This is a genomic window from Paenibacillus hubeiensis, assembly GCF_032334105.1.
GTDB classification, from domain to species: domain Bacteria; phylum Bacillota; class Bacilli; order Paenibacillales; family Paenibacillaceae; genus Paenibacillus; species Paenibacillus hubeiensis.
On sequence record NZ_JAVYAE020000001.1, the window covers coordinates 1108949 to 1166619 of the forward strand.

At 41.9% G+C, this 57671-nt stretch carries 61 protein-coding genes and 3 pseudogenes (1 of these 64 cut by a window edge); 11 read left to right on the forward strand and 53 right to left on the reverse strand.

Annotated elements, in window-relative coordinates:
• Positions 1 to 262, reverse strand: the start of a protein-coding gene (locus RSX24_RS05370) for a sensor histidine kinase (RefSeq protein WP_343259879.1). It extends 854 nt beyond the left edge of the window; the window shows 262 of its 1116 coding nt (coding positions 1-262); it begins with the start codon at positions 260 to 262; its stop codon lies off the left edge, out of view.
• 228 nt (positions 263 to 490) lie between these two features.
• Between RSX24_RS05370 and RSX24_RS05375 the strand changes: the two genes are divergently transcribed.
• On the forward strand, positions 491 to 1042 hold the full coding sequence (locus tag RSX24_RS05375; protein ID WP_343259880.1) for a VanZ family protein: 552 nt from the start codon (positions 491 to 493) through the stop codon (positions 1040 to 1042).
• 603 nt (positions 1043 to 1645) lie between these two features.
• Here RSX24_RS05375 and RSX24_RS05380 read toward each other — a convergent pair.
• The 6 genes and pseudogenes from RSX24_RS05380 to RSX24_RS05405 all read right to left on the reverse strand — a co-directional run bounded on the left by RSX24_RS05380 (position 1646) and on the right by RSX24_RS05405 (position 5582).
• Entirely contained in the window at positions 1646 to 2545 is a 900-nt protein-coding gene (locus tag RSX24_RS05380; RefSeq protein ID WP_343259881.1) for an AraC family transcriptional regulator, read from the reverse strand.
• A 388-nt stretch (positions 2546 to 2933) separates the two neighbouring features.
• Positions 2934 to 3458: a GrpB family protein gene (locus tag RSX24_RS05385; RefSeq protein WP_343260065.1), complete on the reverse strand. Its 525-nt coding sequence runs from the start codon at positions 3456 to 3458 to the stop codon at positions 2934 to 2936.
• Between the two features lie 116 nt (positions 3459 to 3574).
• Positions 3575 to 4474 (reverse strand): alpha/beta fold hydrolase, encoded by a 900-nt coding sequence (locus RSX24_RS05390; protein ID WP_343259882.1) that lies wholly within the window; start codon positions 4472 to 4474, stop codon positions 3575 to 3577.
• A gap of 26 nt (positions 4475 to 4500) precedes the next feature.
• Positions 4501 to 4836 carry a hypothetical protein gene (locus RSX24_RS05395; RefSeq protein WP_343259883.1) on the reverse strand — a complete coding sequence of 112 codons (336 nt, stop codon included), beginning with the start codon at positions 4834 to 4836 and terminating at the stop codon, positions 4501 to 4503.
• A 63-nt stretch (positions 4837 to 4899) separates the two neighbouring features.
• Positions 4900 to 5137, reverse strand: a pseudogene (locus RSX24_RS05400) (hypothetical protein).
• Between the two features lie 58 nt (positions 5138 to 5195).
• Positions 5196 to 5582 (reverse strand): winged helix-turn-helix transcriptional regulator, encoded by a 387-nt coding sequence (locus tag RSX24_RS05405; protein ID WP_343259884.1) that lies wholly within the window; start codon positions 5580 to 5582, stop codon positions 5196 to 5198.
• Positions 5583 to 5830: 248 nt separating this feature from the next.
• Between RSX24_RS05405 and RSX24_RS05410 the strand changes: the two genes are divergently transcribed.
• Positions 5831 to 6415, forward strand: coding sequence for an NAD(P)H oxidoreductase (locus tag RSX24_RS05410; RefSeq protein ID WP_343259885.1), 585 nt, complete (start codon positions 5831 to 5833; stop codon positions 6413 to 6415).
• A gap of 91 nt (positions 6416 to 6506) precedes the next feature.
• On the opposite strand, the gene rarD is transcribed toward RSX24_RS05410, so the two are convergent.
• Complete coding sequence (gene rarD, locus RSX24_RS05415) at positions 6507 to 7385, reverse strand: EamA family transporter RarD (protein ID WP_236416267.1); 879 nt, start codon at positions 7383 to 7385, stop codon at positions 6507 to 6509.
• Positions 7386 to 7706: 321 nt separating this feature from the next.
• On the opposite strand from rarD, the gene RSX24_RS05420 reads away from it, so the two are divergent.
• Together RSX24_RS05420 and RSX24_RS05425 are read left to right on the forward strand one after the other, a co-directional pair.
• Positions 7707 to 8111 carry a VOC family protein gene (locus tag RSX24_RS05420; RefSeq protein WP_343260066.1) on the forward strand — a complete coding sequence of 135 codons (405 nt, stop codon included), beginning with the start codon at positions 7707 to 7709 and terminating at the stop codon, positions 8109 to 8111.
• Positions 8112 to 8216: 105 nt separating this feature from the next.
• The gene (locus tag RSX24_RS05425; RefSeq protein ID WP_339276878.1) at positions 8217 to 8453 is read left to right on the forward strand and encodes a DUF6953 family protein; all 237 of its coding nucleotides are present in this window, start codon (positions 8217 to 8219) and stop codon (positions 8451 to 8453) included.
• A gap of 427 nt (positions 8454 to 8880) precedes the next feature.
• Here RSX24_RS05425 and RSX24_RS05430 read toward each other — a convergent pair whose 3' ends face one another.
• The gene (locus tag RSX24_RS05430) at positions 8881 to 11004 is read right to left on the reverse strand and encodes a bifunctional metallophosphatase/5'-nucleotidase (protein ID WP_343259886.1); all 2124 of its coding nucleotides are present in this window, start codon (positions 11002 to 11004) and stop codon (positions 8881 to 8883) included.
• Between the two features lie 538 nt (positions 11005 to 11542).
• On the opposite strand from RSX24_RS05430, the gene RSX24_RS05435 reads away from it, so the two are divergent.
• Entirely contained in the window at positions 11543 to 13303 is a 1761-nt protein-coding gene (locus tag RSX24_RS05435) for a methyl-accepting chemotaxis protein (protein WP_343259887.1), read from the forward strand.
• Between the two features lie 152 nt (positions 13304 to 13455).
• On the opposite strand, the gene RSX24_RS05440 is transcribed toward RSX24_RS05435, so the two are convergent.
• From RSX24_RS05440 to RSX24_RS05460, 5 genes are all read right to left on the reverse strand, one after another.
• Complete coding sequence (locus RSX24_RS05440) at positions 13456 to 14277, reverse strand: DUF2785 domain-containing protein (RefSeq protein ID WP_343259888.1); 822 nt, start codon at positions 14275 to 14277, stop codon at positions 13456 to 13458.
• Positions 14278 to 14293: 16 nt separating this feature from the next.
• Complete coding sequence (locus tag RSX24_RS05445; protein ID WP_343259889.1) at positions 14294 to 14647, reverse strand: hypothetical protein; 354 nt, start codon at positions 14645 to 14647, stop codon at positions 14294 to 14296.
• Positions 14648 to 14687: 40 nt separating this feature from the next.
• On the reverse strand, positions 14688 to 15707 hold the full coding sequence (locus tag RSX24_RS05450; RefSeq protein WP_343259890.1) for an alpha/beta hydrolase family protein: 1020 nt from the start codon (positions 15705 to 15707) through the stop codon (positions 14688 to 14690).
• Between the two features lie 466 nt (positions 15708 to 16173).
• On the reverse strand, positions 16174 to 16602 hold the full coding sequence (locus RSX24_RS05455) for a DUF3021 family protein (RefSeq protein WP_343259891.1): 429 nt from the start codon (positions 16600 to 16602) through the stop codon (positions 16174 to 16176).
• A gap of 13 nt (positions 16603 to 16615) precedes the next feature.
• Entirely contained in the window at positions 16616 to 17062 is a 447-nt protein-coding gene (locus RSX24_RS05460; RefSeq protein WP_343259892.1) for a LytTR family DNA-binding domain-containing protein, read from the reverse strand.
• 567 nt (positions 17063 to 17629) lie between these two features.
• Here RSX24_RS05460 and RSX24_RS05465 point away from each other — a divergent pair.
• Positions 17630 to 19399 carry a methyl-accepting chemotaxis protein gene (locus RSX24_RS05465; protein WP_343259893.1) on the forward strand — a complete coding sequence of 590 codons (1770 nt, stop codon included), beginning with the start codon at positions 17630 to 17632 and terminating at the stop codon, positions 19397 to 19399.
• Positions 19400 to 19603: 204 nt separating this feature from the next.
• Here RSX24_RS05465 and RSX24_RS05470 read toward each other — a convergent pair whose 3' ends face one another.
• The 3 genes from RSX24_RS05470 to RSX24_RS05480 all read right to left on the reverse strand — a co-directional run bounded on the left by RSX24_RS05470 (position 19604) and on the right by RSX24_RS05480 (position 23185).
• Complete coding sequence (locus RSX24_RS05470; RefSeq protein WP_343259894.1) at positions 19604 to 19879, reverse strand: hypothetical protein; 276 nt, start codon at positions 19877 to 19879, stop codon at positions 19604 to 19606.
• 335 nt (positions 19880 to 20214) lie between these two features.
• The gene (locus RSX24_RS05475; RefSeq protein WP_339276864.1) at positions 20215 to 21453 is read right to left on the reverse strand and encodes an MFS transporter; all 1239 of its coding nucleotides are present in this window, start codon (positions 21451 to 21453) and stop codon (positions 20215 to 20217) included.
• 22 nt (positions 21454 to 21475) lie between these two features.
• Positions 21476 to 23185 carry a glycoside hydrolase family 43 protein gene (locus tag RSX24_RS05480; RefSeq protein ID WP_343259896.1) on the reverse strand — a complete coding sequence of 570 codons (1710 nt, stop codon included), beginning with the start codon at positions 23183 to 23185 and terminating at the stop codon, positions 21476 to 21478.
• A gap of 220 nt (positions 23186 to 23405) precedes the next feature.
• Here RSX24_RS05480 and RSX24_RS05485 point away from each other — a divergent pair, with 220 nt between their 5' ends.
• Positions 23406 to 24305 (forward strand): AraC family transcriptional regulator, encoded by a 900-nt coding sequence (locus tag RSX24_RS05485; RefSeq protein ID WP_339276860.1) that lies wholly within the window; start codon positions 23406 to 23408, stop codon positions 24303 to 24305.
• Here RSX24_RS05485 and RSX24_RS05490 read toward each other — a convergent pair.
• The 3 genes from RSX24_RS05490 to RSX24_RS05500 all read right to left on the reverse strand — a co-directional run bounded on the left by RSX24_RS05490 (position 24302) and on the right by RSX24_RS05500 (position 25920).
• The gene (locus RSX24_RS05490; protein WP_339276859.1) at positions 24302 to 24775 is read right to left on the reverse strand and encodes an HIT family protein; all 474 of its coding nucleotides are present in this window, start codon (positions 24773 to 24775) and stop codon (positions 24302 to 24304) included. The two genes, RSX24_RS05485 and RSX24_RS05490, sit on opposite strands and share 4 nt — an antisense overlap.
• 45 nt (positions 24776 to 24820) lie before the next feature.
• Positions 24821 to 25231 (reverse strand): GNAT family N-acetyltransferase, encoded by a 411-nt coding sequence (locus RSX24_RS05495; protein ID WP_339276858.1) that lies wholly within the window; start codon positions 25229 to 25231, stop codon positions 24821 to 24823.
• 65 nt (positions 25232 to 25296) lie between these two features.
• Positions 25297 to 25920 (reverse strand): hypothetical protein, encoded by a 624-nt coding sequence (locus RSX24_RS05500; protein ID WP_343259897.1) that lies wholly within the window; start codon positions 25918 to 25920, stop codon positions 25297 to 25299.
• 368 nt (positions 25921 to 26288) lie between these two features.
• On the opposite strand from RSX24_RS05500, the gene RSX24_RS05505 reads away from it, so the two are divergent.
• Entirely contained in the window at positions 26289 to 27842 is a 1554-nt protein-coding gene (locus tag RSX24_RS05505) for a serine hydrolase domain-containing protein (protein ID WP_343259898.1), read from the forward strand.
• On the opposite strand, the gene RSX24_RS05510 is transcribed toward RSX24_RS05505, so the two are convergent.
• The 3 genes from RSX24_RS05510 to RSX24_RS05520 form a co-directional block, all read right to left on the reverse strand.
• The gene (locus RSX24_RS05510) at positions 27811 to 28296 is read right to left on the reverse strand and encodes a MarR family transcriptional regulator (protein WP_236416304.1); all 486 of its coding nucleotides are present in this window, start codon (positions 28294 to 28296) and stop codon (positions 27811 to 27813) included. The genes RSX24_RS05505 and RSX24_RS05510 overlap by 32 nt on opposite strands.
• Positions 28297 to 28466: 170 nt before the next feature.
• Positions 28467 to 29966 (reverse strand): monooxygenase, encoded by a 1500-nt coding sequence (locus RSX24_RS05515; protein ID WP_339276854.1) that lies wholly within the window; start codon positions 29964 to 29966, stop codon positions 28467 to 28469.
• 18 nt (positions 29967 to 29984) lie between these two features.
• The gene (locus RSX24_RS05520; RefSeq protein WP_343259899.1) at positions 29985 to 30389 is read right to left on the reverse strand and encodes a RidA family protein; all 405 of its coding nucleotides are present in this window, start codon (positions 30387 to 30389) and stop codon (positions 29985 to 29987) included.
• Positions 30390 to 30820: 431 nt separating this feature from the next.
• Between RSX24_RS05520 and RSX24_RS05525 the strand changes: the two genes are divergently transcribed.
• Positions 30821 to 31135, forward strand: coding sequence for a hypothetical protein (locus RSX24_RS05525; protein ID WP_343259900.1), 315 nt, complete (start codon positions 30821 to 30823; stop codon positions 31133 to 31135).
• 29 nt (positions 31136 to 31164) lie between these two features.
• Positions 31165 to 31506, forward strand: coding sequence for a hypothetical protein (locus RSX24_RS05530; RefSeq protein ID WP_343259901.1), 342 nt, complete (start codon positions 31165 to 31167; stop codon positions 31504 to 31506).
• A gap of 208 nt (positions 31507 to 31714) precedes the next feature.
• On the opposite strand, the gene RSX24_RS05535 is transcribed toward RSX24_RS05530, so the two are convergent.
• From RSX24_RS05535 to RSX24_RS05615, 18 genes and pseudogenes are all read right to left on the reverse strand, one after another.
• Positions 31715 to 32026 carry a hypothetical protein gene (locus RSX24_RS05535; RefSeq protein WP_343259902.1) on the reverse strand — a complete coding sequence of 104 codons (312 nt, stop codon included), beginning with the start codon at positions 32024 to 32026 and terminating at the stop codon, positions 31715 to 31717.
• Between the two features lie 36 nt (positions 32027 to 32062).
• Entirely contained in the window at positions 32063 to 32248 is a 186-nt protein-coding gene (locus tag RSX24_RS05540; protein ID WP_343259903.1) for an aspartyl-phosphate phosphatase Spo0E family protein, read from the reverse strand.
• Between the two features lie 380 nt (positions 32249 to 32628).
• Entirely contained in the window at positions 32629 to 33345 is a 717-nt protein-coding gene (locus tag RSX24_RS05545) for a hypothetical protein (RefSeq protein ID WP_343259904.1), read from the reverse strand.
• A 122-nt stretch (positions 33346 to 33467) separates the two neighbouring features.
• Positions 33468 to 34505, reverse strand: a complete 1038-nt coding sequence (locus RSX24_RS05550; protein ID WP_343259905.1) for a hypothetical protein — start codon at positions 34503 to 34505, stop codon at positions 33468 to 33470.
• A 336-nt stretch (positions 34506 to 34841) separates the two neighbouring features.
• On the reverse strand, positions 34842 to 35489 hold the full coding sequence (locus tag RSX24_RS05555) for a hypothetical protein (RefSeq protein ID WP_343259906.1): 648 nt from the start codon (positions 35487 to 35489) through the stop codon (positions 34842 to 34844).
• A 551-nt stretch (positions 35490 to 36040) separates the two neighbouring features.
• On the reverse strand, positions 36041 to 37018 hold the full coding sequence (locus tag RSX24_RS05560) for a hypothetical protein (protein ID WP_343259907.1): 978 nt from the start codon (positions 37016 to 37018) through the stop codon (positions 36041 to 36043).
• Positions 37019 to 37296: 278 nt separating this feature from the next.
• A complete protein-coding gene (locus RSX24_RS05565) occupies positions 37297 to 38130 on the reverse strand; it encodes a hypothetical protein (RefSeq protein ID WP_343259908.1) in 834 nt (277 codons plus the stop codon).
• A 159-nt stretch (positions 38131 to 38289) separates the two neighbouring features.
• Positions 38290 to 38598, reverse strand: coding sequence for a tyrosine-type recombinase/integrase (locus RSX24_RS05570; RefSeq protein ID WP_343259909.1), 309 nt, complete (start codon positions 38596 to 38598; stop codon positions 38290 to 38292).
• A pseudogene (locus RSX24_RS05575) lies at positions 38543 to 38722 on the reverse strand (integrase); the annotation flags it as partial. The gene RSX24_RS05570 and the pseudogene RSX24_RS05575, both read right to left, overlap by 56 nt.
• Positions 38723 to 38726: 4 nt before the next feature.
• On the reverse strand, positions 38727 to 39107 hold the full coding sequence (locus RSX24_RS32285) for a phage integrase N-terminal SAM-like domain-containing protein (protein WP_438286758.1): 381 nt from the start codon (positions 39105 to 39107) through the stop codon (positions 38727 to 38729).
• A 278-nt stretch (positions 39108 to 39385) separates the two neighbouring features.
• Positions 39386 to 43003 (reverse strand): S-layer homology domain-containing protein, encoded by a 3618-nt coding sequence (locus tag RSX24_RS05580; protein WP_343259910.1) that lies wholly within the window; start codon positions 43001 to 43003, stop codon positions 39386 to 39388.
• 444 nt (positions 43004 to 43447) lie between these two features.
• Positions 43448 to 43864, reverse strand: a complete 417-nt coding sequence (locus RSX24_RS05585) for an ABC transporter substrate-binding protein (protein WP_343259911.1) — start codon at positions 43862 to 43864, stop codon at positions 43448 to 43450.
• Positions 43865 to 43898: 34 nt separating this feature from the next.
• Positions 43899 to 44495, reverse strand: a pseudogene (locus RSX24_RS05590) (chloramphenicol phosphotransferase CPT family protein).
• A gap of 263 nt (positions 44496 to 44758) precedes the next feature.
• Positions 44759 to 45307 carry a hypothetical protein gene (locus tag RSX24_RS05595; RefSeq protein WP_343259912.1) on the reverse strand — a complete coding sequence of 183 codons (549 nt, stop codon included), beginning with the start codon at positions 45305 to 45307 and terminating at the stop codon, positions 44759 to 44761.
• Positions 45308 to 45504: 197 nt separating this feature from the next.
• Entirely contained in the window at positions 45505 to 46230 is a 726-nt protein-coding gene (locus RSX24_RS05600) for a hypothetical protein (RefSeq protein WP_343259913.1), read from the reverse strand.
• Positions 46197 to 46367, reverse strand: coding sequence for a hypothetical protein (locus RSX24_RS05605; protein ID WP_343260078.1), 171 nt, complete (start codon positions 46365 to 46367; stop codon positions 46197 to 46199). The genes RSX24_RS05600 and RSX24_RS05605 overlap by 34 nt, the downstream gene beginning before the upstream one ends.
• A gap of 93 nt (positions 46368 to 46460) precedes the next feature.
• Positions 46461 to 47027, reverse strand: coding sequence for a histidine phosphatase family protein (locus RSX24_RS05610; RefSeq protein WP_343259914.1), 567 nt, complete (start codon positions 47025 to 47027; stop codon positions 46461 to 46463).
• A 187-nt stretch (positions 47028 to 47214) separates the two neighbouring features.
• Positions 47215 to 47508, reverse strand: coding sequence for a GNAT family N-acetyltransferase (locus RSX24_RS05615; protein WP_343259915.1), 294 nt, complete (start codon positions 47506 to 47508; stop codon positions 47215 to 47217).
• A 321-nt stretch (positions 47509 to 47829) separates the two neighbouring features.
• Between RSX24_RS05615 and RSX24_RS05620 the strand changes: the two genes are divergently transcribed.
• Complete coding sequence (locus RSX24_RS05620; protein ID WP_339276829.1) at positions 47830 to 48204, forward strand: hypothetical protein; 375 nt, start codon at positions 47830 to 47832, stop codon at positions 48202 to 48204.
• Positions 48205 to 48693: 489 nt separating this feature from the next.
• On the opposite strand, the gene RSX24_RS05625 is transcribed toward RSX24_RS05620, so the two are convergent.
• From RSX24_RS05625 to RSX24_RS05675, 12 genes are all read right to left on the reverse strand, one after another.
• Complete coding sequence (locus RSX24_RS05625) at positions 48694 to 49023, reverse strand: DUF3024 domain-containing protein (RefSeq protein ID WP_343259916.1); 330 nt, start codon at positions 49021 to 49023, stop codon at positions 48694 to 48696.
• Between the two features lie 186 nt (positions 49024 to 49209).
• A complete protein-coding gene (locus tag RSX24_RS05630) occupies positions 49210 to 49566 on the reverse strand; it encodes a hypothetical protein (protein ID WP_343259917.1) in 357 nt (118 codons plus the stop codon).
• A gap of 301 nt (positions 49567 to 49867) precedes the next feature.
• Positions 49868 to 50461, reverse strand: coding sequence for a zinc dependent phospholipase C family protein (locus RSX24_RS05635; protein ID WP_343259918.1), 594 nt, complete (start codon positions 50459 to 50461; stop codon positions 49868 to 49870).
• Positions 50462 to 50658: 197 nt separating this feature from the next.
• Positions 50659 to 50805, reverse strand: coding sequence for a tyrosine-type recombinase/integrase (locus RSX24_RS05640; RefSeq protein ID WP_343259919.1), 147 nt, complete (start codon positions 50803 to 50805; stop codon positions 50659 to 50661).
• Between the two features lie 20 nt (positions 50806 to 50825).
• Entirely contained in the window at positions 50826 to 51101 is a 276-nt protein-coding gene (locus RSX24_RS05645) for a tyrosine-type recombinase/integrase (protein WP_343259920.1), read from the reverse strand.
• A gap of 313 nt (positions 51102 to 51414) precedes the next feature.
• Positions 51415 to 51588: a hypothetical protein gene (locus tag RSX24_RS05650; RefSeq protein WP_343259921.1), complete on the reverse strand. Its 174-nt coding sequence runs from the start codon at positions 51586 to 51588 to the stop codon at positions 51415 to 51417.
• 132 nt (positions 51589 to 51720) lie between these two features.
• Positions 51721 to 53520 (reverse strand): serine hydrolase domain-containing protein, encoded by a 1800-nt coding sequence (locus tag RSX24_RS05655; RefSeq protein ID WP_343259922.1) that lies wholly within the window; start codon positions 53518 to 53520, stop codon positions 51721 to 51723.
• Between the two features lie 284 nt (positions 53521 to 53804).
• On the reverse strand, positions 53805 to 54458 hold the full coding sequence (locus tag RSX24_RS05660) for a lysozyme inhibitor LprI family protein (RefSeq protein WP_343259923.1): 654 nt from the start codon (positions 54456 to 54458) through the stop codon (positions 53805 to 53807).
• 232 nt (positions 54459 to 54690) lie between these two features.
• Complete coding sequence (locus tag RSX24_RS32290) at positions 54691 to 54834, reverse strand: GrpB family protein (protein ID WP_438286772.1); 144 nt, start codon at positions 54832 to 54834, stop codon at positions 54691 to 54693.
• A gap of 120 nt (positions 54835 to 54954) precedes the next feature.
• Positions 54955 to 55725, reverse strand: coding sequence for a nucleotidyltransferase domain-containing protein (locus RSX24_RS05665; protein WP_343259924.1), 771 nt, complete (start codon positions 55723 to 55725; stop codon positions 54955 to 54957).
• Between the two features lie 717 nt (positions 55726 to 56442).
• A complete protein-coding gene (locus RSX24_RS05670; RefSeq protein ID WP_343259925.1) occupies positions 56443 to 56778 on the reverse strand; it encodes a hypothetical protein in 336 nt (111 codons plus the stop codon).
• Positions 56779 to 56903: 125 nt separating this feature from the next.
• A complete protein-coding gene (locus tag RSX24_RS05675) occupies positions 56904 to 57668 on the reverse strand; it encodes a Nif3-like dinuclear metal center hexameric protein (protein WP_343259926.1) in 765 nt (254 codons plus the stop codon).
• Between the last annotated feature and the right edge of the window lie 3 nt (positions 57669 to 57671).

The following is a 57671-nucleotide window of genomic DNA, read 5'->3' on the forward strand; positions in this document are numbered from 1 at the left end:
AACGAAAAGACCGCCGAGACACTATGAATAGATTGAATATGAAGGTAAAGAAAAAAACAAGGAACATAATAGAAAACACCTTGGGCAGCAATCCGTTAAGTTCATAAATTAAACTCATTATGAAGTTATATAATCCCTCTGAAATAGCTCTTACAATCAAGATAACAGCCATAAGTAAAAAACAAATTATTAACGCAAATACTGCGTTGAGACTAACAAATCTCGCCAGTTCCAAACGCATTCTCTTGTATTTCGTTTCCATCCAATCCACTCCACCCCGTACTTCAATTTATGAATATATTATTGTACGCAAATAACCATTTTATAAACATACCATATAACTTATATACGACATGCCCGGCATTTTCCACTGCTTCAGCTCACCCTAAAAATAAAAACTTTAGAATTCTTTATTTTCAATTTAAGCTTTCTAAATGTTCTCCTTGTAAACTGGTTACAAATCAGCTGATACAACAAAGGAGAGAGTTTAATGGATTTGTTATACACTATTCCACCAATAGCCGTGTTAATCCCATTAGCACTGCTATATATCATTTTTAGAGTGATCACTCATAAAAAAAATAAGATAACATTACTTGAAGTTTTATTTTTTTGCTATGCGTTGGGTGTCATTTATTTTGTATTTTTACCTATAGAGCTAACCTTCGGCATTCACCGTAATCAAGCTCCTTGGTACAGTTCAATTAATTTTATCCCCATTTTAACAATTGATATGACAAGTTTTATATTAAATATCATTCTATTTATGCCATTGGGTGTTTTCGTATGGCTTGCGCCTCGCGGCATCTTTTCCTTAAAACAAGCAATACGAATAGGACTGACCGTATCATTCGGCATTGAGTTTATGCAGCTGATCCTTAAATTAATTCTAGGCAGTTCAAGAAGTATTGACATCAATGACCTTATAGCTAACACGATAGGGTGTGTTGTAGGTTACCTCATAATCCAACAAGTTATCAAAATAGGACCGATCAAGAACCTTTTACGTTGGATTTCCCCTAACAATCAACAACTATCTTAGAGAAATAGATAAAAACAAAAAAGACAAGGCATCGAACCGAGGGATCTCTTTAAACAGTTCATGCCTTGTATTAATCTGAGGCTCAGTTTGCTCACCTTATCCAGATAACTGCCAATAACTTAAGAAACATTCAAATAAGTATTATTGGGAACTGTTAGACTAACCTGCTTCGTTAATTGAACAAAAGCAGCCGATTCCATTTCGGCTGCTTTCGGTCCCATGCAGGCATGAACCAGGGAACAAGCCGCGCAGCCCGCTTTCTCCCTGGTCCCTTTAGTCTGCCTGATCTCATTCATGAATTTTCCTCACTCACCTCTAGAAACGGAAGTCGAGGTAGTTCGCATGTTTTATGCAATGACATCGTTTACACTCCTACTGAAGTTGCCTCTTTAAGTACACGTATATTGTAAGCGGAACAAGGAGGACGATTAACAGCAGGCAGACCCCGATGCCCGCCGCAAGGTCGGCTGCGCCTCTCATAGGCATTCCTCCTCTCGGTCAGTGATGTGTGGGTATCTGCTGCTATTCTAAACTAATAATCCTGACAACATCGTTGTCAGGATTTCAACGTAATACATATCTTTTTCTACCTCTTGTAGAATATTAAAATGGTCTATGCTCGGATATTTTCCTTACTGCAAACCATAGCTCAACGAAATGAAGCCCATCTTTACCTCCTGTAATTTCAAATTCCATTCCATCGACCTGTTCGTATCCAGCAGTAGGCAGCCATTCGGAGAAAAATCGTTTATACAATGTCTCAATCGTTTCATCAAATTGGTCCCATGTGAACGGATCCGAAGAAAATATCGCCCACGTTTGAGCTGGTATGGTTATGCTTGTGTACCCATCCGTTTTACTTGAATTACCTTTAAATGCGCACAACATGTACGGAAAAGTATCCTCATCGGTTTTTTTGTAGCTGCAAACGGCATGTACCTTATGATAGTTCTGATTTAAAAAGGCGGGGAGGTCGCCTGCATTGGCCGCAAGCCTTTCAACCTCGCCGTTCGCATGGCTTTGCTTCCATAATTCTGCCGGGGTGTCTACGCCGTTTAATGGAAACATTTTTTCGATCCCGAATACTTGAAAGGATTCTTTCGTCTCGATCCGATAGTTCATGGCCTCTTCTCCTTTAATGGAAATGAAGAAGGATAGTCGAGGATAGGCTTTGAGAGCAGTCCCTTCTTGACGGGCCATTGCCGGATTAACACCATGCAGCGCTTGAAAAGCCCTTGCAAATGAAACCGGTGATTCATAGCCATACTTTATGGCAACCTCAACAACTTTTATATCGCTATTCTGCAATTCAATGGCCGCCAGAGTAAGCCGTCTTCGCCTTATATATTCCGCAAGCGATACGTTAGTAATAAACGAGAACATCTTCTGGAACTGATGTGACGAACAGCACGCACAACGAGCCACTTCGCTTAATTCGATTTCTCCGGTTAAATTCATTTCGATATGGTCCAATGCCCGATTCATTCTCATAAGCCAATCCATCTAACCCCTCCTCTTCATAGAAGTATAGTGATGTCATGGCTTCGTATCGCAACTTTTTGTGCATAAATAAGTTTCCTGTCCGCCAGTCTCGATCTGTGACACAAACTTATGCTTCCAGTTACGTTGAAGAAAGCGAACACACCTTACTATGACCAAAATCGCCACACCTAAGGGTTAAGTCTTATCAATGGATTCAGAGGAAACTATAGAAACCGCATTAATCAACCACACAAGGCCACTGCGAGTGCAGTACCATCTTCCGATCGCTGTTATCCCCAGATTTTATGAACTCCCTTTTTCAAAGGGAAAACTCCGGTGATAAACGCGAACGCTTCGCTTCTCCAGATTGGTTCTGCCTCTCCGTTAACGTGTGTATGTTTTTTGCGGTTTATATAGTATCAATGGATTCAGCTTCCGATACAACACGATTGATAAACTCCGTCTTCGCATCTGCATACGCCAACTTATCGGTCGAATTTGCCTTTGCCAATGCCTCTTTAAGCTTTTGATATGCTGTTCTTGCTTCGACATTGGATATTAAATAGTCCCTGAACAACAACTGCTTATGTAGATATTCACTCCCGGACGGGTACATATGAATTTGGTGAGTTCTAGGTTCGCCTTTACTGAAATAGTGCCGATCCGGTAATATATTGGTGCCTTTATAGGAGTAACCCACCCTCTCCAGCCCAGGGATGCAACGCTCTCCTTTTTCAAAAGACTCTACTTCAATGGCAATGTCAATGATCGGCTTGGCACGTAGTCCTTTGATGGCAGTGCTTCCGATGTGATGAATCGATTGAATATCGCCCTTCAGTTCATTACGAATCTTCATCGCTTCCTCAGTGAATTCAACTTCCCATTGTTCAGTCCATGGAACAAGAAACACCTGACCTTTGGGCAAGCCGAGCATCTGAATCACCTCTTTGGATTTTATATGTATTTGGATATTTACCTGCAGAAACATGGTTTTTAAACCACCTGTTTTCGTTCAGTTCTTAAATGCATAAATCACTGAGGTCCTTTTTTCTAAGAAAAAATAAAGTTCAATACCTCTTTCGTGTATTTCTCTGGCTCCTCAAGCCTCGGAAAATGAGCACTTCGATCAAACATGACGAGCCTACCGTCCTGCACCTTCTCCAAATAAACCCGTTGCTGCTCATCACAACAAACAGGATCATAGGCCCCTGCTAATAATAGGGTGGGTTGTGTTAACCCGGATAGCTTGGGCAGCAGATTTTCAAAAAACAATCCTTCTTCTTGCAGCTTTTGACTATGTACTTGATTCTTACTCCACATATCATTTGAGGATGCCTGGCTTTGCATGATTTCATCATATTGATGGGTAGTTAATTGCCGAAAATATAAAAGATTCTTATCCTCGCCTAATAATTGAAAAACATCCCCTAAAGCATTCCATAATTCATTTGGCTTGTAATTTCCATGGAGATACTCATTCGACGCTTCAAGACCAGGTTGATTCTGAACATGAATAAAATGTTCTTTGGCTTTCGAAATGATGGATCTGGTTGCCCTTTTCACATCAAAGCAAGGCGTTTCAAAAATCACTTTATGGATCGATTCTGGATAACTTAATGCATATTTAACCGCCAAGTATCCACCGAACGAATGCCCTAATACACTCCACCTGCGTATTCCCATTTGTTTTCGTAGTTCCTCGAGATCTTCAATAATATCGTTTAATCCAAAATGTTCATTCGCTTGGATGGGGTCAGAGCGTAACACGCCTCTTTGGTCGATCGCAATCACTCTTAACGAGTCAGATAAAGCTTCAGCTTGAAAATAACAAAAATCCACACAGCTTGCCCCGGGTCCCCCATGCAAATAAAGGAGCACTTCTTCACATGGTTCATTGTACTGTTCAACAAATAATCGAGTGCCTCTGATTGAAAATAAGGATGAACTCATACTGTCCTCCAATCTTCATACTACAGTTATCCAATATAGATGATGATTTTCTCATCACTAAATGCTTCTCCGATCTTCTCTAGAAGGAAATTAATTCGATTTATTAAATGAGCAGAATCATTTTCATCCAAGTTTCTCCGACCCCATTCCCTTAACACATGGAATTCACCCGTTAATTTGGGAAGATCATGAATATTGATATCTATGCCAGGATCAGCAAATCGAGAAATCAAATCCAATTCCAATGCGATGATTCCAGGCACCCAGCATCTTTGGAAAAAAGCTTCCGTTGACACCGGGACATAAAAATGATCCTGATCTTTTGGCTCTATGATAATTGCAGCAATGGTCAGATGAATCACCTACATCCGTTATGTTATAGTGCCTCGTTCGATGCATAAGGCTTAACAGTTCGTCACCTTCATTTATAAATCTCTCCTTAAACCCACGTTCTTCCGCACCTTAACGATAACTTGTCCCTTGGAAGTATGATAGACCAAGGTTTTATCCCGGCTATTTAATAATTCTCGGGTTGCCTCTTCGTCGCGTACAGGTCCGATTACAGCGACCTCATCTATAACTTCTTGATCCTCCGTCTCTTCAGAATGATTCAAACTTCACAAATTGATTCGGAAAAATCCGTTGAACCTCTTGCCACTTCATACTCATCCCTCCTGTCAATCAGCTGATTTAGCTCAGGAGTGATCTGGAATCATCCCATTTACTCGTTACAGCCCGAAAAGTCCTCCAAAACCTTGGATTTGTCGCCATAAACTTTGTCCAGATGATCCTCTCCCCAATAACACAAAAAATCAAGGGCAGGCTTTAATCCCCAGCCATAGTCCGTTAACTCATACTCCACTTTAGGGGGAACCTCGGAATACACCTTCCGTTTCACAATCTCATCCTTTTCCAGGCCTCTTAGTTGAGTCGTCAGCATTTTCTGCGTAATGTCCGGGATCAACCGCCTGAGCTCCGACGTGCGTTTCCGTCCTGTCATCAAGTGATAGATGATCAACGGCTTCCATTTTCCGCCCATCACCTCCAAGGCCGCCTCTACGCCTACTTTATATTTCTTGGGAGCGCTCGTTTTGCGATGCTCAGTCATCTTTTATCCCTCCGTGATCAGGCTGTATTCAGGCTGCAACCATTACCTCCATTCTTATCTTCAGTCCAAGACCCGAGCCCATTTCCATGGCATTTATATAGGGCACTTTCATGTTCCTATGGCACTTCATTCTTCCTATAGAACTTGAAAGTGCGTTCTTCCAGAATATTTCATTCCTCGTTTATAATAGCATCAGCCATGGAGCATGGCTACAAGTCAGCGATGGAGAAAGGTTGTGAAATACAAGTATGAACGTATTGGTTATCGTTTCGCACCCGAGAAAAGATTCCTTGACCTTCCAGGTTGCCGATCGTTTCGTGCAAGGTCTTGCCGAGGCTGGCCACGATTATGAAATATTGGATTTGCACGAAATTGGCTTTGACCCTGTTCTTCAAGGCGTCGATGAACCTGACTGGTCTCTGGAGCATCAGCTCTTCTCCCCTGAGATCGAAACGGAGATCCAACGGTTGAAGAGGCATGATGCCGTGGCTTTTATTTTTCCCATCTGGTGGTGGCATCTGCCGGCCATGTTGAAAGGGTATGTTGATCGTGTATTGAACAACGGGTTTGCCTACGGTTCGAACAAGCTTCATCATCAGCATATGCTGTGGATTGGGCTTGCGGGCGTTTCGAAAGAACAGATGCAAAAGCGCAACTACGATGAATCGATCACGCATCTGCTTAATGTAGGCATTGCAGATTATTGCGGTGTGCCCCATTCCAAGGTTGAATTTTTATATGAGACTTTGGATTCCAAGCCGGAACATTATGAAATGCTGCTTGATCGGGCTCATCATTTAGGAGTGAATTACGCCAAGGACAGCACGCTCTGAAGACCGCTTATAAGTCCAAACGGAAAACAGCCATCTCCTCCCCAGTGGACGGAAATGGCTGTTTTGACGGTACAGGGCCATGCCTTTGTAGTCAGTTGACCTTTGCGAGTTTCGCACCGCGAACGGATGCGGCAGCATATACGACAAGCGCTGTCCAGATGAGCGCAAAGCCGATGAGAAGAACCGGCGAGACCGATTCCTTGAACACGAATACGCTCAGCAACAGCATGATCGTCGGCCCGATGTATTGGACGAAGCCGAGCGTGGACAGCGCCATCCGGGCGGCCGCCCGCGCAAAGAAGAGCAGCGGCAGCGCGGTGACCACGCCGGAAAGAAGCAGCTCGACGAACGTGGACGCAGGCAGCGTCCATGCCGTCGTTTTTCCTACGGCAGCCAAATAGATCCAGTAGCCGAGCGCGACAGGCAGGACTACAGCCGTCTCTGACAGCAAGCCTACCGAAGCGTCTTGTCCGATCTTTTTCTTCGCGAGGCCGTACAAGCCAAACGTTGCGGCCAGGGAGATCGAGATCCACGGGAACCGCCCGTAGTCGACGGCGATGATGAGCACCGCGGCGCTAGCGATGGCAATCGCGAGCCATTGGCCGCGGTTCGGCTTCTCACGAAGGAAGACAACTGCCAGCAGCACGTTCAGCAGCGGGTTCAAATAATAGCCAAGGCTTGTCTCAACGACGTGGTCGTTGTTGACCGCCCAGATGAAGATGAGCCAATTCGCAGCGATCAGCAGCCCGCTGGCGGCGAGCGACAGCAGGAGCGAACGGCTGGCCGCTATCCGTTTCATGTCACCCCAGCGGCGCTGGACGGCGACGAGAATACCCATGAAGACGAACGACCAGACAACCCGATGGGACAGAATTTCGCCTGCCGGCACATCGTTAAACAACTTCCAATAAAGCGGGAGAACCCCCCACATGATATACGCGATAATCGCATTGACCAAACCGTTATTCATAATCTACTTCCCTCTTCTCACTCCGATGTCTTTACGGATTATACGCCTCCATCCTCGTTTAAGTAAAGGGATGAATCATTCCACTCTCGGAACGCCGCGCTGTTGTTAGGCTGCTTCTGTGTTTGGAGCCATCGTTTTCCGTCAGCTAAAGCCCATCACTCTTTCCCTACAGTTTATATAAAACGCTACTGACATACTGTTGTCAGCAGCGCTTTTGTATCATTGGATCGTAAGGGCATAGGAAATCAATGCGAAGTATCTTTGGCCCAAAATAATATGTTCAAGGTATTGTATTACCTATTATGGGAAGGATGGTATATCATGAATTTTGCTTCTGTACGCATCATTACCGACGACGTAGATCGTCTCGTCGAGTTCTATGAGAAAATCTTGGGTGTTTCGGCGGAACGCCCCGCGCCCGTCTTTGCCGAATTCGTGATGCCGTCGTGCACCTTGGCCATCGGCCACTCCCAGACGGTGCAGCTGTTCGGTGCGGGTTCCGCAGTGGCGGCCGACAATCACACGGTCATCATCGAGTTCCGCGTCCATGATGTCGATGCCGAATACGAGCGTTTGAAGCCGCTTGTGAGCGAGTGGGTAAAGGAACCGACCACGATGCCGTGGGGGAACCGTGCCATGCTGTTTCGCGATCCCGACGGCAACCTTGTTAACCTCTTCGCGCCGGTGACCAAGGAAGCCATCCAACGGTTCGACGGCAGGCGTTGACGGTTGTTGAGGCAATGGGCGATTGTGCCGCCTGATTCTCTTCAAGTGCTCGCTGCGGGTCATGATATAATGGAGCAATCAACGAGCAGGAAGGAGCATGATTTCATGGAAGCAACCGCACAGGAAGTCGCGGAATGGATGGTCAAGGAAATCAGGTTCACGGGGACGCTGACCCAGAGCGATGCGATCGAATATGCAAAGACCCATTTCGGTGAACAATTCGTATTCATCAATGAGAATGGAAATGCATCGTTATCCAAAGAGGTGAAAAAGGCTTTCCGCAAGCTCCACGGCGGCAGAATTGCCTGGGACCGCGACCGGTTCCTGTGGGCCTGGACCTGATCGAACGTTTCGTATCCTACGTAATAATTCGGAATGAATGTAAACATGAAAAAACACATCCTAAATGAGGACATCGCATTCTCCTAGATTAACCGCAAAAAACATCCACACGTTAACGGAGAGGCAGAACCAATCTGAAGAAGCGAAGCGTTCGCTTAAAAGCTTTCTGAAAGAAAGCTGCATCGGAAGCATAGGCTTATCACCGGATTTTCCCCTTAGAAAAGGGGATTCAAAAAATCTGGGGATAACAGCGATCGGAAGATGGTCCTGCACTCGCAGTGGCTAGTGTGATCGATTATTGCGGTTTATATGGATAAACCCTTTCATGAATTGAAGGACTCACATGAGGTTTATCACTAGGAGGAAGCTTATTTACCCAAAAGGATGTGTTTTCCTGTCTTACTATAAGGTTTGAATACGTTCTACATTATGAAGCTTTTGCTGCAACCGCTTTTTGAATTAAAGCTTTTGCCTCGTCAGCAGACAACGTTTGCTTAGGTTGAAGCAGGTTTTTCTCTGCGGCGCCAAAAATACCTTGGTCAATCAATGCTGCCATGGCTTCAACGGCATATTTGGAAACGGTTTTCCCATCTTCGAAACCTGCGATGATCGCAGCCGCATTTTTATCGGCATCTTGATTGTCCAGCAGTTTAGCAAGAATCGTAGCCGCTTCTTCACGAGTAATATCACGATCCGGGCTGAAGTTACCGCCGTACCCTTGAATGAATCCGGCATGAGCGGCTTCAGCGATCGCATCAGCATATGCAGCATCGGCAGCCACATCCTTGAATGCAGGCGCTGCAGTTACTTCGTTCAGTTTCAACATGTCTACCAGCGCACTTACGAATTCAGCACGGGAAATGACTTCTGTTGTTACAGGAGTTTCCGGTTGTTCCGTAGATGCAGCGACGTTCGTGATCCGTCCTTCCGTTTTAGCTTGAATCGCGCCACCTTTATACGTATCTACAATGTATTGGTAGAACACATCCAGATCGATCGGACCTGCCAAGGATGACTTGGCATCCACCAGCACTTTATAGTTATCTCCGCCTGCTGCCATAAAGTTGTTAACGACAGCCGTATATGTTTTTGCAGGATCAATAGGTGTGCCATCTTCAAGGCTAAGACTCGTCACCCGTTCTGCTACTGGCTTATTGAAATCTGCCGTATATTTCAGGCCGGAAATTTGTAATGTTTTGGTGTTTGGTGTGCCGTCCGCATTCGTACCCCATTGCTGCTCCAGCAAGGTTTGAATTTGTTCACCCGTCAGCTCTAATTTCACCAGAGTATTGCCGAAAGGTTGGATTTTGGCAAGATCCGCAAAGGTTACATCGCCTTCTGGCAGATCGGCACGAATACCGCCTGGATTCATGAATGCAAAGTCAGCATCGCTTGCGTTATCGCCAAAGTCTGCTTGACGCATGGCATCTGCAATAAGGTTGCCCAGAGGTGCTTCGTTATTATAGGCATCGGTGCGAGTGACCGAACCATCCGTTGTGCCTACCGGCTTCGTAAGCTCAGGATGCTTGTCCAATGATTTTTTAATGATTGCCAAAGATTCAGGGTCTTCCTTTACACCCTCTTGGAACGTCGTTGTCACTGTAGCTGATTTTTCGGTGACATCCCCGGTCGCAGGGTCAATCATCAACTTGATGTCTTCAAATGCCGTACCATATGAATAAGCTTGAACGATCAATTTTCCATTCACTTCACCGTTTGCCAAAGCATGATTGTCGCCTGCAACGATCACGTCAACAGGGGAATCTGCGGGTAAAGCCTTTGCTAAATCGGCCGCTTCGCCAGTGGTTACGCCTTCTTTGGTTGATGCTGGATCATGCGCCAGGACGATGATCGTTTCTACGCCTTGATCTTGCAATTCTTTTGCATATTTATTAACGGCTTCCACTTCTTCTTCTGCGCTTAAGAAACGCACGCCTGCTGTACCGGATGGAGATACTTTAGCAGGTGTAGCTTTCGTCACTAATCCGATAAATCCGATTTTGACTCCGCCCACTTCTTTAATCACATAGGGCTTAATCAATGGTTTGCCCGTGGAGGTTTCAATGACGTTTGCGTTTACATAATCAAATTTTGCGCCGGCATGAGTGACCTTGCCTTCTTTGGGATCAAGGCCGCCGAAGATTTGTGCTTTTAATGCAGCGATGCCTTGGTCGAATTCATGATTGCCCAAAGAACCTACATCAAAGCCCATCATATTCATCCATTCCATCGTAGGCTCATCCCGATCCAGAGACGAGACAGGAGCGGATGCGCCCACAGAGTCTCCATTATGGAAGAGCAGGGAATGTTCATATTTGGCTTGAGCTTCTTTTAGATATGTAGCCAGAATAGGAGCTGTTCCTACTTTTTTATCATTAACCAACGATGTCGTATCCAACTGACCGTGCAGGTCATTGATTCCGATCAAGTGTACTTCGACGTCATTGCTTGCAGCAGAGACTGGACCGACCGCGCCCAATAATTGAGAAAGCAATAGTGCAGTGGCAGCCACACGAATTGTGCTTTTACCCAACATTTTTTTCCATAACATAAGTTACAAAACCCCTCTCCAATTTCTGATCCTGAAACAGATTAGCATGGTTAAATTCATATAAATCGTAGGTTGTATGAAATCTATGTAAAAAAGTTGACAAATAAATAGAGAAGAAGCCTACCTAGGTCAGGCTCTACATCAAAATCAGCGCTTGAGGTACCGGTAGAAAGCCCTAGCCCTCCCTTATCTTATTTCCATAGACTTGTTAATTCTCCTTCTATAAAAACTGAAAAAAACATGTACACGTTAACGATAAAAACTGAAAGTTCATTAAACAAAGCAGTCACGTGGATCGGCTAACGAACTTCGTAATGGAATGACGAAAATGCTTCATTTTTCGGGATATTTTTACGATATATAATGTACCGATTCATTTAAAATTTTAACTATTATATCGGTTGAACTAGACATTTACACGATAACAGCGATCGGAAGCTGGTTCTGACCACGTAGTGACTTCGTGTAAAAATCATTGGTTCAATGTAGACAAGGTAGAATTCAATCTGTAAATGGCTATATCCAAGGGGGAAATGCAGTGAAAACAAAGTTAGCATCTTTACTAAAAATAAAATCTTTAAGAGCAAAACTAGTCTCTTTGTGCCTGGCCATCCTTATTGTGCCGACAATCGTCATCGGGTTTAGCTCTTATACCGTTTCGAAAAATGAAATGAATGAATCCGGCAAAGCAGCGCTCGAAAATAACGTGAGTATGGTTATTGGCATGATTAACCTTCTTAATGAGCAAGTCGAAAGCGGAGATTTAACATTGGAGCAAGCACAGGAAAAACTTCGCGTCGAACTGCTCGGCGAGAAAAATGCCGATAATAAGCGCACGATCAAAAGCGAATATACGGTAGGAGAAACGGGATATCCGTGGGCGGTTACCAAAGATGCCCGTTCAGTAATGAACCCTTCCAACGAAGGCCAGGATTTGACGGATGTCGTCACAGAAGATGGTGTCTATTTGGGAAAAGAGCTCGTTAAAGTAGGTACAAGCGGCGGCGGATTCGTCTCGTATAAATGGGCTCTCCCCGGGACAGGTGAAGTGGAAACGAAAGTGTCCTATGTTCAAATGGACCCGCATTGGGGTTGGATCATCGGTTCGGGTGCATATCTAAGCGAGTTCAACAGCGGTGCCACGAAAGTCCTTTATCTTGTTCTCATTGTTGCGGCCGTTGCGGTCGTTCTCGGAACAGTGATCGTCAGCATGATCTCGGGCCGTTTAACGAACCCTATCCTACAGGTCGCGAAGCGGCTTAAAGCGGTTGCGGACGGCGACCTGACCGTAGAAGAAGTTAAAAATAAGTCCAGCGATGAGATCGGAGAGCTTTCGAAGGACTTTAACCATATGATCCAAAACATGAGACATCTTATTCGCCAAGTCGATCTCTCCACCAAGCAGGTAGCTTCATCCTCCAAAGAATTGACTCTTGGAGCAGAGCACACAAGCCAGGCCACCGAAAACATCACCATGTCGATTCAAGAATCAGCAGCCGGTGCACAGGATCAACAAACCATGCTTCAGAGGACAACCAATGCGCTCCAGGAAATTTCAGTGGGTATTCAGCGCATAGCAGAAAGCTCTTCAACGATTGCGGACTCTTCTGTGGATGCGATGGAATTGGCTAACATCGGTGGTACGGCTGTCGAGCATACGGCGAAGCAAATGAACCTGATTAACCGTTCCGTGAACCAAACGGATGCCATGATGAGAATGCTGGATGAACGCAGCCAGCAAATTGATGCGATGGTATATGCGATTACAAATATCGCAAAACAGACTAACCTCCTTGCATTGAACGCTTCAATTGAAGCTGCCCGTGCAGGCGAAGAAGGACGCGGTTTCTCCGTAGTTGCTGCTGAAGTAAGGAAGCTTGCCGAGCAGTCTAACCAGTCATCCGGCCAGATTTCCACATTGATTCAGGAGATGCGGACAGATATTGAACAATCGCTTAAAACATTGGAACAAGTCAAACTGGAGGTCGACTCAGGTATACAGATTGCTAATGAGACAGAGGAGCAGTTTAACAAAATCGTAGGCTCTACCAACCTGATCGCGCAGCAAACGGAAGAACTCGCCAGCATTACGCAACAAATCACCGCAAGTGTCCAGGAAATCACAGCAGGCCAAGAGCAAGTATCGGATTTGGCGCTTCGAGCCGCAGATAACTCGCAGAATATTGCAGCTTCATCCGAGGAGCAGCTGGCTTCCATGGAGCAAATCACGACCCTGGCTGCAACCTTGTCGGATATGTCGCAGAAGCTGGAAAACCTTACGATCAAGTTTAAATATTAAGTTTCAACTTTTACGATATGGACTCATTTTTAAGCCAAGACCTTCTTAACGGGAGAGGATAACTCTCCATAAGAAGGTCTTTTTATTCTAATATGCACAGGATCTGTCCGATAAGGGTGTTGAACATCAACTTGCAGTCTTAATTTTGTACATTAGGAATAATATACTTTATCTACTTTGTATAAAGTATGCTCAATCGTTGGACAGAGATCGGTATCTACGTTGTGAAACTTTATTCGAAAGTATAAACTCTTTAAAAAGTTCTTTATATTATTCTTTTGTTTAAAGGCAGGCAGAAATTCTGGTTCTTTCTCCACATCACCAAAACGTTGAATCCATTGCTCCACATAAGTTGGACGAAGTATTTTTCGATTGAGAACACTAACTACGGGCGTTACCAGTCTCTCGTCTTCTCCATCGGAGTAAACTCGCTCTGTTATGGTCATCTTTTCGTAAACCAAATTAAGAATGGTTATGAGGTCGTTTTGATCCAATTCGGAACATTGAGCCAAATCGTCCAAAGCATCTGCTGCATGAGCTATGGCGTGGGCCCAGCCCTTCTCTTCATCATAACCGCGATAATCTCGCTCTTTATGTATAGTGTAAAACACCTTCTCTTTGATCTGATGGATCTGCTCTTTTGAAAGAAAAGGGGTTTGCCTGTGCCTAATGAGCAGGAGCGGTATAACCAGCATCGAGAACGATCGAGTGAAGACGGAGTCTGTATTGGTTTCACCCAGCTGATATAGCAAATGCTTTTCGTCCAAAACAACAGGTACAAGTTGTTCCAGTTCGTTTGCCGTTAGAGTGTTGCCAGCAATCCAATGGGATAAGGTTGTGTAAATTAACTCATCCCGCAGCTGGGCATCCAAAGATCCGATGTTATCCATCATTTCTTGTACCAACTGGAATGGTTCGGGTGGCGCTTGGTAACCATTTTCTTTGATTACTATTAACTTTTCTTTTAAATTCATATTACACACTCCTACTCTATTCCGATTCATTTTTAATCATCTCTATATCAGTAACAATCCAAGCCAGATCATCGATCAATTGAACATTATACTTTTGAGCGCCTTTGTACTCTTCATTTTTAAAGTCACATTCGCACTCCATGGTATATGTACGCGTTCTAAACTTTTCTTCTTTTAAAGTGACATTGATGATCTTATATTCATGAGTTTCGTAGTTTAAATATTCTTCAATTGCAGCTTGGGGGTCAGAATCAATCTGAGCCCCATCAATGAACAATTTCATGTAGGTGACCAAATAAAAAGTTAGAATCGACAGAACTATAATTAAGAATGCGACTGAGAATATTAAGTTAAGCTTTGTTAGCTTCATTAGGTACACCTCTTGCTCTTCCTGCATGCGGAACAGATGCTCAATACGTCGCTTTTGGAGCAAACTGACCTTGATCCTTGAGAGCGTCGTCAAAAAAACGAAGGATAAGTTCATTTTGAGTTTCAATCGCGTAATATTTATCGATATTTGCTTTTCTGCCTTCATGCAACAGGTTTGCCAATATAGGCGAGAATAAAGGTAGATCGGTTAAACTCAAATGTTTTGCGCCTTTAAAATGAACGTTGTATGCATCTTTAAAATATGGATTCGAAATGCGATTCGAAATATACGGAGGACTGCTGTCGAGCTGTATCCACACATCATCCGAATAAACGTTAAGAAGCGGGATGGTGAAAGCTTCGGATTTTGCAGTTAATTCGTTCGTAACTTTATCGTATACAAGCTCGCTATAGAACGGACCATCTATATTTACTACGGCGTCAATATCATCGCGCTCCCTGCTCAGTGCTACGCTTGCCGCTCCCCCCATAGAATGACCGAACACGCCTATTTTCTGTATATCGATGCATTCATATAGAGAGTCTTTTTTTTGCTCGGCTTGTTCCAGGATCGTATCTATGACAAAATCCATATCATCCGTTCGTAATTTCATCCATTTTTGAGTAAGCTCGAAATACTCCCCAAGCGAATAAACCCCTTTATTTGCATTGTTGAATTCTTGCATGTACTCGGGATTAATGGTCACGACCTTCCCATCCTCGGAAACCGTATAAAATGAATGATAGGGATGGTCGATCGAAACGACGACGTAACCGTGGCTCGCAAGCTCTGTAAAGGTAGACGTGTTGCTGGTTTTAATACCGAATGCTCCATGGGAGAATACAAGCAAAGGATACGTTCCGTCTGCCTGTTCAGGATACCAAAATTCCACGTTAACAGCTCGATGCTCTCCCTGATCCGAAAATTCTTCGATACGATTCTTATCCACATAGCTGTAAGTGGCGGTCGCCACTGCATACGGACCTGTCACTTGCGGCAGCCTATGCTGTGGAAAAAGTAAAACAGGAACAAGGGTAACGACGACGGTCAGTGCTAACAAAAGAAATTTCCATACCGTAGAGAACGTTTTGTAACGCGGGGGATGTGTTTGTTTGCGCAGGAGCACAACCATTTCCTTGAACGCTAGCAGAAAGAGCAAGCCTGTAAAAAGCCCCCAAGTGAACTCCCATACGACAACGTTCCCCAAGCTCAGCATGATGAATCCGATAAACATTGCGATTCTCGTCCAACTCTTTATCTTGTGATGGCTTTGCTTCGTTACCATGGAATAAACGGCAATGGCCAGTTCGAAGACCAACGTAACAACAAGGATTAACATCTCCATAAGACTTCTCTGCTCCTCCTCCAGCTTTTTATGAGTTCATCATAAGAAATGGCAGAGCAGGTGTATACGCATAAACGATAAGCTGTCGCTGAGAGCCAATAAGTTGTAAAAAAACAACGTAAAGCTGTGTACTTACGCGCTGCGAATACGACTTTATTGGGGAGCGATTTTTGTATATCCTCTAAATCTCGTTTTTAAATGTTTTTAGTCTTTCATTGATCTTTTGAGCTTCCTTTTTGTCATTCTTATACGTCAGTAGGCGAACGATCACGTATACTGCGGCAATTTCCAAAGCCAATAATAGTATATCGAATGTACTGTATACGAGATTCAATAGGACAGCAAGAGAAATTAATAGAGCTTCCAGAAACAAGAAATGAAAAATGACTCGAAGGCGCATTTTATTCTCGCCAATGGCATGCGGCGTATATAAAATGATTCCAGTCAAGGCACCCAAAAAAGAGAAAACCATAATTATAAAAATCGTCTTTAATTCGAAATTTGCATCAGGAGCAAAGATTTGCCGCAAAATAGTGATGATTATAATGATGGAGGCGAATATAATTAAGAAATCTCTGATCATTCCTTTAATGAGCTCGGAATATTTCATATAGGTCCCCCTTTTATAATCCAAGTATGTGTTTAAGCATGGGTACATACTGTCGTGATATGACAACCTTCTCCCCGTTATCCAATAAGGCTTGAAATCGTCCGCTGATGGACGGATGAATACTGGAAATTTTAGCTATATTTAGAATGGTGGATTTGGAAGCGCGAAAACAATATTTCTCTTTGCAAAGTTCCTCCAGTTCATATAGCTTTTGTTTGACTTCATGAACGTTGTTCTTACAGTATGCAAACACTTTTCCGTCAACAGCTTCAAAATAATAAATATCACTCATTTTGATGCGGCTGATCTGATCCTCATGATAACCAAGTATAATGAGCGTTTCGGTTTTTAGTTTATTCACGAGCTCATGTATTTCTTCGTCTACTTGGTGACACCTGATGCGGATCTCCTCTTCTTCTGTATGGTCTATTACTTCGATGGAAATGTTGATAACAATCACCCTCGGAAATTCGAATCAAAACTTGTTATATAAGTTGAACCAATGATTTTTACACAGAGTCACTACGTGGTCAGAACCATCTTCCGATCGCTATTATCCCCAGATTTTTTGATTCCCTTTTCAAAGGGAAAATCCGGTCATAAACGCGACCGCTTCGCTTCTCCAGATTCTTTCTGCCCCCTCCGTTTTCGTGTAAATATCTAGTTCAACCTATATAGCGTTTATAACGAATCATAGAACGACAACGCGTAAGCATCATCAGTAACAAAAGGTTGTTAAAAGAAATCCACTTTTGATTATTCCCCCTGTTTCCCTTCACCCGTATTACGCAGCGATGGATATTCAAACTATACCGCCGATCCAGCATATTGACAGCCTCGTACCATTATATCCCACATTCAATTTACTTCGTAGTCCTCTGGGACTCCGATTTCTTATGTATATTCAAGTATAATTCCAGGTTTATTCTTCACTTCCCCCTCCTATTTTACGATAAATAGTATGGAGCTATATTAAAAAACGACGATGTTGTTTTAGGTTTTAACTACTTCTAAGGGGGAACAGATCGTGAGACAGGCTCGCAATAAAAAGACGGATTTAAGGTTTAAACTGTATTTGATCATTCTGGTTCCGCTATTGGCCATGGGTGGTCTAATCATATGGGCCACGATGGATTCCAGTGAAAATGCATCATTAATGACCATGCAGCATAACAACCAGCAGCTGGCAATGAACACGGCCTCTCAATTAGGCCAGGAATCGGAAATTATCAAAACATTATATGCTACTGCTTCGGAGGAGAGCAACGAATACAAAAGTCTTAGAGACGAACTCGTTAAAGTCAGGCTTCAATCTGGAGCCCTATATGTTTATATGTATAACAAAACTTCGGACGGATGGATCTACACCGTGGATGGAGCGGATTGGGACGATTCGGAATATAGCCCTTACGGGACTGCCATGGAATTCAATCCCCAGATTCAGGAGCGCTTGTTAAACGGTGAAGTCGTCACAACAGGCATCGTTGAAGATCCGACCTGGGGGCAGCTATTGTCCTCCTTTACGCCAATCAAGGATTCGCAAGGTACTGTAATCGGCTACCTGGGCATCGATATTTCCGCTGCAGCCGTGAATCAAATGTCCAAGGCATCCGTAAATGATGCGTATCGGACCATCATCCCGATTTTTGCGGTTGTGCTGATTCTATCTTTGGTCATGATGTTATTTGTGGTAAGAGGCATTCTCAGACAAGTACGCGATATTAAGCTAAGCCTCGAACAGGTCGCCGATGGGAATCTCAAAGTCGTATCCACACCTATGACAAACGACCAGCTCGGTGATATCAGTCATTTGATTAATGTCATGGTTGCCCAATTGACGAATATTTTGATGGGAATACAGCAAGGATCCAATACGCTCCAGCAGTCCTCAAACCATATTGCCGAAACGGCTCAGACAAACCTGCGTCAGACCGAAGAACTTTCCAGAGCGATCGAGGAAATAGCCACAGGCTCCATGAAACAAGCTGAAGAGACGGAACACTCCGTCCAGCACTCCGAGAATCTGGGCAAAATCATGGATGAAGTAGGTTCATATGTGCAGCAGTTCACCGATACTTCAGAACAGCTATCTGCCGTACAAGCACAAGTTACGCGAGAACATGAGGCTCTGCTTGAGAAGGGCCGGGAGAATGCCAAGCGTGTCGAGCATCAGCAGGAAATCTCTAAGTCCCTGACGACTCAGTCGGAACTCGCCTCTACCATTAGCGGACAAATTCACGGCATTTTAAAACAAACTCAAATTCTATCGCTGAATGCTTCCATCGAGGCAGCCCGGGCTGGCGAAGCGGGGAAAGGCTTTGCTGTCGTTGCTGGTGAAATGGGACACCTCGCTCAGCAATCCGAACGTTCGATTCAGGAGATTGATGAAATTCTGAGTTCATTCGTTCAAGAGATACAACGTATGAGTAGTCATTTTGATACGAATATGGCTGCAGCCAAGGAACAGGAAGAACAGATCGCTGAGTGCCTCCAGACGTTTAGGCAGGTTAGCCGCTTATCGAACGAAGTCCAGGAGCTGGCTAAACGTTTGGAAAGCCGGACGGCGGATATGCACTCCATTCGTCAGGAGGTGGAACAGCACTTGAGTTATATTGCTTCCGCAACCGAGGAAACATCGGCCATGACTGAAGAAGTCGCGGCAAGTGCTGAAGAGCAGCAACGTTCGGCCAACGAACTGTCGAACATCTCCGGACAGCTTGCCAGCCTTGCAGGCAACCTCAAGTCGTATTCCGATCAATTTCAGATCGAAGTGCGCAGATCCGATCGTTTAGAATAATGAAAAACCCCGTTACCTGTTGAATCAGATAACGGGGTTCTTGCTATAGATCCATTCCGAAAAACAGCCATACCTCTCTTTGCTTTACTAGAACGATCTCCTACTAATAAGAGCAACAAGCCAGCGATGATTACCATAAATGGCGGACCTGCATGAGCTTCGAGCGCGCACCTCAATCCTCCGTATTTGAGTGAGAAAACTAGTTCATATTTGAGGGAGTTCAATGGGTGTTTTAACCTGAACCTCAATATGTGAAGAAAAATATTCAACGTCTACATCAGTTCCATCCAAAAAAGGCGTAAACGTAGGTGATACAGTAAATTTATTAGTATAGTATTGGTTAATCTGTTCCTGTATTTTTGGAGCTAACAAAGTCAGCACAAGCCGTTTCAATGGTTCATCGTTTGGCTCTGCACAAACAGGCTGTATTGTTATCCAGAAAATGATGACCGTTAGCAATGATCCGATAAATCTCTTCATGTCTGAAACCCTCATCCCCAGCATTTTTAAGGATAGTTTTCTCATCATATCCAATAAGAATACGAGATGAATGAATTGGCCACCAAAAAGAAGCACCCTGAGCGTGATGGGCTCATTCAGCGGATAGCAGATCCCGATGATCGACGTGCGACTTTACTGCAACTTACAGAGGATGCCCTTTAATGGAAAAGACAAAAGAAGCTCCATATTAGTGGTATTGGACGCATGAACTCACAATAAGGGAGCTCCACAGCAATACGGGCTCCCTTCGTATCATGGTTTTATATTGATTGTGTTTACTCAACATATCCAAATGGATGTAAGACCTTACGGTACTATCTAGTTACAGATTTTATAGAGAGGATGGATATACCACCGATGATTGCAAGAATAAATGACATTACAAAAATGGATGAAAACCCTATTTGTGAAATCATAAATGCTGCAATTACGGGGGCTATTGCTTGTGTTACCGTATTTCCCAAGTTGTATATCCCTAAAAACAATCCCACTCGTTCCTTATCAGGAATAACTCTTAAATTCAATAAATTATCCAAGGAGTTCCATATTCCCATACCCAGACCAGCCAAAAACCCATAAACCATGATACCCACATCATTTTGCAGGAAGAACAGACTCAGTGCTCCAATTCCTAATGAAATGGTAGATAAACCAACAGGTAATTTTAAGATATTAAACTTATCCGAGATCGGGCCAGCAATAAACCCCATGGCAATTCCAAATATTAACATGATGATATTGATTAACTGTATCGATTGTTGTGTTGCTGTTGTATCTTTATGCAAAAAGTCCGTCATGATAAACAGCAGATACCCTGTTATTGCAAAGTTCCCAATGCCTTGAGAGAGTTTTCCAATGAGAGCCAAATAGTAGTCACGACCGATAGACCATTTAGGGAACACTGTAACCAATTCTTTGAATGAAAACGCGTTCTTCGTTGGTGATGATGATTGATCCATCTTCTCATCCAAATTGGATGGTTCACGTACAATATACGCTGCGATCAGTGTACCAATGAATGTAATGATGCCAAAGATGACAAACCCTAAACGATATTGCCCCAAAAAAACGGCGGCTAGAATCGTAAAACCATTGTTTCCAAGCGCCATACCTAGCCCGCCATAAGCGGACGAAGCCGTCCCTTTGCCATGATCGGGTGCTAAATCTAACCAAGCGACCATTGGAGCCACAATAAAATTCAATGCAACCTGGCCAAGCATCCAACTGATCAACAAAACAGGTATGGAAGTAGCCATTGAGGCGAAGATCATCGCCAACATAAATACAAAAGCTCCAGAGACAAGCCAAGGCGTCCGCTTACCAAAACGCGATTGGGTACGGTCAGAGACATATCCGGCGATCATATTAGAAACGGCTGCCACGACCATCCCTAATGCGGAGAACAAGGCTACGATATTAATTTTGTTTTCAGCATCCAAATGTTGTATCATCGCAGGCAAAAATAAACTTGCTGTTGCAATATATGGTCCCAGCCAGGAGGCAGGTCCAATGATTAATCCGGGCACTAATCGTTTAAGCGGTATCGTTTTCATGTGTAATTTCCTCTCTGAACGTCTAAAAATTCTTTACGGAGTAGAAGTCAAAGTCTGCGTATGAGTCATGTTGATGTGCGTCAACCGAACCTATGAAGTTAAACAGTCCTGTGAATCCACCGATTTCACCTGGTTCGCCGTTTACGCCTTCATCCGATAAATACATAGCATTGATATCGTTTTTTAATAATTGCCACTCCTGGTTTATTTTCAACCGATAAAATATATCCACCATACCCGACTTATAGATAACTTTTAAGTCAACTACATTGTCAAGAACCGGGATCGTCTGTTGAACCAATTCTTTACGTTTACCTAGATTAGCCTGCAATAAGCTCAACACCGTTCCATTTGATGATTCTGAATACGTTAAGTGCGCATAGATCCAATTATTTGAATCATAGTAGAGTCCCATACCGGCAGTTTCGGAGTAATGGTCAGGGAGAAATTCAATTCTGGTCTGAAACTCATAATGGAATGATGTCGCGCGAGTTGCCATGATTGCAGGATTCATTTGCGAAAAAAGAGAGTTTTCTCCGTAAATGCGCAGATATCCGGAACGTTCGATTGTATTTACCCAACTTGCTTCCTGCTTTCGATAGGGAGTCATAAAGCGAATATCATAGGTTATATCATCAAAATGATCATGGATGTCATGGGATCCTACAGGCGATAACTGGACTCCCTCCATCCCCTTTACTTCCATTTTGGCCAGGTTTGATCCATCTTCCATTTCGAGCCACCCATCCTGTGACCATTTCATTTTTTGAATCGATGTTTCCCGACCTAACGGATTTAAGAGAGTTCCTTCCAGAGGGCGTGACATCAGATGTGCAATATACCACTCGCCCGTATGGGTTTGAACTAATGAACCGTGACCTGCTTTTTGCATCAATGAATGTGGATTGTACATTTCAAAATGTCCCGCATCCGGATCGCCAAGTGAAAAAAGATGCCGCGGTGAAGACGTGATGATCGGTTCTTTCGATGGATGCGGTTCATAGGGGCCAAAGATAGTTGTGGAGCGTCCAATCTCCACACCATGAGCATAGCCTGTTCCGCCGGCAGCAATAATAAGATAATAATAGTCTTTATGTTTATAAATTTGCGGTGCTTCTGCGCACCCACGACTGGTAAACCCTTGTGTTACTCGCTGCCAAGCACCGATGACTTCACCTTTTTCCAAGTCATACTCGGCGATGACAATATGCCCGGGCGCTTGATAGCCTTCTCTTGTTTCCCATTCAAGGATGGAAATGTAGTGTTTTCCGTCGTCATCATGGAAAATGGCTGGATCAAAACCGATGGAGGTTAGATACATCGGCGCTGACCATGGCCCGTGTATATCTTCTGCCCACATCGCGTATGAATCCGCATTAAATTCACGACCGGCCATATTGATCATATGGGAGTAGGCTAACCAGTATTTCTTTGTGAAAGCATCATAGGATAAATGCGGTGCCCAGATTCCGGCGGGTGTATGTGTTCCCCTTAAATCAACCTCCCCTTTTTTTAATGCAAAGTTAATAAGTTCCCAGTTGGCTAAATCTGATGATTTAAAGATCTGGATCCCTGGATTCCAATGAAACGTAGACGTTGCGATATAATATTCATCATCCACCCGAATAATCGATGGGTCTGGTGCCATTCCAGGTATTATCGGATTATTAATCATTGTCATTTCTTCTTTCCCTTTCAATCGCATTTTTAAGCGCTTTCTATTTCCCGGCATGCAGCTTACCCTTTTTTTTCATTACCAAGCAACATGTTGATACCGTTTTCTTTTTTGACTATAATAAACATGCGTCTGCTAAATATCGATAATAGAACATAAATCATGGTCATTTTCGAAAGCGTTTCCTGCTGCTCACTTATATTATAATAACGATTAAACTTGAAATTCGATTGCACAATGAAGGTTTAATTTACCCAAATCAAGGTGGGATCTCAAAATGGAAAACGATATACAACGATTTATTGGAGATACAACACAGCTGCTTCCGCGTATTGATTGGAACATACGTTTTTTCGGTGCCCATAAGCAGACCGTTCCTTCACACTGGTCCATGACGAAAGAATTCCATCATGCTTTTGAGATATTAATTGTATTAGATGGCACTCAGGAGACATGTCTTGAAAAAGACCGTTATGTCATCCAAAAGAACGAAATTCTTCTTATTCCTCCTGGCTTTGAACATACCAATCATTGCATCTCTTCTGGTTCAATGACTTATTTTTGTGCTCATTTCGATATTGATGAACCTTCTTTGCGAATGAAGATCATGAAAAACTGCGATTGGGTCTATACGCCTGATAATCCGTATTACAGCAGGTTAAGGAGCTGTCTTCAAAAATGGATTGACATTTTAGAAGATCAAGAGATTTCATTTTCAACAGCAAAATTAAGAGCACAGGTTATCCTCTTTGAATTATTAGAAATACTTGTGGATCTGCAGCCAACAAACTCGAATGTAAGAACAAATCAATCCATGACCACTGCAAAATACGCCAAGGAAATTGCAGAGGCCATCAAGTGGACCTTCAAAAAAAAATGCATAGAAACAAACGGTAAAGTAGACTTTACCGTTCACATACAGCCGATTATTGCATCTCTTGGGATCAGCCCCAATTATGGTTTAGAAGTCTTTCAAAAGATTTACCAAATGTCACCTCGAAAATATTTATCCGAGCTAAAATTACAAGAAGCAAAAATCTTATTGCAGCAACCAGAGTTATCTTTGAATGAAATCGCAAATCGATTAGGGTATAAAAATCTTTCTCACTTCAGCAGACAATTTAAGAGATGGACTGGCATAAACCCGTCCGCATTTCGTAAAAAGACAAGTATTTAATCATTTTTCTTTATCCAGGAACGCAGCTTGTCCGCATAGAAAGCGCGTTCATCCGGATCGGACGGTGAACCCTTTGACAGGTAAAGTTGATCGTCCGCATACCTAGGGTACACATGGAGATGATAGTGCCACACGTCTTGATTGCCGGCAGGCTCATTATGCTGCCGCGTAGAAATCCCGTCGCATCCATATGTATTTTTCATTGCAAATGCTGTAAGCTGTGCCGCACGGTGAATTTCAACAGCGTAATCCGCAGGGAGTTCATAGATATTCTCGAAATGTTGATTCGGAATAACAAGAACATGTCCTTTATTGTTTGGCCACCATTTACCCGCTATAAATGCTGTTACCTTTTCATTTTGATAGATGATATCCCTTTGTTTGGTTCCCTGATTGGGTCGCTCGATCCCCCAAATACAACAAAATGGACATTCGTACCCTTCAGGCTGATGTGAAAATGATGCTGTCATCGTTCTCATTCAACTCCTTTTATGTTTTTATTGCCGCCGTTTCCGCTAGTTTAATGGCTTGGTCAGGATAATTTCCAATGGTTGTGTATCCAGTAATAGGCATCCAGCATCTTGATAGCCCAGCTTCCTATAGAAATGTTGTGCGCCTTCATCAGCCTGGGTAGATGTCATGACCATGTTGAAGCCCTTTTGTTTCATTTGCTCCTCCCAGAAGAGAACAACTTTATTCCCTACACCCTTGCCCCGAAATGGTTCATCGATCCAAATGATGTTCATAAACGGGATGTTGTCCCAAAAATAACCATACCTCATCCATCCGATGTTACTTCCATCCAGGTTTCTTATGATGTAGATTTCTTTCCCCTTTATTTTGGCGGATATGAGGTTCTCTGAAATATGACGGTCCCTGCCTTTGATGTATTCGTAATCCGAATCATTTGCAAAAGCGATGTTCATTGTAACTCCCCCTAATATCACAATTAAGATTTTATACCATTATATCCCATAATCTTTCCTTCCCGTTAGCCATTCATATCGTAACTTTTCTTTAAATTCTTAAGTCTCTTTTGGAACAATCCGTTAAGTTCCTGAATATAGACAAATACCCTTTCAATTTTCGGGAGTTGGATTTCCTGTTCAATGGCTGCTATGAAGACATCTTGATCCTGTTTATTTTCTAAAATATCCTTTTCAAATTCATCTTTATAGTGTTGCAAAAATGCTTCTTCGGTCTTGTAGCTTGGCAGCCATTCAAATAGATAAAGCTCTCTAAGTTGTACATAAAGAGCTAAGAACTCTTTTATGTTTTTTGCAACAGGTTTGTACGGGTCACTAAAACTCATCGGCTGTATAAAGAAAATTGGGGCTTCTTCTAATGAGTCTACGGTGTCCCCATCAGTAAGAAAAACAAAGTGATCCCCATCTGCCCCCGTCCATAAGAAGACAATGGCGTCATCCGGAGTACAATCGTAACCCTCCTCTTCAAAGGTTAACCTGGCCCCAAAAAAATCATCAAACTTTTTACCGTACTTTTTGACTAATTGCTCGTCTAACCGAAACAATCGTTGTAGAGTCTCAGGAATTTGATATCCTCTAACCATCTCTTTCCCCCAAATCTGGTAGTTGGCAATCTCGAATAATTCCATATTTTTTATACCTCATATTATAATGTAACTCCGATTGATAGCATATTAGCGTAAACTTGATAAAGGTAGCCGATAACGTAGATCGGCTACCTTCTTGGATTTATTCAGTTACCGTTTCCAGATAGCGTAATAAAAAAGCAGGAAGTCTGGCTGCCTCTGCTCAAATGGGCTTATCTGACTTTCTGACCAGGAATGGCTTACTACATGGTCAGATTATTTTAGCAATACCTAACAAGCCTCAAGAATATCATGGGTGCCCGAAGGTTCTCTCATATGACAAATATGTAAGGTGAAAACGGCAAATGTAAGGTAAATCGATCGAGCGAAGCAATGAATCAGTGCTATTGTAAATATGCGAGTTCATTAACATGGCAGGAGTGAAACGGGTGTGCAAAAGAAAGGTACAAAATCTATTTCGATGTTTGGTATGTCTTGTCGTGATCTTGGTTTCAGTTGGGGAGTATGTGAAGACGGTTGAAGCAGCCCCCCTCTCTCAGACGCCACGAAAAATAGAGGAATTCAAGCACCTATTAGATGAACAGGTTCCGGTATGGCAGGATAAATATGATGTACCCGGATTGACCGTCGGCATAGTTCACGAAGGTCGTGTCGCTTATCTTCTCAACTATGGTTATGCCGATAAGAAAAACAAGATCGAACTGACCGATCAAACCTTGTTCCAGGCGGGCTCGATATCCAAAAGCGTTACAGCATGGGGAGTCCTAAAATTGGTAGAAAAGGGGCTCGTTTCGCTCGACGACCCTGTTGAAAAGTACTTGACCTCGTGGAAATTACCTGACGCCAAGTTTAATCCTGATGAGGTCACCATAAAACGATTGTTAAGTCATACGGCAGGCTTATCTGCCCATAAAGGGTATCTCGGTACGGCACCGCAAAGCCGGCTTTCCAGTATAGAAGATTCGTTGAACGGAAAAGGCCTATTTAATGAACCTGTGAGGATTACCGATACGCCCGGGGAAAAAGAGGTTTACTCTGGTGGGGGCTATACCATTCTACAGCTCGTGATTGAGGAGGTTACTGGAATGGCATTTGAACGTTATATGGAGGAAGAAGTCCTTAAGCCGCTAGGCATGGACTCGAGTTCATTCCATCAAGATCCCAACGATCCCCGGATGTCAAAAGCATACGGTTATTTCGGACAGGAGCTTCCGAACTACCAATTTACCGAGCAGGCAGCGGCTGGACTTAAGACGAACTCCACGGATATGATGAAACTGATTCTGGCCAGCATGGACCATTTGAATCGGATGCAAGGGAATGGACTTCTCGAAAACGAGCTTGTAGAGGAGATGCAGCAGCCAGTAATAGGTGAGAGTGGATTGGGCGTATTTATCAGAAAGCTATCCAAAGAGCAGACGTTCATTTACCATTCTGGCGACAATCGAGGCTGGCATGCATTGTACGGTTTTGTCCCGGAAACCAAAGAAGGTTTGGTCATTCTTACGAACAGCGATAATGGAATCGATCTGAGACAGGATATTTACCATGCATGGATTGAATATGTAACCGGTTCGTTACCGGAGGGCCATTCTTCGTTGACTCAATCGAGAACGAATAATTTCATTCTATCCATTTCGATCGGGACCTTGTTTGGCATTTACGTGATAATGTTTGGTATAAGAATGGCTACCGGTAGAAGAGTCTTTTTCACCAGGCTTAAGGATAAATATGTTGTAAAATTAGGATGTAGGACATTACTTTTAGTAGCTGCCGGTGCCCTCTTATTCTATGCTTCATATGTTTGGCAAATACTAAATTTAAGTTCCGGACGTAAAGATTATGTGATGCTGATCATGGCGTGGCTATTCGTTCTTGTCATCACGGGTTTTTACCCCAAAAAACGTAAATTGAAGTCGCCAGAGCGTCCATTTAATAATCCCATTCCGTTAAATCCTGAATGAACTTACTCGCAAAAACAAGCTCATCAGCAGTGTACTTATCTAGAAAATTCATGAATCGCTCTTCAATTTCTTGATGGATCCGATGATGGATCACATAAATTTTTTGGCCTTTCGAGGTCAAAGCGTAATAGACTTCTTTTTTATTGTCATTCATCTGCTGTCTTTTGATTAACGCCAGTTTCAGAAGTTTTTTGCTGATTCTTGTGATGGAGCCTTTGGTTAATCCGGTTTTTTCCGCAATGGAGGTGACATTAATCGGTGAGAAATCTCCAATACATGCGATGAGGTGAATCTCCGACAAGGTCAAATTTCCCTTTTCACCAAATTCCTTTTCGAATTTATGTATTTCCTCACTCATGCGGACGGATAACTTGCTTTCCCTTATGTCCTGCTGACTCATAAGATGGATGAAGCTTTTAAAAATCCATTGTTTCGAAAGATCCATGGGCTGCATTTTCTTCGTTCTCCTCTATTCGCGTATCTTTCCTCATTATACATGATTGTTTCGCAAAAAACATTTGATGCGCTTATATTTCGGACAATAAAAAAGCCCGGAAAACGATGAATCAGAGGCTTCCGGGCCTATTTTTGTTTTCCTCAAAACAATAAGGTTAAAAAAAAGCGTTACCCTTTGCTGATACTCCTAATTCCTTCCTCAATGCATCGTTCCAATGGACGTTCTTGATCGGAAATGGCCCATGCGATATATCCATCCGGACGGATCATGGCGGTGTGCACATTGTTCCAGTCCAGAGCCGGTTCCGCCAACGTCGCGCTGACCAATGTGAAATGCTGATCGGGCAGACGACGAATGATGCCTTCCACGAGTTGATCATGAACGAGATTAAGCAATACATATTTGCCTTCCCGGAAAAGTTCGTAACTGCTGAAGACATCGCCGTTTTCCTTACGCAGTTTGATCTCTGCAAGCCTGCGACCATTTAACGGATGTGCAGAAACTGCATCTGGCACATTATAGCTAACATCCACGGCTGCAATTTGACTCGCTAAACGATAGTTCGCTTCCGGACTTTCCAATAAATCCGATATCATTCTCCGCAGATGGATCATAGTCGACGAAAAATCGGTACCAAATAGCAGGGTTTGGACACGTGTATTGCTGAGCAATGCTGAATTGACGGGAAAACGCTCTTCATGGTAAGTATCGAGCAACCCCTCGGGCGCCCATCCTTTCACTTGCGCAGCCAATTTCCACCCCAAATTCATCGCCTCTTGCAGTCCCACGTTCATCCCTTGTCCTCCGGCAGGGAAATGAATATGAGCAGCATCCCCTGCAAGGAAAAGCCTTCCCTCCCTGTAACGGTCAGCTTGTCGAGTAGCATTGCCAAAGCGAGTCATCCAGTACGGATCTGAAATCCCGTAGTCGTCCCCTAACATGCGGAGCATTCCCGAGCGTAGTTCTTCCAGTGTGACGGGTGTATCTTTTGGAACGGATGTTCGATCCGGATCGATAAAGACTACGCGGTGCAGCTCTTCAGTCACAGGAACGATCATGATCATCCCGTTCTCGTCAAAGCGGGAAACGACACTCGTTGCAGGCGGGCGTTTAAACACAACGTCGCCTTGGACCGCAGTAAGCGTTGCATCCGTTCCGTTAAAGGGAATGTTCGCCTGTTTACGTACAATGCTTCCGGCTCCGTCCGCACCAACAACATATGCTGCTGTTAATGTCATTTCGCCCTCTGTTCCAGCGGCCATCACTTCGACATATTCAGAATTCGGTGAGATGGACGTTACTTCCATTCCTCGCCGGATCTCTGCACCCAGCTCTCTGGCTCTGCGTTCCAGTACCTTTTCGGTTTCCGATTGGGCGATAAACAATGAATAATTGGATGAAGAGTCGATGACCGTAAAGTCCAACCGTGTTTCCAAGCCTGCAAAATGCCCGGTCGGCAGCGGTTTACCGATCTTCAACAATTCCGCTTTCAAACCTCGCAAGTCCAAAATTTCTAATGTACGAGGATGGATGCTAAGCGCTCTAGAGTATGGGGTGGTATCTTTCAATTTCTCCAAAACACAAACCTTCACGTCCGCCAAAGCGAGCTCCCCGGCCAACATCATACCGACAGGTCCCCCGCCGATGATAATAACATCATAATTCATTTTTAGAGTTCTCCTCTCTTAGTTGGAAATCGCTGCAATGGCATCCACTTCAATTAACCATTCCTCAAAGGCAAGCGCCTGAACACCGATAAAGGTACTAGCCGTTTGGGGCCATCCGTCTCCGAATACTTCAAAGCCGGCTTGAAAAATCGACTCAACCAACTCAGGCTTATGGTTTACGACATATATCCTCATTTGAACAATGCTCTCCGCTTCGGTATCGATGGCCTCCAAAGCTAATTTCAGATTGGCAAAGACTTGCTTGGCCTGAAGCAGATAGTCATCCTTTCCGACCAACTCGCCTTTTTCGTTTAACGCAACTTGTCCGGAAATAAAAGCTAAAGGAGAAGCGGGTGCAATGACGATTTGTGAAATGAGATTGGTCACTGTTTGGGTAAGGGTACTCGGATTGATTTTTTGCATGCGCTTCCTCCTTAGGGATTGTTTTGCTCAAAATAAAAACAATTTATTGTTTCCTAGGAAACAAATTTATAGTAGCATTATATCGAAATAAATACAATAATATTTTATTTAATTGTTTTGTTAAAAACAATAGGCGCTAACTTTGTTAAGTAGTTCTCTCGCTTTGACGCGCGTTCGTTGAGTGAATCAAAAAACAGCCGACGAATTAGCCGGCTTTCTTCTTGAATTATCAATCTGCGCTTTACTTGGCTGGGTCCATGCCACACTAACCCATCTGGAGAAGCGAGACGTGCGCCTAAAGGCTTTCGGAAAGAAAGCTGCATCGGAAGCATAGGCTGTTCACTGGAGTTTCTCCTCAGACAGGGGAGTTCAAAAAAAACCGGGGATAACAGCGATGAAGATGGTACTGTACTCACAATGGCCTTGTGGGATTGATTAGTTCTGTTGAAGAACGTACCTGGTTCCGAAATCAAGTCTACCCGATTCCGGCAGGTCCAGACGGCAAAATCGGCACGAAGTGGCAAAGCTCTGGTGTCAACGCAAGTATCATGATCAACAACGATGCAAAGCATCCGGAAGCCATTTTCCTGTATTGTAACTACCTGCTCGACAACCAAGCTAACCCGGCCGCAGACAGTGAATACGAATACGGCTTTGCCAAAGGGTACGACTGGGACATCGTGGACGGAGAACCAACCAGCATAAAGACAAGATCAAAGACTTCTCCAACGAGTTCCCGTTCCTGACTGGCCCTGCCCGTATCCCGGATCTGTACATGAAAACCCTCGTGAAGCTGGCTGACGGCGAGAAACCAGAAACGCCATACGAAAAACAAATGGCCGAGTTCCGCAAACCCGAAAACTGGGCTGCTACCAAAGTCGTGATGTCGCAGCTCGACATCCGCAAACAAAACTACTTCACCAGAGCAGCAACGCCAACGATGGTCTCCAAATGGAACCTGCTCCGCCAGTCCGAAATGGAAACCTTCAACAAAATCATCTACGGCAAGCTGCCGATCGACGCCTTCGACCAATTCGTCGCCAACTGGAAATCCAATGGCAGAGATCAGATCACGCAAGAAGTGAATGATTGGTTTAAGTCGGTGAGCGGGAAGTAAGGATTTGGATTTTGGAAAAGTAGAGCAATAAAAAAACAGCCGAAGCGAAATATACACGCTTCAGCTGTTTTTTTAGGAAGGAATCGAAGTAGCTTCCCCCCTGATTTATGGGTTCGCTTGGATGGACTAAAACTTTTCAGAACCTCATAGACGTTTTGCCGTCCTCAACTCTTCGCCCTTCTTATAATGATCCCAGATATTCAAACAATCAGGCATCCGTTCTATCATTCCCCCTGTCAGTCAACATCGACTGACCCAGCAAGAAAACTGAAAGCTGAATTCCATCTCTGAGCCCTTGCATGTATAACTGTCTATTCTCTATTCCTTTGCCGACAATGTAACGATTCTCCCACTCAGCATATTCAGGTGTCTGCTCGACATCCTCGCCTGCAAATAAAGCTTCAAACGCTTCGTCTGTTTCCCCACGTATGCGGTTCAGTTCAGGATCATGTTCGATCCGGGCAGAGACCTCATCCAGTCTAGCTTGAATTGCTTGTTGCAACCACGGTGGAAAATCCATTGCTCATCCTCCCATATGCATTATGTACCTCACTCATCATCGTACAATTTGGTTATGTCTCGCCTTCATTTCACCCACTCGGGCCACCAGTTCATCTACCCTTCGGCTCTGATCCTGAACTTCGGGATTATCCCACAACGGAATCGCTTGCTTCAAGGATGCCTCTCCAAGCTGATTAAGCTTGCGCCGTTCCTCTTCCAATAAGTCAAGCAACCGGCTCATACATCCACCTCTCTGATGGGTCTAAACTGCATCATGTCTTGTAATGCTTGATATGAACAGTCCCTTATGATGAGTTTATCTATACTTCATGGTATACACTCTCACTTCATCAAAATTGTACAAGAAAATGTGATCTTTATAATGCGGATATCGAATCAAAACAAAATAAACCGATTGATCCCCCGAGTAAAAAAAGTACCAAATTCCAATTTTCCCTATTTTTTAACACTGCCTTATTGAATCGCTCGAGTAATTATCCTGTTTAACGGATTTACACTCTCAAGAAAAAACGGCTGCGCTGAAGTTCAGAACAACCGTTTTTCTCAGAGAGCATCTCTGTAAGTAGAAACTTAATTATGGCACTACCTTGGATACTCTATTTAAAATGAAGGATAGATATATGAATTTTGAAGTTTATGTACTTCGATCTCGAAAATCAGATCGTTAACAGTAGAATTAAAGTTACGAGAAAATCCAAGGGTTTCAAGTATTTCTGTCATTTTTTTATCCTTAATGATTTTTTTATCTTCATCATCAAAGTCAATATCCTGAGCAATGAAAAATACCATTCCGTTTACATGGGGGAGAAAATTTTCAAAAGTGTATCGAAGTAAATTCTTTTCTATATCTTGATTACTGAACGAATTATGTACAGTAAAATTCTTAATATAATACAAACTACCTCCATCAAATGGCATGTCGTATAAATCCCTTTCTATTATTTCATCCGCTCTCAAACCTACAACCATATGATCCCCATCTACTGCATCGAGCCAATATGACCAATTTACATCCATTCGATCTCTCCATAGTTCTGGAAACTCCGATATTATCATTTCCGCAATTACTAAATGATCCTTCTCCTCATCAATCCAGTAATTCTCTTTAAGAAGCTCCTCAAGCCTCTCCGTATTCCTATTTTCATCTAATATAAATTCTAAAGAAGAAATCAGTCTGATTGAATGAATAATCGGAGATACATCAGAGTTAAATTCGATCTCAGGGAAATCAATTTGTTCATTATATGTTTTATGAATAACGGAAGGAGATAATTCAATCTCCAAATTTCCATCTGTTGTTGATAAATTGATAATCACTCTACCCACTCCTTAAAAGTAATACATACATCTTTTAAAAGTTTCTCTATGTCTGTCAACTCCCCATAGACATACCAAGAAGTCAATAAAGCTACGGGAATATATTTTTAACCAGTGAGAAGCTAAATATTATTCTCAAAATATGAATGCTCGCGCATTAATGTATAATAACTTTTGTAGTCATGCATGTTCAGTGCAAGTTTTTTATAGTGCATGAACCTTCTTGTATATTCATCACCTTTTGTATCATAATAAAAACGATGATGTTGTCCGTGAGAGATAGCCATTACATAAGCAAGCAAATCGACAAGTAATACCATCTTAATTGCATTATTTCTTGTATAAAAATTTCCTTCTCCCATAAGATGAGATATATAATGCCTATTAAAAAATAAGTTTCCCTTTGCAGTCTGATGCTTATTAAAAATAGTTTGCTCCCATATATCTATGAAAGCCCTAATATATTCGTCAAACATAAAAGAATGGGGAAACTGTTTCGAATCGTGATTATATTCTAATTCCGCCCATTTATTTAAAAGCTGATTCTCATTTGGTTTGTTACTACTAGAATCATATCCATATAACGATAATAATACTCCTTCAATCACAGGCATGAGTATCATTATCGTTGAGATAAATTCACCACGAAACAGGCTCATATAAGCTTGATCTACTAAATGTGAAAACTTCTTTATATGCTCGGCTTTCATTATTAGGGAGTTCATATTCAAAGCCCTGTTGGCCGGATTCATAACATACTTACTAAAAACATTTGCTAGTTTATCGTCAATTTCATATCTCTCGGATTCTTTTAACTTGTTTACATCAATTGAAGTATAAATAGCCTCTATTACACTCATATCTTGCTTAGTTACCTCATCAGCAATAATTGTAAAACCTAGTCTGGTAAGTACTTGGTTAGCTTTAAACACTCGTATTTGAACATTTTGAAAATACTGTTGATCTTCAATAGCCCTGGGTTCAATTGATTTAGCCTTCAAGTTTTCTCTAACTTTATCAAAAACATCTCTAATAGCTCTTCCCTTACTATCCGATTTTGTGATCATATTCAAATGTGGGACTTCTACAATATATTGTTTCCCTGTCTTCTTTATTTCCATTGGAATTCCAAAAATTGTCCTCGGATATATCCTTTCCATTGCAGTGATCCTCACTTATTTATATTTACTTGCATTAGTACCGGCTAACTTTTAAACCCTAAACGAAGTATGCCGGAATAATTCTTTGATTAGCAGAGACTATGCTTTTAACGATGTCCTTTGTCCTTTTGATCCATTTATATATAAATCTAAGGTATGATATGACTATTCTCTAATTCTTTATCGTAACCACAAGTTTAAACTTCATTTAAATTGACCTCTCGTTTCTGATTACGCCCAACATTCCTATATTCACTCCCCAGCGTGTACAGGGTGTCCGGCAACTTCAAACCTAGAGCGTATGCCCACAGCGTGAATATTATGTTATATGAAGGACTATACTACTTTAAAATGCAATTCTCGCAAGTCATTAGCTATAGTTTTATATCTTTGATAGTCTCCATTAATAAACTCGTCATAAATAAATCTAAAAAAAGAAGCATAGATAAACACAAGTAAAATAACTCCCAAAATGATTAGAAATATTGTCAAAACAGTAGTTAAGTCATCAGTATATTTATTTAAAATATTTGTATAAGTAGCTGAAACAATGGGTAAAAGGACGGTTAAAAGAATTCCTCTCCCTACAAAGAATGGAACTTTCTGTTCTTCAGCTTGCTTTTCTACTAGCTTTATCAACAAATCTATCTTTTTAGGATCTGTATCAATGCCCTCATTTCTCAAAAATTTTCTTAATCCCTCAATTCTAACTTGGTAATAGTTTTTTCCATTATTCTCAAATTTAATTATTCGATCTCGTTCTAAGGTCAAGTCTCTCAAGGAGACAACAAAACAAATTATTAAAGAGATAAAAGAAGCATTGCTCCAATCAGATTTTAGATTGTACTTTAATGCTATGATTAAGATGATACTTGAAAGTATAGCAATAATGGATCTGTAAAAGCCTTGCCACTTCATTTTTTTAAACATGATTTGTAACAAGCTCAAATCCTTCTTATAAAGTCTTAGAAGTTTGTCTGCCATTGTTTTCTCCTTTAGTCTTTCAGATAACGTTCCTGGGTTCACACCCCGCGTATGCTTGGTGTCCGGCAAATGCCGGACATAGGGCGAAGGCCCATAGCGTGAATATTATGTTGGATGTTTGACTTGCTTTGAATCATTACCATATAATCTCTTTAAATGCGTCTCCCAATGATCTAGAACTGATTTAAAAGATGCCAGATATTTAAGGTAATTCACTCAGGAAAGAAGCTGTGCCTATATTAGTTGCGTTATCTAAATAATTAATTATAAATTTATCCATTACCTCCTTATACTTCTATTGAAATCCTTTTATAATCGTTCACAAATTTATTTATACGTTCTGAATGTTCTATAAAATACTCAAACTCTAACTCAGAAATATTCTTAAGGTTTGTTAATGTCTCTCCATCAAAAACTTGCTATACTTTTCATAAAATAATCCTTTCCTATTGAATTTCAGCTAACGTTCCTATATTCTACGACCCAGCGGTATCCAGCGAATGCCGGATCGAGAATGAATGCCCATAGCGTGAATGTTATGTTAGCTGATTTTAGTGCTCTTCTGATCTAACCTTCATCATTTCAAGATTTTGAAAATATCCTAAACGCTTCATTTTCCTTAAAAAACCTCTATATTCACCTATCACTTTTCTCGATCCAACAACTGTCCACTGAGCTTCATATTCAGTTAATACTGTTACTTCAGATTTAATTTCAATGAATTTGTAAGTGTTTGAAAAACCGAACTGGAAATCATCATTCAACAGGTTTTTGAGATTATCTCTTATAAAAAAAGAAGCTTTATATGCTTCTTCAATAATTACTTCATCATCCGACTCTCTTGGACTTTTTACCTTCCTATCTTTTACTTTCTTTGGAACCAAACTAAATTGATTATCAAGCCCTGAATAAATAAACTTAGACAATTTATTTAAAATACTTATTGTCTCAAGTAATAGTTCTTCTGTTATGATAATTTTTTTAGATTTATCCTGATATGAATGTTTGTGAATAAAGTAATCATCTACTACCCCATTATTATGGATTAGCAAGTTCCTAATATCATATAGATATCCAAGCTGCTTTAAATTCACTCCTGAGTTAGAAAAAATGATATTTAACTTCGAAAAAAATCGATCTATTTCTTTGAACCCTTGAGAGACTATTGATCTTATTTCAGTATTTATTATTTCTTTCTTTATGACCTGAATATCGTCGATTGAAAGTAACTCTCCGACTTTATAATTTATATCTTTGTTATTTCTGAAAGGTAAATTAGTTATTTGAGATAGCTCACCAAGTGTTTCGTAGAAGAAAGTTTCTAATAAAGACATCAATCTAATAAATAGAAATTCTCTTAAAATCGAAGGATATCTACTTGTCAATTTAGTATTTATCTCATAAGGAGAACGTGCAATTAACTCACCCTTAAAGTGAAATTCTGAAGATCCATTTATCTTCAAATCCAGCTTATCTTGAATAATTTGCTGTGCCTTTTCTTCATACGAGTATATTGTAATGAAGTACAACCTCTTAACTGCCCTACACTCTCTACGAAACTTATAATAGCTGGCCAGCCTGCCCTTAAATTGATCTTATTCCATTTATTTCGCACCTCTTCTTTAAACAAATTTCGGCTAACGTGTTCACGACCCAGCGTATGCTTGGTGTCCGGCGAATACCGGACCAAGGACGAATGTTCTAGCATGAATATTATGTTAGGTGATGTTAATAAATATGCAAGAGAGCATTTTACCAATTTATTTATTGCTCCATTTCGTTCTTTGGAGTGTAAGTTTAATGACTATTAAGGGTTATTGATGTTTTTTACTGATTCGGTATCTATATACTTAAATCTCTTTGTCCTATCTATTAATAATTTTAATTTTTCATCGTTAGTAACAATCATATTTGATTTAGTTAAGTACAATAGATGAAGCAGATCCATTAAATCATTTGTTCCATATTCATTACCTTTAATGATACTCTCTATTGATTTAAAAGATTGCACAAAGCAATAGTCATCTAAATTTCTATCATACTTTTTGATAAGTTGAAAATAATCTCCTGTTAGCCCTTCAATTTTAATTATTTCTTCTAAATTGCTTCTGATGAGTATTTCACTTTCTACATGTGCTTGAGCAAAAATATAATCAGTATTTAAAAGGTGATTTTTAATTTCCTTTCTTGTATCTTTCGGGTAGGCATTCGAAAACCTGATAATGTCTTCTTTCGAAAAATCAATACCAGCTTTAGATATTTCTTCATCATATTGAACAAAATATTCTAGTTTGCATTCTTCATTGATATTGTCTGAATATTTTTTCAATTTATTATAACTTTCAGATGATAAAATCCGGTCAAACATAGTACGAGCAATTTTAATATCAAAAGTATCATCACAACATAATTCATATGACTCATAAATAATTTGTCTAGGAGTTTTCCAAACAATTTTCATGTTAGACTTTCGAACATTTTGCAGTATTGATTTACGCTTTAAAAATTTTTCTTCAGAGTCTATACCAGAAATTAATTCTAAAATCGAAAGATAAGAGGTATATATTGTATTATTACTTTCTACTAACTCTTTCAACACATTTGAAAGTCCTGTTAAAGCATTGGTTTCAAAATAGTACATTTCTTCATCCCCATTTTTTCATTCACTTCACATAACATCTAATTTATGCACTTCGTAAAAACAACAATTCCGTCCATTAACTGAACTACGTATATGATAACCCATGTTGTGAAATTAGCGAAGAAAAATTTGGCGAAAAAGGGAGAATATTCGGAGGGCTCAATCTCCCATGTCCATACGATCTAATGGACTTTGAATACGCTGAATATTTTTGGTGCTAACATCAGTATATCGCTGGATTGTTCGTGCACTCGTATGACCAAGTAACTCCTGTAAGTAGCGAAAGTCTTTCCCATTTTCCAGCAAATGAGTGGCAAAGGAATGCCTCAGCGCACGTATAATAACCTTTTTTCCCAATACCTGCGCGTCGTCGAGCTTCTTCAAAAACCTTCTGCACGGTCCGCTTAGTAAGATGTCGATCAGAAGATTGACCTGGAAACAGCCAACGACTTGATCTATATTCAGCAATGTATTTCTGTACCACTCCCCAGGCGAGACTTGAAAGAAGTGTCCTCCGATCCTTTTGCCCCTTTCCCTGTCTCACTATGAGTGTCTGCCTTTCAATATCCAAATCACTGCAACGCAGACACACAACTTCACCTACTCGAAGTCCAGAAGAATAGGTCAAAACAAAATTGCTCTATGTTTAGGATTGGTTGAGCAACTTCCATTTCAGACATAACATGTGGAAGCTTGGTCTGCTTTTTGGGACGAATATACTGGACATCCGTAGAGTGACGAAGCACATGTTCACAATAGAAACGGATCGCGCTAATGGTCTGGTTTACGCTTGAATGGGAAATCCTTCGCTCAAGCAAACTTAAACAATATACCTGAACATTGGATGTAATCACATCCTTATTTCCAAGGGGAAGACTGCTCAGAAAACGTTCGACCTGTTTACAATACGCTTTAATCGTTTTGTGACTGTATCCTCGTAACTTTAGTGCAGCAATAGTGTAGGGGATGATTCCCACTTTTCCCCTTTAATCTGACGAATGTGCTGAATATATACAGGATTATATGGGATATAAATGTGCAGTGACTCTGTAAAACCTTTAGTTATGGTAATAAAAACAAAAAAGGAAGGCTCTTCTTCCTCCCATAGGGAGTCAAGTGACCTTCCGATGCCTTCTTAATTATAATGGTAAGCCCCCTCACTGTAGCAGGTTTTATCAATACACTGCCTACCGAAAAAGGGGACAAATCTATTCCTTACCTCTGCTCAGCTTAGAAGCTATGAGCTATTTCATGGTTAACCCAGCAATTGATCTATCGTGGGATTCTCTCTCAGTATGCGCATGATCACCGTTAACGCTTCCGCCCTCGTGAGGTTGGCGTCCGGTTCAAACCTATTTTGGCTCTTGCCCTCGAGTAATCCAGCCCTTGCAGCCGCTTCTATGATCTCCTTCGCCCAATGCTTGGGTGCTACATCAACGAATGTTGGGGCATCGCCAGATGGACTATCCTGAAAAATCAGAATTTTCGAAATCATAGCAACCATCTCGGCTCGTGTAATCCTCTGATCAGCACGGAACGTTCCGTCAGAGTACCCGTTGATAACTCCATTAGAAGCAAGAATTTCTATAGATTCTCGCGCCCAGGAGGTCTGGATATCCCGTAACTCAATCCTTCCGCTTCCTGAACGTAGGGCAAATGCTTTAACAAGAAGTGTGCTGAACTCTGCTCTCGTAATAGAAGCATCGGGTCTGAATCTGCCGTCTGGGTAGCCATTGATTATACCTATCTTGGCAGCGGATAAAATATCTTTGGAAGCCCAATGGGACGCCACATCCTGGAACGTTACAGAGTTACCCGCCAATGCCTCTCGTATAAAAGCTAAGAGCCGATCGGTTTCAACAAGAGCGTGAAAATACTTGGTCTCCTGAGCAGGAGGCGTTGAAGGGTCCGATTTAGCCGGAGTGCTCGTATCGATTGAAGTGCTTGTATTGGTTGAACTGCTCGTAGAGGATTCTGGCCCCGAAACTGGCGCGCCGGTTACTGTTACGTTTATATCTACCGATTGGGTTCCATAGACAGCACTGACGACAGTACTGCCTGTCGTTTTACCTGTAACTCTCCCACTGATAACATTAGCAATTGACGGATTGCGAACAGTCCAGGTTACCGATGAGGTCACATCCATATGCGCCTGATCTGAAAAAATAGCTGTAATCGCCACCGATGCCGTCTGCCCGGTCAGTACGCTTAACATATTTGGAGTAGCCCTTAAGCTGCTTAATGCCTGCAAGGTAACGCTCTTCGTTGCCATGCTGCTAACTTTGGTACCATCGCTTACAGTGAAGCTGATCGTGCGCGTCGCCGCATCGGGAGAGACGGATGTATTATTGTAAGTAACTGCTTGCAATGCGTTCTGCCACTGTGCCAACGTTGCGGTTCCACCTGCGGACGTCAGCGTCAGCACGCCCATGAGAGCATCATAAGTCGCCGTAATATTTCCCATCGTCGCCCCATCATTGATGTAAGCCAGTACATCTTTTCCCGCGTCGAAGTGGCTCGTGATGCTAACCGTTGCGCTGGCCAAGGTTGCATTGTCCAGGTCTGATACCGTCAGACCGCCGTCAATAGCGACCGGAGTCGAAGCTGTACTATTCCCTGAAATGTAATTGGTCGAACCACCACTCGTGGTCACAATTGGTGACTGGTCGGTGGCCGTCACCATCACCGTTCGTGTCGCTGTATTGCTCATATTGACGCCGTCCGTTACCGTGAAGCTAACCGTACGTGTCGCCGTATTTGGCTTGATCGCCGTATCTGTATAAGTAATTGATCTCAAAGCGGCTTGCCACTGCGCCAATGTTGCAGTTCCGCCCGCGGATGTCAGCGTCAGCTCACCAGTAGATGCATTATAACTGGCTGTTATATTTCCCATGGTCCGCTCGTCAGTGATGAAACTCAGCACATCCTCTCCAGCATAAAAATTACCTGTGATCGCCACTGTTGCGCTTGCAAGCGTAGTGCTGCTATCTGCGCTTACCGTTATGCCAGGGTCGATAACGACCGGAGTGGAGGGCTCATTATCCCCAGCCACGAATGAAGCCGAACCGCTACTTGTGGTCAGACTCGGAGGCATCATCACAGTTACTTCTACTGTATGTGTAGCAGCAGCGCTGGTCTTCGTTCCGTCGCTTACAGCGTAGCTAATAATGCGCTGCCCTGGCGTGGCGCTCGTGCTCGAGAACGAAATTCCCCTCAACGCACTCTGCCACTGCTCCAACGTTGCGGTTGCGCCTGATGATATCAGCGTCATCACGCCAGTAGATGCATTATAAGTCGCCGTAATATTTCCCATGGTCGCCCCATCATTGATGTAAGCCAATACATCTTTTCCCGCGTCGAAGTGGCTCGTGATGCTAACCGTTGCGCTGCTCAATGTCGTATTGTCCAGATCTGATATCGTCAGACCGTTGTCCATAGCCACCGGAGTCGAAGCTCCAGAAATGTAATTGGTCGAACCACCACTCGTGGTCACGATCGGTGTCTGGTCCGTAGCCGTCACCGTCACCGTTCGCGTAGCCGCACTGCTTGTATTAACGCCGTCCGTCACCGTGAAGCTAACCGTACGCGTCGCCGTAATTGGCGTGATCGCTGTATCTGTATAAGTAATTGATCTCAAAGCGGCTTGCCACTGCGCCAATGTTGCAGTTCCGCCCGCGGATGTCAACGTCAGCACACCAGTAGATGCATTATAACTGGCCGTAATGTTCCCCATGGTCAGCCTGTCATGGATGAAACTCAGTACATCTTCTCCAGCATGAAGATTGCCTGTAATCGCCACTGTTGCGCTTGCAAGCGTAATACTGCTATCTGCGGTTAACATTATGCCCGAGTCGATAACGACCGGAGTGGAGGGCGCATTATCCCCAGCCACGAATGAAGCCGAACCGCTGCTTGTAGTCAGACTCAGAGGCGCGATCACTGTTACTTCCATAGTATGTGTAGCAGCAGCGCTGGTCTTTGTTCCGTCGCTTACAGCGTAGCTAATGATGCGCTGCCCTGGCGTGGCGCTCGTGCTTGAGAACGAAATTCCCCTTAACGCACTCTGCCACTGCGCCAACGTTGCGGTTGCGCCTGATGATATCAGTGTCAGCACACCGGTAGATAAATTATAACTCGCCGTAATATTTCCCATGGTCGCCCCATCATTGATGTAAGCCAGTACATCTTTTCCCACGTCGAAGTGGCTCGTGATGCTAACCGTTGCGCTGCTCAAGGTTGCATTGTCCAGGTCTGATACCGTCAGACCGCCGTCAATAGCGACCGAAGTCGAAGTTCCAGAGATGTAATTGGTCGAACCACCACTCGTGGTCACGATCGGTGTCTGGTCCGTAGCCGTCACCGTCACCGTTCGCGTAGCCGCACTGCTTGTATTGACGCCGTCCGTCACCGTGAAGCTAACCGTACGCGTCGCCGTATTTGGCGTGATCGCCGTATTTGTATAAGTTATTGATCTCAAAGCGGCTTGCCACTGCTCCAACGTTGCAGTTCCGCCCGATGATGTCAACGTCAGCATGCCAGTAGATGCATCATAACTGGCCGTAATGTTCCCCTTGGTCCGCCCGTCATTGATGAAAATCAGTACATCTTCTCTAGCATAAAAATTGCCTGTAATCGCCACTGTTGCGCTTGCAAGGGTAGTGCTGCTATCTGCAGTTATGGTTACGCCAGAGTCGATAGCAACCGGAGTGGAGGGCGCATTATCTCCAGCCACGAATGAAGCCGAACCTCCAGTTATAGTTAACACAGGACCCGTAGCTGCGAAGGTGGTCGGCGTAATATAATTACCGAGTCCCGTCTGGAAGGTTAATGCAATGGTAAGCAGGACCATCAATTTACGTATTACGTTCTTCATTGACTATTTCCCCTGTCATTTAAATTTAATCCTGAATGTGCAACCATTGCTGTAAGGTAAGCAGCAGACTATATTTAGTCAATGTGTTCTCATATTCGATGGATACTATATCTCCTTTTCTACTTAGATAAAACCCATTTTGCGACATTCTCGAAGAGAATTCCTGTGCTTTATGAACTATTTTTAGGACTTTAAGCATATTTTTTCGATTTTCTTTAGTGTAATATGGATCTAGCCTTCATAACGTCTGCATTGTGAATGTTGACTATATTACATCGTATGAAACATACCGTTCCGATAACGAAACTTACTCTTCTTTTATCTGTACCTCGCTAAAAACTAAAAAACAGGCCACTTTTCCCCCTCCTGAGACAAAAGATGACCTGTCTATACGTCTGGTTAGATAATTCACTAGCCTCTCTATAGGTGGCACAGGATTTACCCTCACCCCAACAACGCCTGCTCAATCTGATCCACAATCCCATGGATACCCATCAGCCCATAACAACCAATCCACATCGCGGCATCAACTGAATGCACCTGCTGTCCCTCAGCCCCACCAACCATTCCCAGGACCCGTTGCTCTGTGGTCGATACCCCATCCTGCATAAGCTGATTACTCAGCAAGAAGTAATGACTCGCTTGTACAGCCGGTAATCTCTCAACCGAGATAAGATAGGCCGTGTCAGAGGTGTCTGCTACAAATAACGGAACGCGCAGACCTAGATCACAGTACAGCACTGCGCCTGTCCGATGACCCGCCGAATGGACGCGCACGAGAGAATCCAGTGGAGGGATCAGAGCTACGCTTTTTCCTGCCAATACCGTAGCCAGTTCTTCCTGCTCAGGACATATAGGCAATAGTCCCTATGGTGTGATCTGAGGCATTCACCTTCTATAAAACACTAACCTCTCTTCTGCTTAACTTCTTAAATGCAGAGTATTCCTGCTCAGACTTCATATAGCTTAATATCTTTTCTGCACATGCAGCCGAACTGAGTTCTTCCGTATTCACTTCCAGATCATATTCATCATAGGCGTAGATGTAGTCGAACTGGGAATGGGCAAGTCCAATCTCGCGATCTCCCCTGCTCTGCTCTCTTCTGGCGAGTTCTTCTTTGGAGCAGTGTACGCCTACAAACAATATCGGATAATCTTAAAGCAAATCATAAAAATCATTAAACCACTTGTCATTGCTGATGACCGTATCCATGATGACATTCAAACCCATTTCCGAAAACAGTTTAATGGTTGCATAGTACAATGAGCCAATCGGGCCGAAAAGGGTATCTGACATCACATTGGCTTCCAATTCTCTTGTTGGTTTCATATCTGGATATGTAGTATCGATGAACTGATCATAATTATGGAGAAATTGATCTATAGATAGATGATGGAATGGAATCTCTCCCTGCTTTTTCATTTCCATCGCGATGCTCGTCTTACCCGAACTTGATGTTCCGTTCAAAAATATAATGAGTCCTCGTTCCACATCAATCACCCTTATCTTTTAAATTGGCTTATCTTTAAGAGTACGTTCTTTTGCATCACTAATTTGGAGCTGTTTCAAGCGCATAATCCAAGGGTTCATTCAACTTGTATAGGAAGCTTCCTTGGTCTCCCCCTTATTTTCAGTTTAGCTTTGATTCATCTTTTCTCTCATGTGTTATCATAAATTTAAAGAAAGACCAAGTGCGTCAACACTTAGCCTATACCATTGGCTGGGATAGTTTATTCCCTTCTTTCCTGACACCTTTACCTCGCTCCATCTGATGCTCCTCTCTCTTTCATAATATATTGTTTAAAATACTCCCTAAATACATCATACATGGCCTGCATTTCAATAATCTCGTTCCGAAACTTATCCTGTATCTCTTCTCTTTGTTTATACTCAAGCTCAATATTGAATTCTTCAGCTTCATATTCATTTAATAATTCAAAGAAGTATTCACAAGGCTCTTTCACAGCCTCACAACTGTCTGCATACTGTCCTGACCCCAGCAAAAAGCTGGCCCAGGATATTTCTCTTCTATCGTACTTTATGTACAAACAAGCAATGTATTGATCGAATAATGAGTTACGGTAATCATCAACAAAAGGTTCTGAGAGAATGTATTTGTTAACGATTTCAATAGCACTGCCTTGATAACGCACCGCAGCTAATTCTATGATCCAGTACGGCGGTTTCGTGTATGCAAGGATAATGTCATCACAAAAAGGCTGAAAGTGTTTGTACCAGATCAGTTTACTCTCGAGCATAATGCTTAGCTTACAAGCAAACTCTTTCGTAGGTTCGATCTTCATACCGATAACTCCTTGTTCAGCAAAATATTCAACATGACTTGGAGGCTTAGAATATCTCCGTTTAACATATCAATGTCTCTCCAGGTGTTCTACTTCAAGAGTAAACGTACGATTCTACTCCACTTTCATTCTTCTTTTTCTTGTCCTCTGTTTTGGCTATGGGACGTTCTGCCGCTAATTCCCAGCCCCAACGCTCTTTAACGCTTGCCAATGAATAGCTTCGTTTGAGTCCAGTGAAGGTTATAGCCATAGCGGTATAGCTCAAAGTAAGGATACAGGCAGTCTTCCGCCTCCTGCAAACCTTGATAACGGGGCCATTGCAAATAATAGGCTACCCAATAATCGCAAGCGATAGAATAGTATGCTTCGCTCAAGATTTCGATGTTTTCATCGTAATCGCTGCGTGAGCTGAGAAGTTCTCCAAGTGCTTCGTAAACGGTATCGCGATCTTCCTCATCCGTGCCTTGAATCGCTCTTTGCTCTAACTTGCCAATTTCCCCTTGCGGCAGCACGACGACTTCCGTCAGACAGGCCAAATCCTGTAATGCTTCCTTAGCCATGTCCGCTGCTTCGTCATCCTCCGGTACCATGGAGAACAGGCCTTTCAATCCTCGAATTAACTCCTCCCCCAGGCCACGCAGCGTTGCCTCCGAAGCATCCTCACGTCCACCGTTGAAATAACCTGGTACATATTCGCCGGTGAAGTCTTCGGGATTCAACATCTCGTAGATCGGACGTATTCTGTCCAAGAAACGCTGGCCGTCTGGAATCGGCTCAAACACACGTTCAACACCTACTCCCGATGGCACAAACCACTGGAAAAATCCGTAAAGATGGTCTGCTTCAACCTGCTCATCATCTTCCGGCTCAAACTCTTCACCGCCCATCGCTAACAAATAGCGGCCATATTCCTGTTGATCCATGAATATCCCCCCTTCTTCTCGGTCCGATCGCACGACCACTCTCTCCATTTTTCTGTAATATCTTCATCCTCTCCAATGTCCAATCCAGCCAGCCTAGCCGCCTTGTCGATAAAACCAGCCAATTCTTCACGTTCCATGTCTCAATAAATCACCCCCTCCATATTCAATGATATCTATATTTTACCTGCATCCACATTTACAAACAAGTGTTCTCATGCATTATAATTGCCCTATTCTTCCCACAGCCTTGTCACTTTCTCTAGCTCCATCTCTTCAAATTGTAACTGGTAGATATCCGGTTTGCTGGTCTGATTCATAAAATCCAATCCGTAAATTGAATCAAAGTAATTCATCATCAACGTCATCACATGTCCGTGTGTGCCGATCGCTATTTTTTTCCCCTTATCATCTTCTAAAATCTGCTTCAATACACCTACAGCTCTACTCTGGCAAACCTTGTTCGACTCGCCTCCCGGTAATGCATAATCAGGATCTTCAAACATCCTTTTCGCAGCAGGCTCAAATTCTTCATCAGCAATCATATCATCTGAAAAATGCCTTTCCCGAAGATCCTCCATAACCTGAATATCTAATTCCAACTCTGCTGCCAGCCCCTCCAAGGTTAGAATAGCCCTGGCATAAGGACTTGAGATCATAGACTGTATTCCTTCATCCTTTAATATTTCTGTGATTTGGGCCGCCTTCACCTTACCCTCCAAGGTAAGTCCCCTCGTTCTCTCCGTGCCTTCCGTGTATGGTGACTCCGCATGCCTAACCATGTAAACGATGGTCTTCATAGGATCCTCCTTGCATAGCAAAGTGTGAAATCGAATTGCAAACTATCCTTACCTCACTCAACCAAGTGTCTGTGCCAATCAACGCAGCATACCAAATTATAAACAGGTTTAGGCTGAGGACATATCTACAACACACACAGCTGGTATACAGCATGAACATATAGAGTAATGTGAGCCAGCCATGAAGCTACTTACAAGTAAAGGTTTGATACCTCTTCTCATTATCCATTCTAATTTTTACTTCACCTTCTGAAACTTCTTCTATTACCTTATCCCAGAACTTCTGTGCTGGTACATTCTTTAATAGCTGATAAAGCTCCCATTCTCCACTAGATTTCTTCAAAATGTGTTCTGCAGCCTTTCTCCCAACACCCAATCTCCTATATTTACGAAGAACAAAAAAGTGAGCTAAATAATTGTACTTCCTAACATCATCAATTTCCTTAGTCAAAATAAAACCAGCGATCTCTCCGTTCACCACTTCGAGTGCAGTACCATCTTCCGATCGCTGTTATCCCCAGTTTGATCCCTTATTTCAAGGGGAAAATCCGGTGATCAGTCTATGCTTCCGATGCTTTCTTTCAGAAAGCTTTTATGCGAACGCTTTGCTTCTCCAGATTGGTTCTGCCTTTCCGTTGCCATAAAAAATTCATTGAATTTTTCGACTATATCAGCGCTCTTTGTCATACGACCGACACCTATCCTATTTTAGTAAAATCAGACTATTACCCTGCTCTATTTGTCTACACCATTCCTAAAAACCGCAATACACTATATCAACCTTAGAAAAGGAGTGATTTAGTTGGCAAATAGTGATGTACGTCTTTCACTTTGGTCTCGTAACAATTTTTCTGGTCGTCGGATCCTCTTCAGACGTGGAGGGGTTGCGGTTCGTGATCTTGGAGCATTTCGGTTTGACAATGCGCTTTCAAGCTTTCGACTCAGAAATGTTGTGCAAAGCACTCAAGTAACACTTGTACTGTTTTCGGGAATTAACTTTCAGGGGTCATTCCGGGTGTTCCGTGGCAGTCAAAATGTGGCTAACTTGGGTAATTTCAATTTCAACAACGTCACATCTTCGTTAATTTTGGTAGGCCGCAATCTTACTAACACGGAAATATCTCAAATTCAAAGCACTGGAAGAGCACCTCGAGACATTCTTATTATAAGACAATAACACTAAATAATATTGGGATAGGAAAACGACAGTCTACTATACCAGCGGCAATCTAGGGCTTATTTATCGTCCAAGGCTTACGATTTTATTGAACGCAACAAAGGCTCAGGGTTGCTTATTCTACGCCCTGAGTCTTTTTTCAAATTGAATTTGGTTATTTTTTAACCATCTTTCTCTAACTGCTGAGTAAAAGTAGTTTTACCAGAGCCCGCTACGCCACACATCATTACCACCAATGAAACAGTTGGATCTTTCTAAAGAATCATATCTTTTTTTTCAGAATTCTCATACATCAGTATTCTCCTTTCATCTTTGGTTTAGCTATGTTTATATTTTTGTTTTGCGCTGATTTCCTATAACGTTTCTGTATTCATGAACCCGAAGAGTTGTCTGCTGAAATGCCCCCTCGAAATCCACCCCACAGACCCAGGCTCCATAGGAGCCGCTGCTTGAATATTATGTTATGAGATGTCATTGGCTTCTTCGATTTTATCCCCAGAACAGTCCGTTATGCCCTTCTTCCACGATCTTTAACTGTTTTTCAAAATCTTCATTCGGTTCTATGTCATCTATGAAATGCCATTTCCCCTTGCTGTCTTGCCAATATATTTCCCATTCGTTTTCATCTAATCTGAACTGAGCTACAGGCATCTGCACCCATTGATCAATTTTGTATCCTTGTCTTTCTTCAATTAATGTCACTTGATTTCCTCTGATCTTATAACTGATTTTAATCTGGTTTTTCACATGTTCTGGTGCTGCATTTTGTGTATATTTGTCCATGATTTTCATAATCCGCTTCTTTGTAAAGTCATCCATGGATTTTGTTTCTCCTGCCCTGATTCGTTTTGCCATGATTATATCACGATGATGTCGCATAATGTTCCTGTATTCACGACCCGACGCATGTCGGGTATCAGGCGACTGCCGGATAAGGGCGGATGCCCGCAGTGTGAATATTATGTTAAGCGTTGCTTCTGTGTTTCTAAGTTCACTTCATCATTCCTACAACGTTTTAATCTTTAATTCTTTTTTCATGGCATACCAATTTAAAATTTCTTTATGTGTTCGATCAATCTTTGTGTGATATCTTTCTTTATATTCTTCTTTAATATCATTCGGATCATATCCGTACCATCTCTCACAATTAATCAAAAGATCACGAACTTCATCGAGCGACTCTTTAAAAAGAAGTTCTAATAGGGCTGTAGTTAAATCGTCATGCTCATTATCTGGAGCGCCATTTTCTACTAAACTTACAGGATCAAATCGGTTAACGATTTCTCTCAGTTCCAAAAACATCTTTGAATCTTTGGAGATTTTTATTTCATTATTCTCGTTAGCCTTGTCCTCGAATTTCATTCCTTCTCTCCTTACTCAATGTTTACATTATACTCATATGCTACGTCTGATTTACTCTCGCCGCGCGTGCTCCGTTTCCGAATCTGCTTCGTCGGTTTAATCAGACTTCAACCATTCTCTGCTCTTAACTTGATCCTAATCAGCCCTTCAGAAGTTACGCTTAACGTTCCTGTATTCACGACTCAGCGTATGCTGAGTGTCCGGCGTATGCCGGACCCAGGACGAATGTCCGCAGCGTGAATATTATGTTATATGTTGTCCCTGTCTTCTCTGAATCCGCTAATGATCCTATTCTTCTTACTTACATATATTTACTCAAATTCATTATTCCCACATTTACTGATGTTTCGATATATCCTTTGATCTGTATAAAACTAAAGACATTCAGTGCTCCATCTGCGTCTTGTTCTTCATATTCCATATCTCCTAATACATAAGGAACGAATTCGAGTGCATCACGATATTTTACTTCATCCAAATCCATAACTTCACTAGCTTTATTCAGGATTGCATTTCTCATTTCATCCGTACATCCATAATGCTCTAACAGCTTTCCATTCAGTAATTTAAAATCATTATGGTAAAGTGGATAAACTCCCGGATCTTCCTCCATTCGATTTCTCAGCCAAGGCATATAAAATCCCTTCATCCACTGTTCATCTGCAATTAAATGGGCAAAATAACCAAGCACATACTTGTTATTTGAATATGAGTTGTACTTGTCTAAAAATTCTTGATAGTCTATGTGTCTTGTAAAGTTCTGATGTTCACCTCTGTAGAAGTGAGACTCGTCTTTTGTAGCAACAGCATCTGGAGCAACGCTACCTAGTAAAAACGAAGTTCTATCTTCAATATTCAATCTTTCGGCAATTTTATGACCGATAATCAAATGCATGATTCTGGATCCCATAATATAAATCACTCCATGGTAATTTGATCTTTATGCTCTTACAGGGATTACATATAACATCTAATTTATGTACTTCGTAAATACCACACATCCTGTACGTTATCCGAACTACGTATATGATAACCCAAAATGTTACATTTGCGTAGAAAAGTTTGGAGAATAAGGGAGACTTCGAGTGGCCCTCAATCCCCAAAATCCATCCGATCCAGCGGGCTTTGAATACGCTGGATATTCTTCGAACTAACATGCGTATATCGCTGAGTTGTACGTGCGCTCGTATGACCAAGCAGCTCCTGAATGTAGCGCAGGTCTGTCCCGTTTTCCAACAAATGAGTGGCAAAGGAATGCCTCAGTGCATGAATACTTCCTTTTTCTCAATACCTGCACGTCGTCTTGCTTCTTCAAAAACCTTCTGCACGCTCCGCTCGGTAAGATGTCGATCAGAAGATTGCCCCGGAAACAGCCAACGATTAGGTCTATATTCAGCCATGTATTTCTGCACGATATCCCAGGCAAGATTTGAAAGAAGCGTCTTCCGATCCTTGTGCCCCTTCCCCTGTCTCACGATGATTGTTTTCCTTTCAATATCCAGATCACTGCAACGCAGACGCAACCTTATTTGCATAGTTATGTTTTCTCCGAAATTCTGAAAAACAAAAAAGGAAGGCCCTTTATCATCCCATAGGGAATCAGACGACCTTCCGATGCTTTCGAAACATTTATGATGTTGTAAAAGTAGAGGATAAGCATAGCAAGTTCAATGACAAACCTCTACTCCATAGCATCTACTCAAGCCTGCACTACTGATCAATTTGTCCTGATGAATAACAGTAGACGATTAAACCAGCAGATATTTCGTCAGGGGATATCTCTTCCCCAAACATATACCGATATTCTTCTTGTCGGCTATAGAATGATTAATTTGAGTAGAATCAACTTCAAATATTTGTTCTTCCCCATCCGTTTTTTTTAATGATTATCTGTGCACCGATTATCTCTTTGATTGTTGAAGGAAGTAGTCCATCTAACTCTGCATTGGCACCCATAACGACGGTTCCGAATTCAGGTGTTTCAAAGACTAAACCAACGTCAAACAACATTTTAGCTTCCATTCTTTGACCACCTTATCCTTGATCTATGAATAACTTACCTTTGACATCCTGCATCCTGTGATCGGCATTACGAAGTCTAACCATGGCATCTCTCCATATGCTTAAGTCATCCATTTATCAATTCCTACTTTTCTAAACATACAAATTCCATCCGACGATAAAAACAGCCAATATAAAAGCCGAGATGCCAGACATGATGTACATCACCTTTTGCTTTTTGCCGTAACTGCTCTTCCGCAGTTTATAAATAAGCAAGCCAAGATACGCCACGGCCAGAACTACATATAGTAGGTTAAACCCTAAATGAATGCGTAACGAAGAATAAGCGGGATAACTTGGAAGTCTGGTAAAGATGATAAAAAGATTCAGAAGCAGCAACACACCTGCGAAATGAATGGCAAAATAATATGTATCAAAATGAGTTGGAGGATTTCCTCGTTTTTTAAATTTGTAAAGAAGCATCCGGATTAAATAGCCGATCAAAGCACCTAAGCTGAAAATGATAGCTAGCGCTACAGGAATAAAAGATATTTTAATCAAGTTTACCTTTAAACTCGAAACAGGCAAGTAATCCAGGTAAGGAGTGTAGGAAATTTTCTCAACAACGCCATTATGCTCGACCACATTATAAAGACTACTTAACTCCGCTTTTGAAAATTTGGTTATATCCAGCTGCCTAAATAAATCGGTAAATCTAGAGGCAGGCCGTCGTGCGGATTGAAAATATCCTCCTCCCTCAGAAGTAACCGAATTAACGTATGTGCTGTTACCGAAGATTTTGCTAATAAGCCCATAATAATAAATTTCCTCAAACGCAATGTTCGTCATGACCACCATTCCAAATTTGGATTTGGGATCAAAGACAACTTTACTTGAAAATCCCTTTAAATTCCCCTCGTGTAACAGTGTAGGTACCCCGTATTCCATCTCAACGAACCCATGCGCAAATCGCGGTATCGAAGTCCCATCATAATATAGACTTGTTGACAACATTTCGTCTAACGTATCCCTCTTCGCAAATAATACATGGCTATCATCAACAGGCATCAGCGCTGCAAGGAATTCCCCTAAATCTTCTGCTGTCCCCATGGCTGCCCCAGTAGGATAAAAGGTTACATATACTCTGTTCTCAGGGATCCGTTTCAACTCTTTCGTATACCCTTCAATCTCATTCCTTCTTTGCACGAGGTCTGGACGATTTTGCCCCGTTGGATGAATCGTAGTGTCGTTCATATGAAGCGGTTCAAAAATATGTTGATTAACATATTCATAGAAAGGTTGGCCACTTACCAATTCCACGATGTAACCGGCTAGTCCAACGCCATAGTTTGAATAACCAACGACGCTATTCGGTTTGTAGATCTGTTTCGGCTCATTTTTACGCAACGTCTCTCCTAAATCATACGTTTCATTCTCGGCGTAATAATACACTTCGGTCGCCGTTTGATCTTCCCAACCCGCATTGTGATGCATCAGGTTCATTAGGGTAATCGGTTCATCGTATTTGAGCTTTTTGAAAAATCCCTCTGGCAGATATTCTCTGATATCCGTCTCCAAATCAAGCTTTCCTTGTTCGACAAGCTGCATCACACTTGTATAGACCAACAGTTTAGAGATCGAAGCCCATTCAAAAACAGTGGACGTGTCTGCCTTTCGCTGATTCTCAATATCCGCAAAGCCATATGCCTTATTCACAATGGTTTCACCATCTTTGATCGCCACAACGGAAACGGCAGCCGTATACTTCTCATAAGAGGCAACATAAGCATCAATCGTTTCCTCTAACTCGGATAAAGGAATCCTGGATGGTGTAGTCTCAACCTGTTCTTGTTCAGCGTAGGCAGGTACTGTTATTGCCATAATGACGAATATGAATGACAGAACGCAAGCGATGACTTTGTTTACGATGTAACACCTTCGACTGATTTGCATGAGCTACACTCCTTTTTATTTAAAATAACCGCTACATATAACCCGTTCATGTCCTTCATACTTTAATGATCCTCCATTCGATCAGATATGGCCGCTATTTCGTATACGCTTTCATATGAGTTTATATGGATCTCATCCACGAAATCTAATGTGTTCAGCTACCTCTACTTCCCCGAATTTCATCGGCCGGATCGAGGGCCGAATGGCCCTGAAGCGTAAATATGGTGTCATGCACCGTTTGTCTTCGAACCATCACCTAAAAACCTTTGATCAAGATTCCAACTCTATTTTTTACTTCGGTATACAAACTCAACTTCACCATCTAGCAAATATCGATATTCAAATAATTGCATTGTTCTTTCCCTAATTCTCTCCCGTATAATCGTGCCTAGGCTTACCGATCCTTGTGATCCAAGGTAACCATTATCAATAAATGTCTTCTCTACAAATTTTGTTTCCCTTAAGTGATACTGTAACCATTCTTTCTGCGATTCAATTAATGCTTCTCTTGGTTCTCTATCCAACTTAGAAAGAAGCTTTTTATATATTTGATTCAACTCTTTATCCCAGATCTCTGTATATTTGCTTTCCAACGCCCCCCATTCCAATGTTGTAATAATCTCTTTGGAATTTTGAAATTCATTTAATTCCACTTCATAATCATGATCTATAGGATTTCGAAGCATTTCATCATAAAATTCCCCACTCAAATCGTAGGTCCCAATGCTCATGGATAACACTTCATTATTAGAAGGATCCGATCGACCTTCAGTTATTTCTTTCGATTCTGTTCCATTACCTGTACTCACTGCATCAGGAGGCAGTTTAGAATTCATTATTGATTTAGTTTCGCTGTTTAAGGTAGTCGATTGACTACTATTTTGACAAGATGAAAACACGATCGTCATAAAAAATAATAAGAGTATCTTTCCTTTCATAAATTATCCCCTTAAATATTTTCTTTTATATTTACCGGTAATGGCGCATAACGTTGTTGTATTCACGAACCCGAGAGGCTTTAAAGGACCATCAGCGACAGGGTTAAAGACTTAGCCTCGTAGGAGTTGTCTGCCTGTTACGACTTCCTCGAAATACCTTTGGCAGACCAAGGGGAGTCAGGTTCGCAGCGTGAATATGTTGTTATATGATGTATCCACCCCCTTGAACTACCTATAAAGTCTTTCCACATTCATTAAGTACTTTATTTACAAATTCGGTCTTCCCATTCGTATAAGACTGGCGAATTTCTCTATATTTAATAACCAGCTCTTTCTTTAGATTGGTATATTCGACTACAAATTCGGGATTGCTAATTAATGGGCATACTTATAGTTGTGAGGCTTGCCGAACACCTATGCAGTGACGTCCCGACGGGCTTAGGGGGCTGGATGTGGTCACTCTCTTCTCAGAGTGACCCGGAACGTCAATATGGTGTTAGTCAAGGGAAGTTCCGGAAGCAGCCATGGCATTTAACGCGTTCTCAAAATAGCTATATATTTCATCTGCAATTCCCAGAAACTCTTCAACAAGTACATTATTACTATCCAAGTAACAAGCATACAGATAATCAACTAAACCGGAGTCAATCTCGCAATAGTTTAATATGGCATTCTTCATCTCAATAATGTCATCTTGCCATACACCTGTATCTACTAAAACCAAAGAGTATAATGCACGAATTAATCTTTTCGAATACCCTTTAATATATCTAGTTTTCATCGTGTGATCACTAGCAGTAGAAAGTGAACGACGTACACGACCTACTTCTTCCGTGGTCTCTGTATTTAAGTCTAGAATGAACTCTGGAGAAATAATGATCGGTGGTACTTTTTCACCAATGTCATCACCATACATGCAAACACAAATAATCTTAACCCAAAAACCCCACTCATTCGGTTTACTTAATACATCGTCAATCGAGCAAATGATCGTATCAATCTTAGTGACTATTGGATATTCTTTCAAAAGCCTGTCTTTAATATTTGTCAATCTTTCGTAATCAATATCTTTGGGATTTACACAGACAATAGTAAAGTCCGCATCTGACTTAAAAGGTTTAGCAGTTCCTTTTGGAATCGAGCCACACATATATATGCTATGAATCTTACCTTTAAATTCGGTAAGTATATTTTCTATATACTTATCAACCAAATCCTTATATTCACTTTGTATTTCAATTCTATTTATAACTTTTTCTAATATCATATAGACTCCTCCTAAACTAAGAACTTCTTTCAGCTAACATCTAATTTATGTACTTCGTAAATACAACACATTTCGCCGATTATCTGAACTACGTTTATGATAACCCATGTTGTGACATTTCCAAAGAAAAATATGGAGAAAGAGGGGATTTAGCACAGTGATCACTCCCCCATATCCAGACGGTCCAGCTAACTTTGAATACGCTGAATATTTTCAGTCTAACATGCGTATATCGCTAAATCGCTGCAACGCAGACGCACAACTTCACTTACACGAAGCCCGGAAAAATAAGTCAGAAACAATATGGCCTTATGTTTAGGGTTGGTTACGGATTTGAGTAATTGTGCAACTTCCTTTTCGGACAACACTTGTGTAAGCTTCGTCTGCTTCTTGGAATGAATTACTGGACTTGCGTTGGGTGATGAAGTACATGTTTGCAATAGAAACTGATCGCGCTGATGGTCTGGTTCACGCTTAAGAATGGGAAATCCTTCGCTCAAGCAAATTTAAACAATGCGCCTGAACATTGGATGTAGTCACATCCCTTTTCAAATCCTTCACGAGGCGTCCATATCTCTCATTTTCCGCAAATTTCGCATATATGAATGAACTTTCTATTCGTACTCTCTACAATTTACAATGTTTGAAAGTTTCGTTTCTTTAAAATTCATTTCCATATCGCTGCATCACTTCCCACACATATCGTCTAGCCATTATTTATGATGATAATAATTTCTTTGGGTCATAAGCAGTAAGAAATTGACCAAATCCATCCTCAAGCAAAAACCTTGAGAACTGCCGCATACACTGTCCCTTTCGTTCAGGATTAGGTAGTGGCTTTTCGGTTTTAAGAGTGATAAATATTTCACCGTTCACAAATGAAATTTCCAAATATTTCTTAAGGCTGACCTGTCGCTTCGTTGCATTCTGGTAATAAGAATTCAATCGAGTAACTACTGCTTGAATCTGCTTTTGAACAACTGAATCACTAAGCTTGGATCTATACTGAGGGTTCTTGAATGTCATAGTTAACTTGTAAACGTTCTGATACATACGATCTATTCCTCCCATTCCAGTAAGTTATTCTTGATCTACTCAATAATCAATGCATCTACATCCCTGTTTAATAGACGAATCTGAACCAGCCTTTTTACCATTTCCGGGCCTGTGAGGTCATCCTATCCCATCACTTCATTATGTTCTTCGATTAGTTGAAAAACTTCAATGTCCTGAAACTTCTCTTGAATCTTGTGAGCCAGTGACCTTACTCCGAATATCTCAGTAAATGTATGGCTTCCAACAATAATATTCATATTTATAAATTTTGCATATTGAATAGAATATAATGACTTTTCACCAGTTATATACACATCACAATTGCTTTCTAGAGCTTCCCTTATTTGGTTCGTTCCATTTCCTGCACCTGTAACCATACCTATTCTTTTAATTTCTCTGTTGTTATATTGTTGAAAATAGATTTTCTCACCTAATAGATTTTTCATTGCCTCGACTAGTTTGTCCATTGTAAGTGGAGTGTCGATCTCTCCAATTCCAATCGTGCTTTGACCTTGTACGTGACGAGACTGTTGAATAATATTACTGGCTCCTAATACTCTAAGCAATGAATTACATGTACCGAACTCTGCATAATCCAATGGCAAATGAATATAAAAGTGTGCGATATTATGTTCTTTTAATAGCTGTACGCATCGTTCTTTCATTCCATAAACAAAATCCCACGCATCGTGGTGGGTAACTATTAAGTCAATATTCTTTTCGGCAGCCTGTAACACGATTTCAGGAGTAATGTTTGTTGTGTAGCCTATTTTTTTATAATTTCCTGATGAAAAATTACAATAACCGTACTCTTCATCTTCTTTAAAATCCTTGAGTAAATGACCAAATAACTCATCCATATGCGATCTGAATCGTTGAATGTTCATCCG

Excerpts from the sequence above, each read along its gene's own strand:
- RSX24_RS05375 (WP_343259880.1), top strand. The coding sequence starts at position 491 with ATGGATTTGTTATACACTATTCCACCAATAGCCGTGTTAATCCCATTA.
- RSX24_RS05380 (WP_343259881.1), bottom strand. The coding sequence starts at position 2,545 with ATGGATTGGCTTATGAGAATGAATCGGGCATTGGACCATATCGAAATG.
- RSX24_RS05385 (WP_343260065.1), bottom strand. The coding sequence starts at position 3,458 with ATGCTCGGCTTGCCCAAAGGTCAGGTGTTTCTTGTTCCATGGACTGAA.
- RSX24_RS05390 (WP_343259882.1), bottom strand. The coding sequence starts at position 4,474 with ATGAGTTCATCCTTATTTTCAATCAGAGGCACTCGATTATTTGTTGAA.
- RSX24_RS05405 (WP_343259884.1), bottom strand. The coding sequence starts at position 5,582 with ATGACTGAGCATCGCAAAACGAGCGCTCCCAAGAAATATAAAGTAGGC.
- RSX24_RS05410 (WP_343259885.1), top strand. The coding sequence starts at position 5,831 with ATGAACGTATTGGTTATCGTTTCGCACCCGAGAAAAGATTCCTTGACC.
- rarD (WP_236416267.1), bottom strand. The coding sequence starts at position 7,385 with ATGAATAACGGTTTGGTCAATGCGATTATCGCGTATATCATGTGGGGG.
- RSX24_RS05420 (WP_343260066.1), top strand. The coding sequence starts at position 7,707 with ATGAATTTTGCTTCTGTACGCATCATTACCGACGACGTAGATCGTCTC.
- RSX24_RS05425 (WP_339276878.1), top strand. The coding sequence starts at position 8,217 with ATGGAAGCAACCGCACAGGAAGTCGCGGAATGGATGGTCAAGGAAATC.
- RSX24_RS05430 (WP_343259886.1), bottom strand. The coding sequence starts at position 11,004 with ATGTTATGGAAAAAAATGTTGGGTAAAAGCACAATTCGTGTGGCTGCC.
- RSX24_RS05440 (WP_343259888.1), bottom strand. The coding sequence starts at position 14,277 with ATGAATTTAAAAGAAAAGTTAATAGTAATCAAAGAAAATGGTTACCAA.
- RSX24_RS05445 (WP_343259889.1), bottom strand. The coding sequence starts at position 14,647 with ATGAAGCTAACAAAGCTTAACTTAATATTCTCAGTCGCATTCTTAATT.
- RSX24_RS05455 (WP_343259891.1), bottom strand. The coding sequence starts at position 16,602 with ATGAAATATTCCGAGCTCATTAAAGGAATGATCAGAGATTTCTTAATT.
- RSX24_RS05470 (WP_343259894.1), bottom strand. The coding sequence starts at position 19,879 with ATGAAGAGATTTATCGGATCATTGCTAACGGTCATCATTTTCTGGATA.
- RSX24_RS05475 (WP_339276864.1), bottom strand. The coding sequence starts at position 21,453 with ATGAAAACGATACCGCTTAAACGATTAGTGCCCGGATTAATCATTGGA.
- RSX24_RS05480 (WP_343259896.1), bottom strand. The coding sequence starts at position 23,185 with ATGCCGGGAAATAGAAAGCGCTTAAAAATGCGATTGAAAGGGAAAGAA.
- RSX24_RS05485 (WP_339276860.1), top strand. The coding sequence starts at position 23,406 with ATGGAAAACGATATACAACGATTTATTGGAGATACAACACAGCTGCTT.
- RSX24_RS05490 (WP_339276859.1), bottom strand. The coding sequence starts at position 24,775 with ATGACAGCATCATTTTCACATCAGCCTGAAGGGTACGAATGTCCATTT.
- RSX24_RS05495 (WP_339276858.1), bottom strand. The coding sequence starts at position 25,231 with ATGAACATCGCTTTTGCAAATGATTCGGATTACGAATACATCAAAGGC.
- RSX24_RS05500 (WP_343259897.1), bottom strand. The coding sequence starts at position 25,920 with ATGGAATTATTCGAGATTGCCAACTACCAGATTTGGGGGAAAGAGATG.
- RSX24_RS05505 (WP_343259898.1), top strand. The coding sequence starts at position 26,289 with ATGGCAGGAGTGAAACGGGTGTGCAAAAGAAAGGTACAAAATCTATTT.
- RSX24_RS05510 (WP_236416304.1), bottom strand. The coding sequence starts at position 28,296 with ATGCAGCCCATGGATCTTTCGAAACAATGGATTTTTAAAAGCTTCATC.
- RSX24_RS05515 (WP_339276854.1), bottom strand. The coding sequence starts at position 29,966 with ATGAATTATGATGTTATTATCATCGGCGGGGGACCTGTCGGTATGATG.
- RSX24_RS05520 (WP_343259899.1), bottom strand. The coding sequence starts at position 30,389 with ATGCAAAAAATCAATCCGAGTACCCTTACCCAAACAGTGACCAATCTC.
- RSX24_RS05530 (WP_343259901.1), top strand. The coding sequence starts at position 31,165 with ATGAAAACCCTCGTGAAGCTGGCTGACGGCGAGAAACCAGAAACGCCA.
- RSX24_RS05535 (WP_343259902.1), bottom strand. The coding sequence starts at position 32,026 with ATGGATTTTCCACCGTGGTTGCAACAAGCAATTCAAGCTAGACTGGAT.
- RSX24_RS05540 (WP_343259903.1), bottom strand. The coding sequence starts at position 32,248 with ATGAGCCGGTTGCTTGACTTATTGGAAGAGGAACGGCGCAAGCTTAAT.
- RSX24_RS05550 (WP_343259905.1), bottom strand. The coding sequence starts at position 34,505 with ATGGAAAGGATATATCCGAGGACAATTTTTGGAATTCCAATGGAAATA.
- RSX24_RS05555 (WP_343259906.1), bottom strand. The coding sequence starts at position 35,489 with ATGGCAGACAAACTTCTAAGACTTTATAAGAAGGATTTGAGCTTGTTA.
- RSX24_RS05565 (WP_343259908.1), bottom strand. The coding sequence starts at position 38,130 with ATGTACTATTTTGAAACCAATGCTTTAACAGGACTTTCAAATGTGTTG.
- RSX24_RS05580 (WP_343259910.1), bottom strand. The coding sequence starts at position 43,003 with ATGAAGAACGTAATACGTAAATTGATGGTCCTGCTTACCATTGCATTA.
- RSX24_RS05595 (WP_343259912.1), bottom strand. The coding sequence starts at position 45,307 with ATGAAGATCGAACCTACGAAAGAGTTTGCTTGTAAGCTAAGCATTATG.
- RSX24_RS05600 (WP_343259913.1), bottom strand. The coding sequence starts at position 46,230 with ATGGATCAACAGGAATATGGCCGCTATTTGTTAGCGATGGGCGGTGAA.
- RSX24_RS05605 (WP_343260078.1), bottom strand. The coding sequence starts at position 46,367 with ATGGAACGTGAAGAATTGGCTGGTTTTATCGACAAGGCGGCTAGGCTG.
- RSX24_RS05610 (WP_343259914.1), bottom strand. The coding sequence starts at position 47,027 with ATGAAGACCATCGTTTACATGGTTAGGCATGCGGAGTCACCATACACG.
- RSX24_RS05625 (WP_343259916.1), bottom strand. The coding sequence starts at position 49,023 with ATGGATGACTTTACAAAGAAGCGGATTATGAAAATCATGGACAAATAT.
- RSX24_RS05630 (WP_343259917.1), bottom strand. The coding sequence starts at position 49,566 with ATGAAATTCGAGGACAAGGCTAACGAGAATAATGAAATAAAAATCTCC.
- RSX24_RS05635 (WP_343259918.1), bottom strand. The coding sequence starts at position 50,461 with ATGCATTTGATTATCGGTCATAAAATTGCCGAAAGATTGAATATTGAA.
- RSX24_RS05645 (WP_343259920.1), bottom strand. The coding sequence starts at position 51,101 with ATGCAAATAAGGTTGCGTCTGCGTTGCAGTGATCTGGATATTGAAAGG.
- RSX24_RS05650 (WP_343259921.1), bottom strand. The coding sequence starts at position 51,588 with ATGGAAGCTAAAATGTTGTTTGACGTTGGTTTAGTCTTTGAAACACCT.
- RSX24_RS05655 (WP_343259922.1), bottom strand. The coding sequence starts at position 53,520 with ATGCAAATCAGTCGAAGGTGTTACATCGTAAACAAAGTCATCGCTTGC.
- RSX24_RS05660 (WP_343259923.1), bottom strand. The coding sequence starts at position 54,458 with ATGAAAGGAAAGATACTCTTATTATTTTTTATGACGATCGTGTTTTCA.
- RSX24_RS05665 (WP_343259924.1), bottom strand. The coding sequence starts at position 55,725 with ATGATATTAGAAAAAGTTATAAATAGAATTGAAATACAAAGTGAATAT.
- RSX24_RS05670 (WP_343259925.1), bottom strand. The coding sequence starts at position 56,778 with ATGTATCAGAACGTTTACAAGTTAACTATGACATTCAAGAACCCTCAG.
- RSX24_RS05675 (WP_343259926.1), bottom strand. The coding sequence starts at position 57,668 with ATGAACATTCAACGATTCAGATCGCATATGGATGAGTTATTTGGTCAT.